The organism is Streptomyces sp. FXJ1.172 (assembly GCF_001636945.3).
Lineage (GTDB): Bacteria > Actinomycetota > Actinomycetes > Streptomycetales > Streptomycetaceae > Streptomyces.
Window position 1 is genome coordinate 9,163,079 of record NZ_CP119133.2, and the last position, 54,876, is coordinate 9,217,954.

The 54,876-nt window shown below is 69.5% G+C and carries 55 protein-coding genes and 8 pseudogenes (2 of these 63 only partly in view); 35 read left to right on the forward strand and 28 right to left on the reverse strand.

Annotated features, from left to right (window positions below; genetic code table 11):
* The 5 genes from A6P39_RS41360 to A6P39_RS41380 form a co-directional block, all read right to left on the reverse strand.
* Positions 1-1,308, reverse strand: the 5' portion of a protein-coding gene (locus A6P39_RS41360; RefSeq protein WP_067045607.1) for a glycoside hydrolase family 15 protein. The gene continues 456 nt to the left of window position 1, outside the view; only the first 1,308 of its 1,764 coding nucleotides appear in the window; its start codon is at positions 1,306-1,308; its stop codon lies off the left edge, out of view.
* Positions 1,309-1,326: 18 nt separating this feature from the next.
* Positions 1,327-2,436 (reverse strand): enolase C-terminal domain-like protein, encoded by a 1,110-nt coding sequence (locus tag A6P39_RS41365; RefSeq protein WP_067045605.1) that lies wholly within the window; start codon positions 2,434-2,436, stop codon positions 1,327-1,329.
* On the reverse strand, positions 2,433-4,256 hold the full coding sequence (locus tag A6P39_RS41370; protein WP_067045603.1) for a thiamine pyrophosphate-requiring protein: 1,824 nt from the start codon (positions 4,254-4,256) through the stop codon (positions 2,433-2,435). The genes A6P39_RS41365 and A6P39_RS41370 overlap by 4 nt, the downstream gene beginning before the upstream one ends.
* Positions 4,257-4,294: 38 nt before the next feature.
* On the reverse strand, positions 4,295-7,369 hold the full coding sequence (locus tag A6P39_RS41375; protein WP_067045601.1) for an FAD-binding and (Fe-S)-binding domain-containing protein: 3,075 nt from the start codon (positions 7,367-7,369) through the stop codon (positions 4,295-4,297).
* A gap of 468 nt (positions 7,370-7,837) precedes the next feature.
* A complete protein-coding gene (locus A6P39_RS41380) occupies positions 7,838-8,149 on the reverse strand; it encodes a hypothetical protein (protein WP_067045599.1) in 312 nt (103 codons plus the stop codon).
* Positions 8,150-8,404: 255 nt separating this feature from the next.
* Here A6P39_RS41380 and A6P39_RS41385 point away from each other — a divergent pair, with 255 nt between their 5' ends.
* Positions 8,405-9,361 carry an LLM class F420-dependent oxidoreductase gene (locus A6P39_RS41385; protein ID WP_067045597.1) on the forward strand — a complete coding sequence of 319 codons (957 nt, stop codon included), beginning with the start codon at positions 8,405-8,407 and terminating at the stop codon, positions 9,359-9,361.
* A 22-nt stretch (positions 9,362-9,383) separates the two neighbouring features.
* A complete protein-coding gene (locus A6P39_RS41390; RefSeq protein WP_267893312.1) occupies positions 9,384-9,995 on the forward strand; it encodes a cysteine hydrolase family protein in 612 nt (203 codons plus the stop codon).
* A 376-nt stretch (positions 9,996-10,371) separates the two neighbouring features.
* On the opposite strand, the gene A6P39_RS41395 is transcribed toward A6P39_RS41390, so the two are convergent.
* The 5 genes from A6P39_RS41395 to A6P39_RS41415 all read right to left on the reverse strand — a co-directional run bounded on the left by A6P39_RS41395 (position 10,372) and on the right by A6P39_RS41415 (position 14,347).
* Positions 10,372-11,415: an iron-containing redox enzyme family protein gene (locus tag A6P39_RS41395; protein WP_067045595.1), complete on the reverse strand. Its 1,044-nt coding sequence runs from the start codon at positions 11,413-11,415 to the stop codon at positions 10,372-10,374.
* The gene (locus A6P39_RS41400; protein WP_079133363.1) at positions 11,412-11,672 is read right to left on the reverse strand and encodes a CDGSH iron-sulfur domain-containing protein; all 261 of its coding nucleotides are present in this window, start codon (positions 11,670-11,672) and stop codon (positions 11,412-11,414) included. The genes A6P39_RS41395 and A6P39_RS41400 overlap by 4 nt, the downstream gene beginning before the upstream one ends.
* Positions 11,656-12,336 (reverse strand): HemK2/MTQ2 family protein methyltransferase, encoded by a 681-nt coding sequence (locus A6P39_RS41405; RefSeq protein WP_067045593.1) that lies wholly within the window; start codon positions 12,334-12,336, stop codon positions 11,656-11,658. The genes A6P39_RS41400 and A6P39_RS41405 overlap by 17 nt, the downstream gene beginning before the upstream one ends.
* A gap of 11 nt (positions 12,337-12,347) precedes the next feature.
* Entirely contained in the window at positions 12,348-12,614 is a 267-nt protein-coding gene (locus A6P39_RS41410) for a hypothetical protein (RefSeq protein WP_067045591.1), read from the reverse strand.
* Between the two features lie 200 nt (positions 12,615-12,814).
* Positions 12,815-14,347, reverse strand: a complete 1,533-nt coding sequence (locus tag A6P39_RS41415; protein ID WP_067045589.1) for an FAD-dependent oxidoreductase — start codon at positions 14,345-14,347, stop codon at positions 12,815-12,817.
* A 330-nt stretch (positions 14,348-14,677) separates the two neighbouring features.
* Here A6P39_RS41415 and A6P39_RS41420 point away from each other — a divergent pair.
* A pseudogene (locus A6P39_RS41420) lies at positions 14,678-15,334 on the forward strand (GAF and ANTAR domain-containing protein); the annotation flags it as partial.
* Here A6P39_RS41420 and A6P39_RS41425 read toward each other — a convergent pair.
* The gene (locus tag A6P39_RS41425; protein WP_331454212.1) at positions 15,268-15,939 is read right to left on the reverse strand and encodes an STAS domain-containing protein; all 672 of its coding nucleotides are present in this window, start codon (positions 15,937-15,939) and stop codon (positions 15,268-15,270) included. The pseudogene A6P39_RS41420 and the gene A6P39_RS41425 overlap by 67 nt on opposite strands.
* 275 nt (positions 15,940-16,214) lie before the next feature.
* On the opposite strand from A6P39_RS41425, the gene A6P39_RS41430 reads away from it, so the two are divergent.
* On the forward strand, positions 16,215-16,772 hold the full coding sequence (locus A6P39_RS41430; RefSeq protein WP_067045587.1) for a hemerythrin domain-containing protein: 558 nt from the start codon (positions 16,215-16,217) through the stop codon (positions 16,770-16,772).
* Positions 16,773-17,014: 242 nt separating this feature from the next.
* Positions 17,015-17,524 (forward strand): hypothetical protein, encoded by a 510-nt coding sequence (locus tag A6P39_RS41435; protein ID WP_067045585.1) that lies wholly within the window; start codon positions 17,015-17,017, stop codon positions 17,522-17,524.
* A gap of 306 nt (positions 17,525-17,830) precedes the next feature.
* On the opposite strand, the gene A6P39_RS41440 is transcribed toward A6P39_RS41435, so the two are convergent.
* Together A6P39_RS41440 and A6P39_RS41445 are read right to left on the reverse strand one after the other, a co-directional pair.
* The gene (locus A6P39_RS41440; RefSeq protein WP_443053038.1) at positions 17,831-18,004 is read right to left on the reverse strand and encodes a hypothetical protein; all 174 of its coding nucleotides are present in this window, start codon (positions 18,002-18,004) and stop codon (positions 17,831-17,833) included.
* Between the two features lie 107 nt (positions 18,005-18,111).
* Positions 18,112-18,699: a hypothetical protein gene (locus A6P39_RS41445; RefSeq protein WP_067045580.1), complete on the reverse strand. Its 588-nt coding sequence runs from the start codon at positions 18,697-18,699 to the stop codon at positions 18,112-18,114.
* Between the two features lie 125 nt (positions 18,700-18,824).
* On the opposite strand from A6P39_RS41445, the pseudogene A6P39_RS41450 reads away from it, so the two are divergent.
* Positions 18,825-19,525: pseudogene (locus tag A6P39_RS41450) on the forward strand (molybdopterin-dependent oxidoreductase); the annotation flags it as partial.
* Positions 19,526-19,618: 93 nt separating this feature from the next.
* On the opposite strand, the gene A6P39_RS41455 reads toward A6P39_RS41450, so the two are convergent.
* On the reverse strand, positions 19,619-20,572 hold the full coding sequence (locus A6P39_RS41455; protein WP_067045578.1) for an SRPBCC family protein: 954 nt from the start codon (positions 20,570-20,572) through the stop codon (positions 19,619-19,621).
* Between the two features lie 3 nt (positions 20,573-20,575).
* Positions 20,576-21,283 carry a hypothetical protein gene (locus A6P39_RS41460; protein ID WP_079133361.1) on the reverse strand — a complete coding sequence of 236 codons (708 nt, stop codon included), beginning with the start codon at positions 21,281-21,283 and terminating at the stop codon, positions 20,576-20,578.
* A gap of 145 nt (positions 21,284-21,428) precedes the next feature.
* Here A6P39_RS41460 and A6P39_RS41465 point away from each other — a divergent pair, with 145 nt between their 5' ends.
* From A6P39_RS41465 to A6P39_RS41505, 9 genes are all read left to right on the forward strand, one after another.
* Positions 21,429-21,785, forward strand: a complete 357-nt coding sequence (locus A6P39_RS41465; protein WP_079133360.1) for a gas vesicle protein GvpO — start codon at positions 21,429-21,431, stop codon at positions 21,783-21,785.
* Between the two features lie 33 nt (positions 21,786-21,818).
* Positions 21,819-22,313 carry a gas vesicle protein GvpJ gene (gene gvpJ / locus A6P39_RS41470; RefSeq protein ID WP_067045740.1) on the forward strand — a complete coding sequence of 165 codons (495 nt, stop codon included), beginning with the start codon at positions 21,819-21,821 and terminating at the stop codon, positions 22,311-22,313.
* Positions 22,314-22,315: 2 nt separating this feature from the next.
* Positions 22,316-23,029 (forward strand): GvpL/GvpF family gas vesicle protein, encoded by a 714-nt coding sequence (locus tag A6P39_RS41475; RefSeq protein ID WP_067045573.1) that lies wholly within the window; start codon positions 22,316-22,318, stop codon positions 23,027-23,029.
* 12 nt (positions 23,030-23,041) lie between these two features.
* Positions 23,042-23,296, forward strand: coding sequence for a gas vesicle protein GvpG (locus A6P39_RS41480; RefSeq protein WP_067045571.1), 255 nt, complete (start codon positions 23,042-23,044; stop codon positions 23,294-23,296).
* A gap of 21 nt (positions 23,297-23,317) precedes the next feature.
* On the forward strand, positions 23,318-23,746 hold the full coding sequence (locus A6P39_RS41485; protein WP_067045569.1) for a gas vesicle protein: 429 nt from the start codon (positions 23,318-23,320) through the stop codon (positions 23,744-23,746).
* Entirely contained in the window at positions 23,739-24,563 is an 825-nt protein-coding gene (locus tag A6P39_RS41490; protein ID WP_067045567.1) for a GvpL/GvpF family gas vesicle protein, read from the forward strand. Before A6P39_RS41485 ends, A6P39_RS41490 begins: the two co-directional genes overlap by 8 nt.
* Entirely contained in the window at positions 24,560-24,793 is a 234-nt protein-coding gene (locus A6P39_RS41495; protein ID WP_067045565.1) for a gas vesicle protein, read from the forward strand. Before A6P39_RS41490 ends, A6P39_RS41495 begins: the two co-directional genes overlap by 4 nt.
* Positions 24,790-25,224 (forward strand): gas vesicle protein K, encoded by a 435-nt coding sequence (locus A6P39_RS41500; protein ID WP_067045562.1) that lies wholly within the window; start codon positions 24,790-24,792, stop codon positions 25,222-25,224. Before A6P39_RS41495 ends, A6P39_RS41500 begins: the two co-directional genes overlap by 4 nt.
* Positions 25,225-25,356: 132 nt before the next feature.
* On the forward strand, positions 25,357-25,530 hold the full coding sequence (locus A6P39_RS41505; protein ID WP_079133359.1) for a CsbD family protein: 174 nt from the start codon (positions 25,357-25,359) through the stop codon (positions 25,528-25,530).
* Positions 25,531-25,668: 138 nt separating this feature from the next.
* On the opposite strand, the gene A6P39_RS41510 is transcribed toward A6P39_RS41505, so the two are convergent.
* The 4 genes from A6P39_RS41510 to A6P39_RS41525 form a co-directional block, all read right to left on the reverse strand.
* Positions 25,669-25,824 (reverse strand): DUF6131 family protein, encoded by a 156-nt coding sequence (locus tag A6P39_RS41510; protein ID WP_234378884.1) that lies wholly within the window; start codon positions 25,822-25,824, stop codon positions 25,669-25,671.
* Between the two features lie 695 nt (positions 25,825-26,519).
* Positions 26,520-27,581 (reverse strand): 1-acyl-sn-glycerol-3-phosphate acyltransferase, encoded by a 1,062-nt coding sequence (locus A6P39_RS41515; protein ID WP_067045559.1) that lies wholly within the window; start codon positions 27,579-27,581, stop codon positions 26,520-26,522.
* Positions 27,578-28,453, reverse strand: coding sequence for a patatin-like phospholipase family protein (locus A6P39_RS41520; RefSeq protein ID WP_067045556.1), 876 nt, complete (start codon positions 28,451-28,453; stop codon positions 27,578-27,580). Before A6P39_RS41520 ends, A6P39_RS41515 begins: the two co-directional genes overlap by 4 nt.
* A 62-nt stretch (positions 28,454-28,515) precedes the next feature.
* Entirely contained in the window at positions 28,516-29,409 is an 894-nt protein-coding gene (locus tag A6P39_RS41525; RefSeq protein WP_067045554.1) for an NADP-dependent oxidoreductase, read from the reverse strand.
* A gap of 70 nt (positions 29,410-29,479) precedes the next feature.
* Between A6P39_RS41525 and A6P39_RS41530 the strand changes: the two genes are divergently transcribed.
* Positions 29,480-30,079 carry a TetR/AcrR family transcriptional regulator gene (locus tag A6P39_RS41530; protein WP_067045551.1) on the forward strand — a complete coding sequence of 200 codons (600 nt, stop codon included), beginning with the start codon at positions 29,480-29,482 and terminating at the stop codon, positions 30,077-30,079.
* 13 nt (positions 30,080-30,092) lie between these two features.
* Here the strand turns inward: A6P39_RS41530 and A6P39_RS41535 are convergent, their stop codons facing one another.
* Together A6P39_RS41535 and A6P39_RS41540 are read right to left on the reverse strand one after the other, a co-directional pair.
* On the reverse strand, positions 30,093-31,094 hold the full coding sequence (locus A6P39_RS41535; RefSeq protein WP_067045548.1) for a YihY/virulence factor BrkB family protein: 1,002 nt from the start codon (positions 31,092-31,094) through the stop codon (positions 30,093-30,095).
* A 129-nt stretch (positions 31,095-31,223) separates the two neighbouring features.
* Positions 31,224-31,913 carry an HAD family hydrolase gene (locus A6P39_RS41540; RefSeq protein WP_067045546.1) on the reverse strand — a complete coding sequence of 230 codons (690 nt, stop codon included), beginning with the start codon at positions 31,911-31,913 and terminating at the stop codon, positions 31,224-31,226.
* Between the two features lie 176 nt (positions 31,914-32,089).
* Between A6P39_RS41540 and A6P39_RS41545 the strand changes: the two genes are divergently transcribed.
* From A6P39_RS41545 to A6P39_RS41560, 4 genes and pseudogenes are all read left to right on the forward strand, one after another.
* Entirely contained in the window at positions 32,090-32,566 is a 477-nt protein-coding gene (locus A6P39_RS41545; RefSeq protein ID WP_067045738.1) for an SRPBCC family protein, read from the forward strand.
* A 229-nt stretch (positions 32,567-32,795) separates the two neighbouring features.
* Positions 32,796-33,191 (forward strand): hemerythrin domain-containing protein, encoded by a 396-nt coding sequence (locus A6P39_RS41550; protein WP_067045543.1) that lies wholly within the window; start codon positions 32,796-32,798, stop codon positions 33,189-33,191.
* Between the two features lie 161 nt (positions 33,192-33,352).
* Positions 33,353-33,628 carry a hypothetical protein gene (locus A6P39_RS41555; RefSeq protein WP_234378903.1) on the forward strand — a complete coding sequence of 92 codons (276 nt, stop codon included), beginning with the start codon at positions 33,353-33,355 and terminating at the stop codon, positions 33,626-33,628.
* 377 nt (positions 33,629-34,005) lie between these two features.
* Positions 34,006-34,117, forward strand: a pseudogene (locus A6P39_RS41560) (uracil-DNA glycosylase family protein); the annotation flags it as partial.
* A 310-nt stretch (positions 34,118-34,427) separates the two neighbouring features.
* On the opposite strand, the gene A6P39_RS41565 reads toward A6P39_RS41560, so the two are convergent.
* Positions 34,428-35,636 carry a PucR family transcriptional regulator gene (locus A6P39_RS41565; RefSeq protein WP_234378896.1) on the reverse strand — a complete coding sequence of 403 codons (1,209 nt, stop codon included), beginning with the start codon at positions 35,634-35,636 and terminating at the stop codon, positions 34,428-34,430.
* Positions 35,637-35,752: 116 nt separating this feature from the next.
* Between A6P39_RS41565 and lysA the strand changes: the two genes are divergently transcribed.
* The 3 genes from lysA (at position 35,753) to A6P39_RS41580 (ending at position 38,858) form a co-directional block, all read left to right on the forward strand.
* Positions 35,753-37,033: a diaminopimelate decarboxylase gene (gene lysA / locus A6P39_RS41570; RefSeq protein WP_067045736.1), complete on the forward strand. Its 1,281-nt coding sequence runs from the start codon at positions 35,753-35,755 to the stop codon at positions 37,031-37,033.
* A gap of 84 nt (positions 37,034-37,117) precedes the next feature.
* Positions 37,118-38,599 carry an APC family permease gene (locus A6P39_RS41575; protein WP_067045530.1) on the forward strand — a complete coding sequence of 494 codons (1,482 nt, stop codon included), beginning with the start codon at positions 37,118-37,120 and terminating at the stop codon, positions 38,597-38,599.
* Between the two features lie 109 nt (positions 38,600-38,708).
* Complete coding sequence (locus A6P39_RS41580) at positions 38,709-38,858, forward strand: hypothetical protein (RefSeq protein WP_159396037.1); 150 nt, start codon at positions 38,709-38,711, stop codon at positions 38,856-38,858.
* Positions 38,859-39,774: 916 nt separating this feature from the next.
* On the opposite strand, the pseudogene A6P39_RS45705 reads toward A6P39_RS41580, so the two are convergent.
* A pseudogene (locus A6P39_RS45705) lies at positions 39,775-40,167 on the reverse strand (hypothetical protein); the annotation flags it as partial.
* A gap of 337 nt (positions 40,168-40,504) precedes the next feature.
* Here A6P39_RS45705 and A6P39_RS41590 point away from each other — a divergent pair.
* The 4 genes and pseudogenes from A6P39_RS41590 to A6P39_RS41605 all read left to right on the forward strand — a co-directional run.
* A complete protein-coding gene (locus A6P39_RS41590; RefSeq protein WP_331454188.1) occupies positions 40,505-42,448 on the forward strand; it encodes a pentapeptide repeat-containing protein in 1,944 nt (647 codons plus the stop codon).
* Positions 42,449-42,579: 131 nt separating this feature from the next.
* Positions 42,580-42,990: a GNAT family N-acetyltransferase gene (locus tag A6P39_RS41595; RefSeq protein ID WP_079133358.1), complete on the forward strand. Its 411-nt coding sequence runs from the start codon at positions 42,580-42,582 to the stop codon at positions 42,988-42,990.
* A 93-nt stretch (positions 42,991-43,083) separates the two neighbouring features.
* Positions 43,084-43,368: pseudogene (locus tag A6P39_RS41600) on the forward strand (helix-turn-helix domain-containing protein); the annotation flags it as partial.
* A gap of 89 nt (positions 43,369-43,457) precedes the next feature.
* A pseudogene (locus tag A6P39_RS41605) lies at positions 43,458-43,709 on the forward strand (ISNCY family transposase); the annotation flags it as partial.
* A 42-nt stretch (positions 43,710-43,751) separates the two neighbouring features.
* Here A6P39_RS41605 and tnpA read toward each other — a convergent pair.
* Both tnpA and A6P39_RS41615 read right to left on the reverse strand, forming a co-directional pair.
* A pseudogene (gene tnpA / locus A6P39_RS41610) lies at positions 43,752-44,119 on the reverse strand (IS200/IS605 family transposase).
* Positions 44,120-44,254: 135 nt separating this feature from the next.
* A complete protein-coding gene (locus tag A6P39_RS41615) occupies positions 44,255-45,538 on the reverse strand; it encodes an MFS transporter (RefSeq protein ID WP_067045519.1) in 1,284 nt (427 codons plus the stop codon).
* A gap of 76 nt (positions 45,539-45,614) precedes the next feature.
* Here A6P39_RS41615 and A6P39_RS41620 point away from each other — a divergent pair, with 76 nt between their 5' ends.
* The 6 genes from A6P39_RS41620 to A6P39_RS41645 all read left to right on the forward strand — a co-directional run bounded on the left by A6P39_RS41620 (position 45,615) and on the right by A6P39_RS41645 (position 52,182).
* Positions 45,615-46,181, forward strand: coding sequence for a TetR-like C-terminal domain-containing protein (locus A6P39_RS41620; protein ID WP_067045516.1), 567 nt, complete (start codon positions 45,615-45,617; stop codon positions 46,179-46,181).
* 560 nt (positions 46,182-46,741) lie between these two features.
* Complete coding sequence (locus A6P39_RS41625; RefSeq protein WP_267893313.1) at positions 46,742-47,932, forward strand: helix-turn-helix domain-containing protein; 1,191 nt, start codon at positions 46,742-46,744, stop codon at positions 47,930-47,932.
* Between the two features lie 21 nt (positions 47,933-47,953).
* Positions 47,954-49,222, forward strand: coding sequence for a hypothetical protein (locus A6P39_RS41630; RefSeq protein WP_067045510.1), 1,269 nt, complete (start codon positions 47,954-47,956; stop codon positions 49,220-49,222).
* A gap of 120 nt (positions 49,223-49,342) precedes the next feature.
* Positions 49,343-50,011, forward strand: a complete 669-nt coding sequence (locus A6P39_RS41635) for a DUF4097 family beta strand repeat-containing protein (protein WP_067045507.1) — start codon at positions 49,343-49,345, stop codon at positions 50,009-50,011.
* Positions 50,012-50,135: 124 nt separating this feature from the next.
* Positions 50,136-51,374: a serine hydrolase domain-containing protein gene (locus A6P39_RS41640; RefSeq protein ID WP_067045504.1), complete on the forward strand. Its 1,239-nt coding sequence runs from the start codon at positions 50,136-50,138 to the stop codon at positions 51,372-51,374.
* Between the two features lie 673 nt (positions 51,375-52,047).
* Entirely contained in the window at positions 52,048-52,182 is a 135-nt protein-coding gene (locus tag A6P39_RS41645; RefSeq protein WP_267893311.1) for a hypothetical protein, read from the forward strand.
* Here A6P39_RS41645 and A6P39_RS41650 read toward each other — a convergent pair.
* The gene (locus A6P39_RS41650; RefSeq protein ID WP_067045501.1) at positions 52,179-52,625 is read right to left on the reverse strand and encodes a MarR family winged helix-turn-helix transcriptional regulator; all 447 of its coding nucleotides are present in this window, start codon (positions 52,623-52,625) and stop codon (positions 52,179-52,181) included. The two genes, A6P39_RS41645 and A6P39_RS41650, sit on opposite strands and share 4 nt — an antisense overlap.
* Before the next feature lie 83 nt (positions 52,626-52,708).
* Between A6P39_RS41650 and A6P39_RS41655 the strand changes: the two genes are divergently transcribed.
* Positions 52,709-53,398 (forward strand): hemerythrin domain-containing protein, encoded by a 690-nt coding sequence (locus A6P39_RS41655; RefSeq protein WP_079133356.1) that lies wholly within the window; start codon positions 52,709-52,711, stop codon positions 53,396-53,398.
* A gap of 390 nt (positions 53,399-53,788) precedes the next feature.
* Here the strand turns inward: A6P39_RS41655 and A6P39_RS45710 are convergent.
* Positions 53,789-53,926: pseudogene (locus tag A6P39_RS45710) on the reverse strand (IS701 family transposase); the annotation flags it as partial.
* A gap of 451 nt (positions 53,927-54,377) precedes the next feature.
* Positions 54,378-54,581 (reverse strand): cold-shock protein, encoded by a 204-nt coding sequence (locus tag A6P39_RS41660; protein ID WP_067045496.1) that lies wholly within the window; start codon positions 54,579-54,581, stop codon positions 54,378-54,380.
* Between the two features lie 280 nt (positions 54,582-54,861).
* Between A6P39_RS41660 and A6P39_RS41665 the strand changes: the two genes are divergently transcribed.
* Positions 54,862-54,876, forward strand: partial view of a hypothetical protein gene (locus tag A6P39_RS41665; RefSeq protein ID WP_067045493.1) — the beginning only. The gene runs 198 nt beyond the window's last position; 15 of the gene's 213 nt are visible here — the first part of the coding sequence; the start codon lies at positions 54,862-54,864; the stop codon falls past the right edge of the window.

A 54,876-nucleotide genomic window follows, 5' to 3' on the forward strand; every position in this document is an offset into this window, starting at 1 on the left:
GGTGGCCGTGGTGGCGGCGAGGATCGTGTCGGCGAGGCATGTGCAGGTGTCGGCGAGCCGGTGACCGGGGGCGGCGTCGGCAAGGGCTCGCAGCCCGGCGACGCACGTGAGCCGGCTGTGGGTCCACGGCCGGGTGTCCAGCTCCCAGATGCCCGCGTCGGGTTCCTGCCACCGTTCGGCGATGGCCCGTACCGCGATGACGGTGGCTTTCCATGCGTCGGTATCCAGACGGTCCTCTCGCTGTGCGGCGGCGAAGAGCAGCAGGGCTTCGCCGAAGCAGTCCAGCTGGAACTGCCGGCCCACGTGGTTGCCGATCCTGTCGAATCCTCCGGGATAGCCGGGCAGGTCGAGATCCTGCTGCCTGGGTACAGGGGTGCCGTGCACGGTGTAGGCAGGGGCCAGGCGGGGGCCGTCGGTCAGCAGTCGCTCGCTGGTGAAGCGAACGGCTGCGTCGAGCAGATCCGTAGTGCCGGCGGCAGCGGCGGCCTGCCCTGCATAGCTTTGGTCGCGGATCCACACATACCGGTAGTCGTAGTTGCGGCCTTCCTCGGCGCGTTCGGGCAGGCTGGTGGTGGCCGCTGCGACCATGCCGCCGCCGCTGGTCAGGCCACGCAGCAGGGCGTAGGCGCGCCGGGCATCACGGGCGGCGATGGTGTGCTCCAGGCGAGGTACTGTCGCATGCCAGGCCCGCTCTGTCGCGGCCCACGCCTGCTCGGCCCTCGGGACAGCGGGCGGCAGCGGGGAGGTGGAGCACTCCAGGGTCAAATCGTGCCGCTCCCCGGGCTGCAGCAGCAGGTCGCACGTCAGCCCCTCAGCGCGTACGGTCGCCGACGAGGCGCCCTGCCAGCGCAGCCGTTGATGGCCGGTGCTCAGGTACCAGATGCCGTCATCGTCGCGATGCGGGGAGGCCAGCGGGGCCCGCCCATAGTCGGCGCGTGGATCGAGTACCACCCGGACGCGGGCGGTTCCGTCCACGGCGTGCACCTGCCGTAGCAGGACCAGGCGGTCGACCTCGCCGGGGAAAGCCAGGGCCTCACGGCACTCGACCACACCGTCGGTGGTGACCCAGCGGCTGCGCCAGATCAGCGTGCCCTCCTCGTAGTAGCCGCCGGGCACCCAGCGTCCGTACGGGGTCACGGCGTAGACGCCCTCGCCGCCGATGAGGGAGGCGAATACTGCCTCGTCGTGCCAGGTGGGTGCGCAGAGCCAGTTCAGGGCGCCGTCGGGTCCGATCAGCGCGCCGCGCTCCCCGTCGGCCAGCAGCGCGTAGTCGTGCAGCGCGTGCGGCGGGAAGGGTGTGGTGCTCATCGGTGCTGCCTCCTGCGGTCAGCCCACCCGGTACGGCTGTGCGCGCTCGGTGTTGAGGGTCAGTCCCAGCCCGGGAGCGCCGTCGGCACCGGGGGTGAGGTTGCCGCTGTCGGGGATGAGGCAGCCGTCGAAGAGGATGCGCTCGATGCGAACGTGGTCGTGGAACCACTCCAGGTGCCGCAGGTTGGGCACGGCCGCGGCGGCGTGGACGTGCGCGTGGGGGGCACAGTGTCCGGAGATGTCGATGCCGCGACCCTGGGCGAGGGCGGCGGCGCGCAGCCAGACGGTGACGCCGCCGCACCGGGTGACGTCGGCCTGGAGGCAGTCCACCGCGCCGGCGGAGAGCATGTGTTCGAAGTAGGGCAGCGTGTAGCCGTACTCGCCGGCCGTGACGTCCTGGGTGACCTGGTCGCGGATCGTGGCGAGGGTGGCGAGGTGGTCGGAGGAGACGGGCTCCTCGAACCAGCTCACCCCCTCGTCGGCGAGCGCCTGGGCCATCCGTACGGCCTGCTTGCCGTGGTAGCCGCCGTTGGCGTCCACGTACAGGTCGGCCTGGTCGCCGATGACGGCGCGGGCCTTGGCGACGCGTCGGCGGTCGCGGTCTTCTCGGCGCCCCCACGACTCGCCGATCTTGATTTTGACGCGGGGGATGCCCTCCTCCTCGACCCAGCTGCGAAGTTGTCGCTCCTGCTGTGTGTCGTCGTAGGTGGTGAAGCCGCCGCTGCCGTAGACGGGCACGTCCTGGCAGGCGGCGCCGAGCAGCCGAACCAGCGGCAGGTCGAGCAGCCGGGCCTTGAGGTCCCACAGGGCGATGTCCGCGGCCGCGATCGCCTGGGCGGCGACGCCGGGCAGTCCGGCGTTGCGCACCGTACGCTGCATGGCCTCGTTCACGCGCGGGACATCGAGCGCCGGTGAGCCGGTGACCACATCGGCGAGCAGGTCGTCGACGATCCGGGCCGTGGCGGCGGGCGCGTACGTGTAACCGAGGCCGGTCGTGTCCCCGCAGCGGACGGTGGCCAGGACGAGCGTGGTGCTGTCCCAGCTGAGGGTGCCGTCCGCCTCGGGGGCGTCGGTGGGAACGGTGAAGACGGCGGTGTCCAGCCGTTCCACGACCGGGGTGTCGCTCACCGGTCGTCATCCGTACCGGGGCGGTCTTCGCGGGAGCGGCGACCGGGCAGGAACTCCTGCACCTTCGCCTTGAGGCCCTGGCGGACCATGGCGGCCCGGTCGCTGTCGCCCTTGAGGACGGCCGTCGCGGCGGCCTCGATCTGGTCGAGAGTGGCGTGCGGCGGGACGGGCGGCACGGCCGGGTCGGTGACGAAGTCCAGTACGCAGGGTTTATCGGCGGCCAGTGCCGCCTCCCAGGCGCCCTGGACGTCGGTCGGCTTCTCGATCCGCATTCCGTCCAGGCCGGCCAGCCGGGCGAAGTCGGCGTAGGCGAAGTCGGGGATGGACTGGGAGGGTAGGAACTGCGGGGCGCCCTCCATGGCGCGCATCTCCCAGGTGACCTGGTTGAGGTCGCGGTTGTTCAGTACGGCCACGATCAGTCGCGGGTCTTCCCATTGCCGGTAGTACTTGGCGATGGTGATCAGCTCGGCCATGCCGTTCATCTGCATCGCCCCGTCACCCACCAGCGCGATGGCCGGGCGGTCGCCATGGGCGAACTTGGCGCCGATGGCGTAGGGCACACCGGGCCCCATGGTGGCCAGCGTGCCGGACAGCGAGCCGCGCATGGCGCCGCGCAGCTTCAGGTGCCGGGCGTACCAGTTGGCGGCCGAGCCCGAGTCCGAGGACAGGATGACGTTCTCGGGCAGCAGGTCGCTCAGTGCGTGGACGACGTACTCGGGGTTGACCGGGTCGGCGTCGACCGCCGCGCGGCGCTGCATGACCTCCCACCAGCGGGCGGTGTCCTTCTCGATCTTCTTACGCCAGCCGGTGTCCTTGGCCGGGTCGATGAGGGGCAGGAGCCGGATCAGTGTTTCGCGGGCGTCACCGACGAGGTTGACCTCGAACGGGTAGCGCAGGCCGACCATGTGCGGGTCGATGTCGATCTGTACGGCCCGTGCCTGGCCGAACTCCGGCAGGAACTGGGTGTAGGGGAAGGAGGAGCCGATGACGAGGAGGGTGTCGCAGCCGGTCATCAGCTCGTAGGAGGGCCGGGTGCCCAGCAGGCCGATTGCGCCGGTGACATAGGGAAGGTCGTCGTCGAGAGCGTCCTTGCCCAGTAGCGCCTTGGCCACGCCGGCGCCGAGGCGGTCGGCGAGCGCCATGACCTCCTGCCGGGCGCCGCGGGCGCCCTGTCCGACGAGGACCGCGACCTTCTCGCCCGCGTTGAGCACCTCGGCGGCGCGGGTGAGGTCCTCGTCGGAGGGCACCGGCGCGTAGTGGGGCATGCCGAGGCTGGAGGGGACCATCTTGAAGGCGTGCCCGGGTGGGGAGTACTCCAGTTCCTGAACGTCAGCGGGGATGATCACGGCCGTGACCGACCGTCGGGCCATGGCGGTGCGCATCGCCCGGTCGATCACGTTGGGAAGCTGTTCGGGGACGGTGACCATCTCGCAGAAATCGGAAGCGACGTCCTTGTACAGGCTCAGCAGGTCGATCTCTTGCTGGTAGGAGCCGCCCATGGCGCTGCGGTTGGTCTGGCCGACGATCGCGACGACCGGAACGTGGTCGAGCTTGGCGTCGTACAGGCCGTTGAGCAGGTGGATGGCGCCGGGACCCGAGGTGGCGGCGCAGACGCCGACCCTGCCGGAGAACTTGGCGTAGCCGACGGCTTCGAAGGCGGCCATCTCTTCGTGGCGTGCCTGGACGAACTGGGGGTTGTTCTCGGCCCGGCCCCACGCCGCGAGCAGCCCGTTGATGCCGTCACCGGGGTAGGCGAAGACGTGCTCCACCCCCCAATCGCGCAGGCGCTCGAGAACGTGATCGGAGACCTTCTTCGACATCTTCGGTGACCCTTCCGTGGCTTGCGTACAGGGGTGGTCTAGCGTCGGCGCAACGTGCGCAGCGCGGCCCGTCCGGCCTTCGCCAGCGCGGTCGCGGTGGCGGTGGCTGCGCCCGCTGTGGTCGCCCAGCGGGCTGCGCGAGAGGGCTGGTGGGGGCGCTGGGCCAGGCTTTCGGGATGTTCGCTGGGCAGGTTGCTGTCCAGGCCGAGGGCCAGGACCTCTGCAAGGTGCAGGGCACGGCGGCCGGTGCCGCCCTGTTCGATCTGGGTGCGGCAACTGAAGCCGTCGGCGAGGACCAGGCTGTCGGGCGCCGCACCGCGTACGGCGGGCAGGACGCCCTGTTCGGCGACGGCCATGGAGACCTCGTGGTGGCCGCGTTCGAAGCCGAAGTTGCCGGCCAGCCCACAGCAGCCCTCGTCCAGGACGTCGGCGTCCAGGTGGGCGCGGCGCATCAGTTCCCGGTCGGCGTCGAAACCCATGATCGCGTGCTGGTGGCAGTGGGTCTGCACGACCACCTGCCTCGCCACCTGCGGTGGCCGCCAGCCGTCGGGCGCGTGGTGCACGAGCTGCTCGGCGAAGGTGCGGACCTGCCCGGCGAGCCGCTTGACGTCCTGGTCTGCGGGCATCAGCTCGGGCGCGTCGGTGCGGAACACCGCGGTGCACGACGGTTCCAGGCCGATGACCGGGGTGCCAGCCTCCAGGTAGGGACGCAGCACGCCCAGGGTGCGGCGCAGCACCTTCTTCGCGACGGCCAGCTGCCCGGTGGAGATCCAGGTCAGGCCGCAGCATACGGGCTTGTCGGGTACGGCGACGCGGAACCCCGCGTCCTCGAGGACGCGCACGGCCGAGATGGCGATCGACGGGTGGAAGTACGTGGTGAAGGTGTCCGGCCACAAGACGATCGTGCGCGGGTCGGCCGGGTCCGGCTGTTTCCTGTCGCGCGCCTGCCACCACTGTACGAAGGACTCCCCGGCGAACACGGGTGCCGAGCGGGCCTCGTCGATGCCGGCGAGCCGCTTGCCCAGACGGCTCAGGCCGGGCGCGTGGAGCGCGGAGTTGACCAGGGAGGGTGCGGTACGGGACAGCCGGGCCCACACCGGGAGCCAGCCCATGGAGTAGTGCGCCGCGGGACGCAGGCGGCCCTCATAGTGGTGGGAGAGGAACTCCACCTTGAGGGTGGCCATGTCGACCCCGGTGGGGCAGTCCGACTTGCAGCCCTTGCAGGCCAGGCACAGATCGAGCGCGTCGCGGACCTCCGTCGAGCGCCACCCGTCCGTGATCGCGGAGTCGGCATGCCCGCCCAGCATCTCGAACAGCAGCCGGGCCCGGCCGCGTGTGGAGTGTTCCTCCTCCAGGGTGGCCCGGTAGGAGGGGCACATGACGCCACCGGAATGGCTGCGGCAGTTGCCGATGCCGACGCAGCGCATCACCGCACGCGTGAAGGAGTGCTCATCCTCCGGATAGCCGAACTGCGTCTCGGGTGCCGCGGGACGCCAGGTGGGGCCCAGGCGCAGCTGCCCGTCGACGGGGTTGGGGCGGACGATCTTGCCCGGGTTCATCCGGTCGTGGGGATCGAACAGCGCCTTCAGCTCACCGAACGCGGTCACCAGCCGCTCGCCGAACATCCGGGTGAGCAGCTCGCCCCGGGACTGACCGTCGCCGTGCTCGCCGGACAGCGAGCCCCCGTAGGAGGCCACGAGGTCGGCGGCGCGTTCCACGAACCGGCGGAAGTCGGCGACGCCCTCGGCGGTCTTCAGCCCGAAGGGGATCCGGGTGTGCACGCAGCCCTGCCCGAAGTGCCCGTACAGCGACGGATGGTCGTAGTCGAACTCCTCGAACAGCTTCTTCAGATCCCGCAGATAGTCGCCCAGCCGCTCTGGTGGGACAGCCGAGTCCTCCCAGCCCTCCCAGGTCTCGCGGTCGTCCGGCGGGCGGGCGGTGACGCCGAGGCCGGCCTCCCGGGCCTTGAGCATTTGCTCCTCTCGGTCCGGGTCGTCGGAGAAGGCGACCGTGGACTCCTTCTCACTGCGGCCGACCGCGCGCAGCAGGGCATGGGCCTGCTCGTCGACGTCCTGCTGGCTGCCGCCGGCGAACTGGATCATCAGCCAGCCATCGCCCTCGGGCAGGACATGCAGCGAGTCCAGGTAGGCGCCTTCCTCGCGCATCAGCTGCGCCATGCGCCCGTCCAGGGCCTCCAGCTGGCTGGGCGAGCAGTGCTCCAGCAGGCGCGGCACGTCGTCGGCGGCGGCGCAGATGTCGTCGTAGCCGAGCACCAGCAGCGACTTGTACGGCGGGACCGGCACGAGGTCGAGTTCGGCGCGCAGCACGGTCACCAGGGTGCCCTCGCTGCCGACGAGCGCCCTGGCCACGTCGAAGCCGTTCTCCGGGAGCAAGGAGTCGAGGTTGTACCCGGAGACACGGCGCGGGATCTTCGGGTAGCCGCGGCGGATGTCGGCCAGATACTCGGTGATGATGCGGTCCAGACCGTCGTAGATCTCGGCCCGGCGGCCGCCTTCGGCTGCGATCCGAGCCCGTTCGGCCTGGGACGTCTGCCCGACCCACATCCGGGCGCCGTCGTAGGTGAGCACCTCAAGACGGCGAACGTTGTCGACGGTCTTGCCGTAAGCCTGGGCCGAGGCACCACACGAGTTGTTGCCGATCATGCCGCCCAGGGCGCAGTGACTGTGCGTAGAGGGTTTCGGCCCAAACTGCAACCCGTGGCCGGACAGACGCTGATTGAGCACGTCCAGGACGATCCCCGGCTCGACCACGCAGGTCCGTGCCTCGGGGTCCACAGAAACCAGCGCATGGCAGTACTTCGTCCAGTCGATCACCACGGCCGTATTCGTCGACTGACCCGCCAGACTGGTACCTCCACCACGCGACACGACCGGCGCACCGAAGCGGGCACATACCTGCACGGCTTGCGCTCCCGCCTCCACCGAGCGCGGCACCACGACACCGATAGGCACCTGCCGGTAGTTCGAACCGTCCGTGGCGTACGCGCCTCTGCTACCCGCGTCGAACCGGACCTCGCCATCCACGGCCCCGCGCAGCGCCGCCTCCAGCCCGGCGACATCCAGCACGGGGGCGCCCCAAGGGGTGCGAGCCATCAGATGAAACCACCTCCCTGAGCACTCGACCATGCGTGGACAAAACTGGTCCTACCGGCGTCTCCTGTGCCGTCTCCTCCGCGAGTACCCGCCTTTGCACGGTGCAAGGGCAGGTACTTGCGGAGCACACCGTGTGACAATCCGCTCATAAAAACCTCAAGATGCCCGCAATACCCGAAACGGGCGCAGCGCATGCACCCTTCGCCGAGAATCAGCCGCGCGTGGGCATTCACACTCCGATCTTCAGACCTGGCTGCCGGCCTCCACACGAACCACGTGCCGAGCCCGGTGAGGCGTTCCGCACCGGCGGCAGACGGGACCAACGCACGCTGTGTCCCGGTGCCGGCCGGAATGGGACTCCGCAGGGCCGCGCCGGTACGCAGGGTGCAAACGAGGAGACTACGGTGACGTCAGCCCGCGGCACGTCGCGACGGGCGGCTCGGCCCAACGCTCACCCGTACCGGTGGATCAGGCGGCGCTCGCCTTGCGGCGGTGCCGGCTTCGGGTCAGAGCATCGATGAACTCCTCACGGCTCATCTTCGACCGGCCCGCAAGGTCCTGTTCGCTTGCCCGCTGGTCCAGCTCCGCCCGAGGGATGCTCGGCACGCACTGGCGGGAGTGGACTTCGGCATGTGGATCTCCGTAGTGATCGGAGACCCAGGTGTCAACGATGATCGTCAGTTTTAGACCTGTGTGGTGGTCCTCGGTGGTCGTGTACAGCCCCGCCGGCACGCTCACAAGCCCGAAGGTGATCACCCCCAGCCAGATCGCCCGAGTCACGGCCCTGCTCCGTCCCTGGTCCCCGCATGCGCACATGCCTGGGCACACGCCGGCTGCCCCAACAGTCCCACCCACGGCGTGACCCCGCGCGCGGGCCCAGGCAGCCGCCCCCACAGCGGCCATGATCCGTCTCCCAGCCCGACGAAATCGCGAGGACCGCCTCCGACGCTCGGGATCAGCGACACCCTGCACAACCCTGTCGCTTCCGGGTACCCGGCAGTCGTCCCCCGGCACAGAGGCGGTTCAGGAGGCACGATGACGGGCTTCGGATACTTCCTGTCATGTGAGGAGCACGGCCCGGCGGAACTCGTCGAGCAGGCGCGAATGGCGGAACAGGCCGGCTTCGAGTCGCTGTGGATATCCGATCATTACCACCCGTGGCACGACGGCCAGGGCCAGAGCCCGTTCGTATGGTCGGTGATCGGTGCGCTGTCGCAGGCGGTGTCACTGCCCGTGGAGACGGCGGTGACCTGTCCGCTGGTGCGCACGCATCCCGCCGTGATCGCCCAGGCGGCCGCCACCAGTGCGGTGCAACTGCGCGGGCGTTTCCGTCTGGGGGTGGGGACCGGAGAGGCGCTGAACGAGCACATTCTCGGCACCGTGTGGCCCGAGGCGCCGGTGCGGCTGGAGATGCTGGAGGAGGCACTCCAGATCATCCGGCGGCTGTTCACCGGAGAACAGATCAGCCACCACGGCAAGCACTACACCGTGGAGAACGCCCGTCTGTACACGCTGCCCGACGAGCCGGTGCCCATCGACGTGTCGGCCTTCGGCCCCCAGGCCGCAGAAGTCGCCGGGCGCATCGGCGACGGACTGATCACGATGATGCCCGACTCCGGCGTGATCGAGCGGTTCCGGCGCGGAGGCGGCGGGAACGCTCCGGTGTACGGCGGGCTGAAGGTGTGCTGGGGCCCCGACGAGCCGGAGGCGGTCCGCACCGCCCACCGGTTGTGGGCCAACGAGCAACTGCCTGGCGAGCTTCCACAGGTGCTGCCCACGCCACGCCACTTCGAACAGGCGTCCCAGCTGGTCACCGAGGAGCAGGTCGCCAAGTCCGTGCCGTGCGGCGATGACCCGGACACCCATGCCAAGGCGCTGTCGGAATTCGTCGAGGCGGGCTTCGACACCGTCTACGTCAACCAGATCGGGGAGGACCAGCAGGGCTTCTTCGACTTCTACCGCACCAAGGTCCTGCCCAGAGTGCGGGCGTGACCGCACAAGGCGATGGTTCGCTGTGCACACCTCCACAGAAAGAGACGGCAGCGCGCTCGTCGTGATCGACATGATCAACACCTACGACCACGAGGACGCCGAGTTGCTGCTGCCGTCCGCCGAGCGGGTCGTGCCGGTCCTGGCGGAACTGATCGGCCGTGCCCGCGTCTCCCAGGTGCCGGTGATCTACGCGAACGACAACTTCGGGCTGTGGCGCTCCCACCACGGCGAACTCGTCGACACAGCTCTCAGGCGTCCGCACGCCGACCTGGTCGAACCGATCCGTCCGGACGACGACTCTCTCTTCGTCGTCAAGACGCGCCACTCCATCTTCTACGACACCCCCATGGCGTACCTGCTGTGGCAACTCGGCGTGGGCACGGTTGTACTGACCGGTCAGGTCACCGAGCAGTGCGTGCTGTACTCCGCCTTGGACGCGCACATCCGCCACCTGAACGTCACCGTGCCGAGGGACGCCGTCGCATCCATCCACCCCCACCTGGAAGCCGCCGCCCTGGAAATGATGGAACGCAACATGGACGCCCGGATCATCCGCGCGAAGGAAATCCACTTCCCCTGCACCCGCCGGCCTGCACCGAACAGAGAGCCGTACCAGCCAGAAGGCCGACCATGACGACACACGCCTGCGGAGAGCCGCTCGGCAGCCTGCCAGGGGCCCTGCACGGTGAGACCGAGCTGAGAGCCGCCTCGGCTCGGCAACCGGAGCACCTCCCACCGCCAGCTCCCACTACCGCCGGGACCTACTCGACGTGTCACGCCATGGCCCGCGGAAGGGGGAGCCCGCGCGGCGAAGGTGCGCGCTCGCGTCGGAACCCCCGACGCCGGCGTGGCAGTGCGCAGCCTGCCCGTCGGCGTCAGCGGGGCATTACGGTGGGACACGAGGGCCTCCTGAGCGCTGGTGCAGATGTCGCAATCCACACCGAACCCAGAAGGCCCTCACCTGTTCAAGCACCCAGTCCGCGTGTCACCAACGTCCCAGGACAGCACACCTAGGCCGAGGGAGGAACGTTGCGTTCTGTTGGCTCTGTCCCGCGTAGCGCCGTGGCATCCTGGCGCCACGTCCTGAGCAGCCTGGCCGCCAGCCGTGCTTCGAGATGAGTGGTTGCGCGGATCCCGAACACCACGTCGGCGTCCAGGTGTGGTTCGCTCTCCAGGAGCCCCCCGATGACATCGTGCCGAACGACCTGCTCATGGACCGCGTCGGCCTCCACGTGCTCGGTGTAGAACCGTACGGCTGCCGGGCCGGCGCCCACTCGGCGCATCGCCTCGGCGAGGCGCCGCGAAGCGGGGGACGAGGTCACCTCGACGGCGGCGAAGTGGCCCACGAGCGCAGCGCGCAGCGCGCGGTGCAGGCCGAGCAGGGACATCAGGTTGACGGTGGCGAGCGCCTCGGCCGGCGCGGCGTCGACGTAGTAGCCGTACCTCGTGTCCAGCCGCAGATCCTCCATGAGGTCGGCGTACAGTTCCGCGTGGATCGCGTCGGCGCGGCCCCCTCCGAACTCGTCGAACTCCACGGCGGCCATGGCCGCTTTGGCCCGCCCGTGGAGCCTGGGCAGTACCCAGGCGTGCGGATCCGCTTCCTTGAGGTGGTACAGCGAGCGGACAGCCGCGTATTCACGCACCTGGTCGAGGCTGCCTTCGTCCCGGAGGAAGTACGAGACGCCGCTGCCGCCGTCGCCGACCGGTTCGAGCTGGAGTTCGTCCAGCGCCCGCAGGGCCGTGTCCGTATCGTCGATCGGCACATCCCGGCGCAGTGACCCCAGGAAGCGGTTCTCGATCGCACTGCGGCAGGCCAGCAGGCCGCTGTCCCACTCCAGGCTGTCAGGGATGTCCTGGAATCCCTGGTAATGCAGCTCGTAGAGGACGTAGAGAGCCAGTTGCAGGTCATCGCCATAGGCGGCACAACATTCGGGAGACGGCACACTTCCGGGGGCCGCTCCGTGCAGCAGGGCGGTCACCGCGCCGGAGAGCGGGCCGCGCGGCTCGGGCAGTGGCGGCGGCCGGCGTCTGAGCTGACACCGGGAGCCGCTCATGCGTCCCCACCGTCCCGTGTGGCTTCCGGGTCCGGACGGGCAGCTGGTCCGGACGGTTTGCATGCGCCGCGGCGGCGATGGCTGGTGTCGCACCAGGGGAAGATCCGGCTGCGACGGCAGGTGCAGATCGCAACGGTGAACCGCCGCGAGACCGTCACCTCGCCGTGCTCGCCCACCACCTCGACCGGCCCCTCGATGAGCAGGGGGCCGTCCCGCTGGACGCGGACGCGGCGGGGGCGTTCAGGTGTGTTCGCCACGGATCACCACCAGCTCCTCCGTCGTCCCATCGGCGGTCGTCAGACCTTGCTCGCGCAGCCAGGCCAGCCGTGAGCGCAGCACACGGCCGAACGGCAGTCGGGCCCGGTCGACGACCTCCGGGCGCAGACCCGCTTCCTCCAGGCGGGTCAGCGTGGCATCGACGCCGCACAGATCGGAGTGAACGATCAGGAGGGTCCCTGTCGGCCGCAGGACGCTCGGCACGGCGTCGCAGATGCGGTCGATCAGCAGGCGGCCGTTCGCTCCGGCATCCCAGGACCTGGCGAGACCCCTGGGCGTGGTGGCGGTCGGAGCGGGCACGTAGGGAGGGTTGGCGATCACCAGGTCGAAGCGCAGGCCGGGCACGGCCTTGGCCAGGTCGCCGCGGCGCACACGCAGGGTCTCTCCGTTCAGCAAGGCATTCAGCCAGGTGACGGCGACCGCCCGCCGGGAGATGTCCACAGCCGTGACCCGGCCGCCGCGCCGGGCCGCCTCCACCGCGAGCACACCGCTTCCGGTGCCCAGGTCCAGTACGTCGGTTTCTCCTGTGACCCGCTCACGACGCAGCGCCCGTTCCAGGAGCCGGGTGTCGGCCTGAGGGGGGTATACGCCCCGGGGGACCCAGCAGCGAAGGCGCGGGGCGGCGGGAAGGGCTTCGGCTGTCATGGGAGCCTTCCTCAACGGCTCGCCTGCGATGGGAGGACGGCCAGGGCCCGCGCGACGCCGAAGAGATTGCCGACCACGGTGCGGCCGGTGGTATGCGCCAAGCCGCGCCTGAGCCGCCCCTCCAGGTCGTCGAGCCCCATGTCGAGGGCGGCGGCACGCACTGACGTCACCTGCACGTCGTGCTCGTAGCACGGCTTCGCGTCCACAGAGGTCAGGGCCCCCGTGCTGGGGGGCTCCGGAGACTGCTCGAGGGTGCAGTCGATGACGAGTGCCTTCACGATTGCTCCGACGTCGGAGGAGGACCGACCCGCTGCGCGGGCACGGGCCAACGGCGCCTCACGGGTACCCCCTGGCAGCAGACGTAACAAGTGGCCGGCAATCCCCTCGCGACCCGCATGCGGTTCCCGGGGCGAGGCGAGGAGAGGGTATGTGTATTCCTGGGTACGGGGGCCGCGAAGTCGTGAAATCGCCGTTCCGCTCAGATGTCGCGTTTCTCCAACGGGCGTACGGCGGGGCCCTGGAGGATCCGTCCGTCCGGGGCGAAACGGGAGCCGTGGCACGGGCATTCCCACGCCTGTTCCGCGCGGTTGAAGGCCACGACACAGCCCAGGTGTGTGCAGCTGGCCGAGACCGCGTGGAGACGGCCGCTCTCGTCGCGGTGGACGGCACACGAGTGTCCGGCCACCCGCACCACGGCGCCGTCACCCGGGACAATGTCCGTGTCTTCGAGAGCGGGGCCCGTCAACCGCGGCACCCGGTCGCCTACGAAGTGCCGGGCGACGTGGGCCTGGTGTTTCAGGAAGGACGACCCCTCGCGGACCACGGAGCGCAGGCGGCGCGGATCGTACAGACCGGCCCACTCGACGTCGCGACCGCCCATGAGGTCGCTGATCAGGCGGCCTGCCATGATGCCGCCGCTCAGGCCCCAGCCGCCGAACCCGGTGGCCACGTAGGCGTGGCTGCTGCCGAGGTGGAACGGTCCGACGAGGGGGACGGCGTCGGTGGAGTCGTTGTCCTGGGTGGCCCAACGATGGGTGAACGCGAGTCCCTCGAAGTGGTCGTCGGCCCAGGCGGAGAGCCGGCCGAATCGTTCTTCGACATCCGCGGTACCGGGGCTGAAGTGCTCGCCGGTGACGATCAGTAGACGTTTGCCCTCGCCGTAGGGTGCGCTGCGGACGGACCGGGTGGCCTGTTCCGGCGTGATGTACATGTCGCGCGGCGCCCGGTCCTCGTCGATGGTCGCGGCCACGACCAGCTCGCGGCGCGGAGAGAGCCGGGTGAAGAGCAGGGCCCGGTCGAATACGGGGTAGTGCGTGGCGATCACCACGTCTTCCGCGCGCACCGACACGCCGGCGTCGGTCGACAAAAGGCACGGCTCGCCCTCGGTGAGGCCGACGACCCGTGTGTTCTCGTACACGGCGCCGCCGCGCCGCCGCAGGTCGTCAGCGAGCGCCAGCAGGTACTTCCGGGGATGGAACTGTGCCTGCCCCGTCACGCGGACCGCGCCGGCCACCGGAAAAGGCAGCTCCGTGTCTGTGACCAACGCGGCTGCCAGACCCGCCTCACGCGCCGCTTCCGCCTCCGCCCGCAACTTTCCGAGACCATGAGGGTCCTCGGCGTACGTGAGGGCCGCCGCCTCCTCCCACTCGCAGTCGATGCCCAGCTCCTCCACGATCTCGGCGCCATGCCGGATCGCCTCGGTCTGCGAGCGGGCGTAAAGCCGTGCACCCTCGGCCCCGCGGGTGCGGCGGAGACGGTCGTAGACCAGGGTGTGCAGGGCACTCAGTTTGGCGGTGGTGCGTCCGGTCACTCCGGCGGCGAGACGGTCGGCCTCCAGTACGGCCACCTCGCGGCCCTGCCGTGCCAGTTCCCAGGCCGTGCTCAGGCCGGCGATGCCGCCCCCGACGACTGCGACGTCGACGGAGAGGTCGCCGCCTGGCGGCGGAGTGGGTGCGGGCGGCGGGGCGGTCTCCATCCAGTACGATCCCCCGATGCTTGGCTCAGTGTTCATGGCCGGCGAGTTCCCGCCCGGTGACGCGACACGCGGACTGCGCCAGAAGCCGCAGCACCCCGTCTTCGAGGGAATCCCTGCCGGACCGATTCGCCGACCCCCGGCTGCCGGGCCGAGGCAGCCGGTCGTGACGGCGGAGTGAATCGTTCCCTGTCGGATCTGCACAACGTCGATTGAAGGCGGAGCACAGCAGGCCCAGTCCTTGGCCTGCCCGCCCGTGGCTGATGGCGAAGCCGCCGTGCGCTTCCGGTGGAAAGCTGGGTATGAGGTTCGTCCAGGGAGGAAACCGAACCGGAGGACGAAGTGGACTGGGGACAGTTCGCCCAGCAGATGGCGTCGATGGCGCGAGAACTCCTGGCGCAGGAATCAGTGAAGACCACCCTCGAACGGATCACCGCATCGGCCACCGAACTGGTCGACGACTGTGATGCGGCCGGCATCCTCGTGCTGCACGACTCGAAGGTGGAAACGCTCGCCCCCACCGACCAGCTGGTCACCGACAGCGACCTGCTGCAGCAGCGGCTGGGCGAAGGACCCTGCTCCGACGCCGCCCGCAACTCGGCGGGCGAGCGGGTCTTCCGCATCGCCGACCTCACCCACGAGCACCAGCGGTGGCCCGCCTACGCCCCGCAGGCGCACGCGCTCGGCGTGGGCAGCATGATGGGCTTCCTGCTGTTCACCGACGACGAAGACCTCGGCACTCTGAGCTTCTACTCCCGCAAAGCCGGCGCCTTCACTGAGACCAGCGAGCTGGCCGGCTGGCTGCTGGCCTCGCACGCGGCGGTCGCCTTCTCGAGCGCCCGCACCCACGCCCAGATGGCACAGGCCGTCGCCACCCGCCACGTCATCGGCGAGGCCATGGGCATCCTCATGGGCGCCCATCACCTCGCCGAAGAGGAGGCGTTCAACGTGCTGCGCCGCTACTCACAGGCCAACAACATCAAGCTCCGCGAGGTCGCCCGCCAGGTCTGCGAGCACGGCGTCCTACGGCGACCTGGGGGCAGCCTCCCCGGCACGTTGGCTGAACCAGAGAGGCCTCGCCGGGCCGGCCCCATGGAACGCCGCTCACCGGCATACACACCAAGTCCCCGCGTCCCATGGCCGTACACCTGGAATCCTGACAAACCGACCGCGCCACGTCGCTGACCGCTACGGCTCGATCGACCTCCTCCACAGCAGGTCGTCATACCCCGGCTGGATACGGCAGGGGCTTCGTCACCCTCCACTGTCGCCCGTACGCCCAAGACCGCATCGGCTCCGGTCACCCCCATCAGGCGCCGAATATGTGGCGCAGGCCGGGCCGCGCGCAGCTCAGTCGCATGATGGATGTGCAGCAGCAGATTGAGGAACGTCGAATCCACGAGGGTGAGACCCCAGGCATCCACCACGACCCTGGAGTACTTGCTGGCCGCGGTCTCCAGCGCGTCTGCCAGAGGCGTAATCGAGTTCGCGTCGTAGGCGCCGTGCGCGACGACGATCCGCGCCCCGTTCCGCTCGTACTGGCCAGCCCGACCGGCTCCGGCGGCCGCCCGATTGAGGTGGTCAGACGACCCGTCGCCGCGCCAGGCAGCGTGACGCGTACCGACCAGTATGGTCTGGGGGCGCGCACAGGCGAGAGGCTCTCTGCAAAGCCTCCAACCTCCGACCGAAGCGCTTGGCGCGAAGCGGGGCCGTCACACCCTGGCATCCCGGTCTGGGCTCAACAGGCCAGTCCGACCCATACCGCCGCATACGCCGCTGTGGACCGGGCGGGCGCCCGACCGAGTGGAGCTTAAGCAGGGCGGCGCATGGTTTCCCCAGACAGGGAACCCCTGTCTGATGGGCGGGACGATCCGCCCTGACACGACCAGCGAGAGGTGGACAGGCAATGGGGCATGGCGGAAATGTGCTCGAGGAGCTGGTGACCGACCACCGGGAGGTCGAGGAGATCTTCGGCCGGATGGAAACAATGACCAGGGGGCAGGAACTGCGTGATCTCGTGGACGAGGTCACCATCGAGCTGGTGCGCCACTCGGTCGCCGAGGAGGAGCACCTGTACCCGGCGGTACGGGAGCACGTCGACGGTGGTGACCGGCTCGCGGACAAGGAGATCGCCGATCACGGCCGGGTCGAGAAGCTCCTCAAGCAGTTGGAGAAGACCGACGCCGACGACCCCCAGATGGGACCGCTGCTGCTGCAGCTCATGGACGAGGTGACCGCCCACATCCAGGACGAGGAAAACAACCTCTTCCCGATGCTGCGGCAGGCGTGTTCTTCCGAGGTGCTCGACGAACTCGGGGACAAGATCCGTCGCGCCAAGGCCATGGCTCCGACCCGTCCGCACCCTTCCGCCCCCGACACCCCGCCCGCGAACAAGCTCCTCGCCCCAGGGGCCGGCCTGGTGGACCGGGCCCGCGACTTCGTCACCGGTCGCGGTAGGTCCTGACCTCGCAGTGCCGCCCACGGGCGGAACGGGCCCCCTCCGGGGTCGGACCGGCAGACGTTCGGTCTGGCCCCGCCTCCGGCCACGGCCCGGACCGGCGCACCCCTGTGACGTGGGCCATTTCCTCTTCCGAATCGGCTGCCTACGCTGTTGCGGTCACGAGCGGGGCAGCGCGGCTCCGCGAAACCGCTCGCGGGACCGATCAGCCGGACACAGGCGAGCATGCTCCCAAGGGACCGACCGCCGTGCCCGACGATCTGACACCTGTCATAGCCGCCTCGACCCGCTGGCTCCTGGTTGCCTACCCCGCCCCCGCGGGTGCGCTCAGCCGAGCGCTCGCCGAGGCGCAGGCCCGGCAGGCCACCACCCTCGCCGCTGCCCTGCGCTTCCCCACCAGCCTCGATGTGCAGCTGCTGCACCTGCTCGCACCGAGTGGACCCCACCGGTTGGACTGGCTCACCGGATGCGATCCGCATCCAGGCGACACCGGCTGGCGGACCTGGGTCGACGAAACCGTCGTGAGCTGGGCAGCATGCTTCCTGGCCGATCCCGCCCTGGCCAGACTCGCCTCCCAGGTCCTCGGCACAACCGAGTACCTCTCCGCCGTCGGCCTGAGGAGGCTGACCGACCCTGGCGACAGGGACACCGAAGCCGCCGCTCTGCTCCGCCACCCCGACCTGCTCGAAGGCATCGCTGCCCTGCACCGGCCCCAGCTCATGGAACTCCTCCGGGTCGACACCGCCGGGCGGCCCTGATCCTCCCTGCTCTTCCCGGCGCGGCGAGAGCATCAATGGAAGCGCACTTCACGCCTCTGCTCCCGGATACAGGGTGTCCCGCTCGCGCGCCGTGCTCCCGTCCGTATTCCCGCCCGCAGCCCAATTACCGAGCACCCGAAGGCGAGTTCTATCAGCGTCGGCCCCGATCCGGGCCTACGGCTGGAAAGGCCACGGGCGGATGCCACGGGCGGATTCCGCAATTACGGGGGCTGGCGCCGAGGCCCCCACGAACAGTCCGTCCTGCACATGTTCCGCGACGGTGACGCCCTGATCGCCTGACTCGGGTCAGTCCTGGCCCCGAACGACGTTCCCGTCGTCCGCGCCGCGCGTCTGCGTCGTGGCGCTGTCGATGATCGCGCGCTCGCAGGTGCGTATGCCCTGTCCGCGCAGGCGCCGTGCCCGCGCCCAGCCCGTCTCCGGCCGGCGGACAGCGCTCGTCTTCCTGACTTCCACGGTCACAGCCGTCATCTTCTTTCTATGTCCGGCCCGTTGGGGCCCGGTTCGTTTCCGTCTGCCCGTCGCACTCGATGCCTCGAGTATCCCCTCGGCGGTGTGGGAAACGGTGTTCAGCCCATGTCGAGATCTCCAGCGACCGCGCCGCCTGTTCCAGCAGGGCTCTTCGCCACCCGTGGTGAGACGGCGGACAACAGCTCTGTTGCGGCCCTCGCATGCAGGGAATCCAGCGTCTTGAGCTGCTGTTCCGCCCTGTGCAGCAGTCGTTCCAGCCAGTCGGTGTCGAGGCGTGGCTCCTGTGCCGAGGCGGAGAGCAGGGCGCGCCACAGCAATACCTTGCCCTGCACGCCCAGCCGCATGGCTTCGAGTTCGACCAGCAGCGTGAGACCGGAGCGGTGCAGGAGCCGGCCATTGGGCTTCACCCGCCGGATCTTCTCGCCCAGCCACGCGCCGTAGACCTTGTAGTGGCTCACGGCGACGTCGAGATCCGCCAGGAGCCGCAGCAGCTGCCGCCGGTCCTGGGAGATCTCTGCAACGAGGGCTTTCAACTCGCTGCCGTAGGCAGAGTCCCGGTGTTCTACGGCCATACGTCGGATGAGTTCGGTACCGCCTGTCGCACCGGCCAGGTGATCGTTCAGGTAGACGTCCAGGATCTTCTGCCGCCCCGGAGGGCCGCTCGATCCCTGTGCCCTCACTCTCATGGTTTCCCTCCTGCCTTCGACAGCTCTCGACGGTCACCGGGTACCCCGCCTGCGCCCGGACCCCGCTGCCCGCTCCGGCGGTGTTGTGCGCGCGGGTCGGGGGGTACCGGGGACACTGCCGTCGGATGCCGCCAGTGGGAGGCAGGCATGGACACTCAGGTCGACCGATCGCACGGCCCTGGGGCAGCTGTACGCCGTACGGCCGAAACGAGACGTGGCCCGTGCGCGTGGACACATATGTGGACACATATCTCGAGGCGGGTGTCGAACACGGCCAGGTACAGCAGTGGAGCCGGCCGCCTCGATCCTCCATTCCGACGGCGGCGCGATGGACATCGCGGTCATGGACGGGCGCATGGTCGGCGTATGCGGACGAGCCGACGATCGCGTCAACCATGGCCGGCTCGGACCCAAGGACCTCTTCGGGTGGCAGACAGGTACCTCCCCCGGCCGGCTGACGAGCCCCCTGATCCGTGAGGAGGGGCACCTCGTGGAATGCGACTGGGCCACTGCGATGGAGCGGATCGTCTCAAGGTCTCGGGGACTGCTGGACCAGCGCCGCCCGGGGTCGATCGGCTTCTACACCAGCGGGCGGTTGTACCTGGAGGAGTACTACACACTCGCCGTGCTGGCTCGGGCCGGGGTCGGCACCAACCATCTGGACGGCAACGCCCGCCTGTGCACGTCCACCGCCGCCGAGGCGCTGAAGGAATCCTTCGGCTGCGACGGGCAGCCGGGCAGCTACGACGACATCGACCATGCGGACGTGATCGCCCTGTTCGGGCACAACATCGCCGAGAACCGCCCGTGGCGGGTCATGCACATTGAGCCGGGCGTTAGGCATCGGAACGCTCGGCTGACTGAAACTGCGGACGCCTGCTGGCGTCACCCCGTTACGCGGACAACAGCCCCACGGAGATCACTCGTCTTCGTATTCGTCTTCTGTTTCGTCCTCGGAGTATTCGTCCTCCGGAGCCTCTTCCCCTTCTTCGGGTTCTTCGTCCTCCGGCGCCTCTTCCCCTTCTTCGGGTTCTTCGTCCTCGTACTCGGCTTCTTCCTCTTCCAGTGCCTCTTCGTGAGTGCGCACCACCTCGCCCTGGCGGATCTCGCCGCGCCAGCCGTCGGCGTCCTCGTCCGAGAGAGTGACGTAGCGCTGGAAGTGTTTGGCGTCGAGCCGGAGTCGGCGGCCCTGGGCGCGCCAGAGGTTGCCGGTTTTCTCGAAGAAGCCCGAAGGGTAGTACTCGACGACGAGCACGATGTGCGTGAGCGTGGGCGTGATTTCGTGGAAGCTGACGCAGCCTCGGGTGCTGCCTTTGGCGCCGTCCGAAGTCCACATGATGCGCTCGTCCGGGATCTGTTCTTGGATGGTGGCCTTCCAGGAACGGGTGGACGGACCCACCTTTACCTTCCAGTCACTGCTGGTTTCGTCACCTTGTGACACGCTGCGCACGCCTTTGGTGAAGGAGCTGAACTTCTCGAACCGGGTCCAGTGGTCGTAGGCGACGCGTACGGGGACGCCCACATCCAGGTGCTCGATGATGGTCGTGACCTTGGGATTACCGGACTTTCTACCCTTGCCGCCGCCGAACAGGCTCGAAACCTTCTCGGCCGCGCTGTCCTTGATGTCTTTCGCCTTCTCGCCGATCAGGGCCTTGAGAGGCGAGTCCCCCTGGAGTACGCGGGCGCCGACTTTGGGGAGCACGCCGCCGTTCTCAGCCACGTCCAGCAACTGGTCGGTGAGGCCTTCCACTTTGTCGCCCGCCAGGTCCGCGAGATGCTCGACCTGCGCACCGGCGTAGCCGACGAGTTCGTCACGCAACCGGTCGAGGCCGGAGGGTTCGTCCCGCCCGGTCTTCTGTGCCGTCCTGGCCATGGCCTACCTCCGCCGCGTGGTGGACGCCCTTTTGGCCGTCGTCTTCTTCGGGGCACTCTTCCTGGGGGCGGTTTTCTTCGCCGCGGTTTTCCTGGCCGGAGCCGCTTTTTTCGTGGTCGTCTTCTTCGCCGGCTGTGCCTTCTTGGCGGTGGTCTTACGCGCCGGCGCCTTTCGCGGCTTGGCTGTGCGGCGGTGGCCGCCCGGCTCCTCCTGGGCGTCTTCAGCCCCGTGGCCGGGACGCCGACGCTTGGAGGTGGGCCTCTTGGCCCGGGGCTGTTCTTCTTCTTCCGGCTCTTCTTCGCCGGGTTCCTCTTCTTCCTCGTCCTCCCCCTCTACCTCCTCGTACTCTTCTTCGGCCTCTGGCTCGTACTCTTCTTCCTCGCCTTCCTCTTGCCTCTCGCTTCCGATGCGTGCGGTCCGCTCGTGCAAAGCGTCCGCGAGGTCGCCGAGTTTGCGGTCGGCAGCTGCCGCGAGGGCCTTGCGGCCCGCGTCCTTGAATTCGCCGCGCACCTGCTCGTTGAGGTCGGCGACCTGGGGGATCTCCTGGAGCTTGCGGAGCCCGTCACTGAGCAGTTGCTGGGGTTCCAGGCCGAAACGGCGGCCCGCGAGATAGGTGGCCACTCCGAAGGCGAGTCGCCCCTTCTTGGCCCGGCCGAGCACGTAGCCGCCGGCGAGTGCGGCAGCGAGAGCGATCTTCGTTGAATCGTTCATCGATCAATCCCTCCGGCGATCCGCTGCGCGGTCGCACGGCGGCGCGCGGCCGCCGGCGGCCCGTCGCGGCATTCTTCCAAGGTGCATATGGTGAAATAATACATTTGAGTGATGGGGGGTGCCGCTCCAACAACGGAGTTGGAACATGCCCGCCTCAGACAAAGACAGCACGGGGAGTGGCAGGCGCCCCTCCCGCAGTGACGACACCACACGCCGCACCGGGCACATCCGGAAATCCGCCCAGCACTCGGCGGCCTGGGCCATGCGTTCCGCCGCCCGGCAACTGGAGGAACTCCTCGGACGCGCCCCCGAGTCGGTTTCGGCAATCAAGCCGACCGAGGAGGGATGGGAGGCGGATGTCGAGGTACTCGAGCTGGAGCGAGTCCCCGAGACCACCAGCGTGCTCGGCACCTACCACGTCAGGCTGGACGCGGAGGGCGAACTGCTGGCGTACGAACGGACCCGCCGTTACACGCGCGGTCAGATCGACCGGCGTCGCTGATTCATGCACGAGGGGGTGGTGAAGGGAGGCGCCATGACTATGGTGCCGCAGGGCGAAAGCAGCCTCTCGCGTGGTAGCACGAGCAGCCTGTACGACGTCCTGGACCTGATTCTGGACCGCGGCCTCGTCATAGATGTCTTCGTCCGTGTGTCCCTCGTCGGTATCGAGATACTCAAGATCGACGCCCGCATTGTCGTCGCCAGTGTGGACACCTACCTTCGCTTCGCCGAGGCCTGCAACCGCCTCGACCTCGAAGCAGGTAGCAAGCAGCCCGCCCGGCTCACCGATCTCGTCGGCGAGATCACCGAAGGCGGGGCGGAGGGCAAGTCCAAGGGAGCTTTGACCGGCGCCGTCGAGGCCGTCAAGGACACCCTGACAGGTGACGGCGGTGAAGAGGATGCCGCGGCTGAAGACGAGGAGGACTATGAGGACGGCGAAGGTGAACAGGAGGAGCCCGAATACGAGGAGGAGCCCCGGCAGCAGCGCCGTCGACAGGCCAGGCGGGCTTCCCGGCGGCAGAGGGAGTGACCATGGCCGTCTACGTCTACTCCATCACCTCGAAGGACCACCCGATGCCTCTGGACGACGTCCACGGCGTCGGCGAGCCTCCCAGCTCACTGCGCACAGTGACAAACGGATCGCTGTGTGCGGTCGTCAGCGACGCGCCCGAGGAGCTGCGTGCCAGGCGGCGTGATGTGCTTGCTCACCAGGAAGTCCAGGAGCGGCTGATGGCCGAGGGTGCCGTGCTGCCGCTGCAGTTCGGCATGACGGCCGAGAGTGACGAAGCTGTACGCGCAGCCCTGGAGGACAGGGCCGACGAGTACCGGGAACGGCTGCGAAGCCTGGAAGGCGTCAGGGAGTACAACCTGAAGGTCTCCTGGGAGGAAGGGGCGCTGCTGCGCCGGATCCTGCTGGAGTCCGAGGAGGCCCGTGAACTGAACGCCGCCACTCGCGGCGGCAACGGCACCCCGCAGATGTCACTCGCGCTCGGCGAACTGGTCGCGCAGGAAGCCGAGGTTCGGCAACAGGCGCTCGCCACGGGCATCGTCGAGGCTCTGCGCCCGTACGCGCGCGACGAGACCCTCTCTCCCCCCGGCGGCCGTGACTTCCTCAACATCTCCTTCCTGGTCCCGGCGGACGAGGAGGAAATGTTCCAAGCCACGGGGAGCAGACTGGCCAACCAACTGGGCGAGGAATGCGAGGTCCGACTACGCGGCCCTCTGCCCCCGTACAGTTTCGTCTGAGAGGCGCAGCTCATGGGCCTGCTGTCTCAGCTCCTCACCTTCCCGCTGGCGCCCGTGCGGGGTGTGGGCTGGGTTGTCGACCGGGTGGTCGAGGCCGCCGAGCGGGAGTACTACGACCCCGAGCCCGTCGAGCGTGAACTGGCCGCGCTGGAGCGAGCCCTGCTTGAGGGCCGCATCGATCAGAAGACCTTCGACGAGCACGAGGGCCGGCTCCTCGACCGTCTGGAGGAGATCACAGCCTACTGGCGGGGCGACCACGCTCCCTGAGCTGGAATCGAGGTGGCTGCGGTGTCGGAATCCCCCGCGAACCGGCTGAGCGCGTACCCGTCCAGGGCCGCGCCCTCGTACGGCTACGGACAAGGTTCCTCCGCCAACCTGGCCGACATCCTCGAGCGCGTCCTGGACAAGGGAATCGTCATCGCCGGGGACATCCGGATCAATCTCCTGGACATCGAGTTGCTCACCGTCAAACTCCGGCTCATCGTCGCCTCCGTCGACAAGGCCAAGGAAATGGGAATTGACTGGTGGGAGCACGATCCGTCGCTTTCCTCCCGGTCTGGCGAGCGTGCACTGGCCGAAGAGAACAGACGGTTGCACGCAGAGATCGAGTCGCTGAAAGGCGAGCGTGAGCTGCCGCCCGACGAGGAGCGGACCGCCGCGCGGCGCCGCCCGAGATCCTCCACCACGCGACACCGGAACGGGACTGCCGATGACTGAACCGGTCACCTATGCCTACGCCGTACTACGCACAGCAGAGGGGCTTGCTGAGGCCCTGGGCGATGTGAAGGGTGTGGCAGGGGCGTCCGTTCGCCTGGTACGGGAAGAATCCGGGAGTGAACTGACGGCTGCCGTCAGTTCGGTGCCCGCCCAGGACTTCCAGGAGAGCGCCCTGCGACGCCATCTGGAGGACCTGGACTGGCTCGAGGCCGTCGCCCGCGCCCACCACGCGGTGATCGAGGCCCTAGCCGCGCGTACCACCGTCCTGCCCCTGCGGCTCGCCACGGTGTACCTGGACGACACACGGGTGGGGGCCATGCTGCGCGAGGAGGCGGACGGGCTCTCCCGCGCTCTTCGGCGGCTGGCAGGACATCTCGAATGGGGTGTGAAGATCTACGTGGAGCCGCAGCCGGACGCGCAGGCCACCGATGAGGCGGGCGCGGTCGGCCCGGCCGGCGGGCTCAGTCCGGGCAGGGCCTATCTGCGCGCTCGCCGCTCCCAGCGGCACTCGCGCGACGAGGCCTACAAGGCCGCCCGGCAGGCCGCCGAACGCGTCGAAGCGATCGGCCACACCATGGCGGCGGGCCACGCCCGGCACCGGGTACAGCAAGGAGAACTCGCCGCTGACGCCGACGAGAACGTCGTCAACGACGCCTACCTCCTCTCGCGTGAGGCGGCGGCAGGCTTCCGCACGCGGGTGCTTGAGGTTGCCCAGGGACTGTCCGGCGTGCGGATCGACGTCACTGGACCCTGGGCGCCGTACTCCTTCGTCGCCCAGCCGGGGACGCAGACATCCCCAACGGACCCGGCGCCATGAACGACGTGACGCACCCGCCCGGGGCCGAGCCGCTGGCGCAGCGCCAGGTGGCCCTCATCGACCTGCTCGACCGCCTGCTGAGCGGCGGCGTCGTCCTCACCGGGGACGTGGTCCTGTCGATCGCCGACATCGACCTGGTGCGCATCTCATTGCGGGCCCTGATCGTCTCTGTGAGCGCCCAGAACCCGTCACCGTGGATGACGCCGACACGCCCTGGGGAGGCGTCATGACGGGTGTGGTCGCCGGGGGCGGGCACACCGATCCCCCCGACCGTCTGGGCGAGGTCGCCGAAGCGGCCGCCCGGGCCTGCCGGCTGCTGTCCGCGGTACCCGAGGTCACCACACCGGCCCGACCGTCACCGCGCCCCGCCCGCCGCATCAGTACCGACCCGGACACCGTCGAACGGGACCTGGTCAGGCTTGTCCTCACCCTGGTTGAACTGCTGCGGCAACTCATGGAGCGCCAGGCGTTGCATCGCGTTGACCAAGGCGATCTCACCGAGGAGCAGGAAGAGCGGCTCGGTTGCACTCTCATGATCCTCCACGACCGGATGTCCGAGCTGTGCACCCGCTACGGCCTGACCATGGAGGACCTCAACCTGGACTTGGGCCCGCTCGGCCCCCTCCTTCCCCCTGATCGCGCAAGTGACACCCCTCCCTGAGCGGTCCCGCGGTCGTGATCATGTAAACGGTGCGAGACGCGTTCCCACCGCAGTGACTGCTGTTTTCCTGCGAGATATGGGGTACCCGACGTGGGTGTCCACATCCTCCGATGGCTAGGAGAGTGAACAACGATGGCCGTAGAGAAAAAGGCCAAGGGCAAGATTGAAGAAGCCGCAGGCAAGACCAAAGAGGCGGTCGGACGCACCGTGGGCAACGAGCGGCTGACAGCCGAAGGACAGGCCAAGAAGTCGAAGGGCGCAGCGCGCCAGGCCAAGGAGAAGACCAAGGACGTCTTCAAGCACTGATCAGGAAAGTCCTGGGCGGGATCCCTGAAATCCGGATCCCGCCCTCTCTGGGGTCAAGTCGCACGTCACCAGTCTGATCCAGCAGGGCTCATGCCATAAAGAGCGTCCGGATCGGAGGCAGACGGCACGCCATCAAAATCACCAGTAGTGACGTCGGCCGGCGACTGCGTGCCCCATTGATCCCATGGCCCACAACGCGATTCCGACCACAGCCAGAATGAGGCCTATGGTCCAGAGGATCGATATTCCTGTGACGAAACCGACTATGAGTAGAACGATTCCGAGTGCGATCATGACGTGCCTCCTGCAGTGGGTGATGGCTCCTCCTTCACGGGTTCCCCGAAAATGGTTCCTTTCGTCGGCGGTGCGGCGAAAATCTGAAGCACGCTCAATCCCGTAGTGTCGATCCGTAATGCCGATGGCCCGCTCGTTGGCGGCAGGGCGACCTCGTGAGCTGGCCCGTGAGGGCGCCTGGGTATCCATCGGCCAGTGACCGGGCCCCGTCGTCGGACCTGGCCCTGTCCCCGACATCCGCGAGCGCGGGGGACCGTCGATCCGTGATGTCACGACTGGTCCTGCGCTGTGCCGTGAAGTGCCACATCCGAAGGCGGCTGCCTCCCTACGGGGAAGCAGCAGTGTTCGACGTCGGCGGCACTTCGGGCCTCAGTCGTCCTGCGCACGCACCGAGTGACGTGCACCCGGCCTATGAATGCTCCCGGCCTTGGAGTATCGGGCGCCGGGTCTGGCCTCCGCGGGTGCGGTGCCGGGGGTGTCCGTCGGCCAGACGTGTTCGGGCGACGGCTGCCGTGAGCTGTCTTTGTACCGGGTCCGGCAGAGACGTTCCCTGCACGGTGGTGACAACGTCTTCGGCCTGCCTCAGGTGGGGAGATTTCCCCCGAAACCGTCGAACGGACTGGCCGGGTGCCTCAGCCCTGGGTTTTGCCCGGGAGCCGTTCATCGGGCGACGAGGGCTTGGAAGCCGCCATGGCTCACGCGTGCGCCGCGTCTGGGGTGGCGTGGTCGGTGATCCAGCGGTCGACGCGGGCCCACTGGGTGAGCAGCCACTCGCTGCGGGCAGCGTCGCCCAGTGGGACGCGGCTTGCGGGTATGCGCCACCAGCGTGCCCGCACGCCGTCGCGGAGCGGCAGCTGGCTCCAAACGGTGCGCGCCGAGTGCACGACGTCGAGGCCGGTGTGGGCGACGAAGACCACGTCGGCCGCGGGCGCGGCGGCGATCGCGGCGAGTGCGCCGGCGTCCAGCGGTGGGAGGACATGGTGCATCTGTTCCGCGCGGGATGCCCGGCGCAGCAATCCCCGGCGGCGCAGTGAGGCGATCGCGCGCCGGCGGCGGCGCGGTGTGAAGTTGCCGCCCTCCGGAAAGATCACGAGGGCGTCGCCCGGTCCCAGCTTGGCCGCCAGGTCCGCGATCGCGTCCTCGGCGCGGCCGTCGAGGGGCGGGAGGAAGCAGTGGGGGACCCGCCCGATGAGGACGTCGAGAGCGGGGTCGGCGCGTAGCGTTCGCTTCAGAACGGTGTGCGGGCGCAACCCGGCCTGGCTGAGCAATATCTGGAGCAGCAGGAAGGAGTCACCGACCCCGGCATGCCGTACGAAGACCAGGACCGGTACCACGGCGTGTCCGGTCCCGCCTGGTGGCGGGGGCCTCACTTCCACCTGGAGCCGGAAGACTCGCTCGCCCGCGCGTCGTAGCAGCCGCAGCAGCCGCTCCAGCACGGCGAATGCGTCCGCGGCGCGTCGCTCCTCGCGGTTCTGTTTGTCGGGCAGCTGTCGCACCCACAGAACGGCGGCGGCCATCAGCCCGGCCAACTCCACCAGGAGGTAGAAAACCGCGAAGCTGGTGATCCGCACCGGTCTCCAGGGGCCGCGTGTGGCGAGGGAGACCGGCGCGCAGAGCACGCCTGCGGCGACGACGAGCGTGGCCACCGTCGGGATGAGGGCGAACAGCAGCGTCACGGTGGCTGTGCGGCGCAGCCCGGTTACCAGCGCCCCGGCCAGCCGCGCCTCGTGTCTTCGGGACGTACTCGCATCGGTCATGGCTCGCCGTCGGGTGTGCTGAGAGCGGTCTCGAGATAGCGGGAGGAGGCGGCGTAGGCGCGCTCGATGCGCTCGGCGGTCCGGCCGAAGCTGCGGTGGCGCAACTGCCGCAGTGTGGCTGTGCCTTCTTCGGGACCCGAGCCTGACGGCAGCACGCGGACCGTGACACCGGGCGGCAGGTCCGCCATGTCGCGGGCGAATCGGTGTCTGCGAGCGATCTCGAACGCCACCAGCGCCACCTGCCAGGGGGCCCGCGGCGGGCAGAGGGCTCGCTCGACACGGCCGACCTGCAGCACATAGACCTCGGTCGCACCGAGGGCCACCGCGCGTCCGACGGGGATGCTGTTGACCAGACCGCCGTCGACGTAGTGCTCGCCGTCAAGGGGGACAGGCGGCAGCAGCCCGGGTACTGCGCACGAAGCGAGCACGGCATCCACCAGCGGCCCGGCGGCGAACCAGTGCTCGGCGGCCCGCTCGATGTTCGCCGCCACGCACTGGAACGGCAGGGCCAGATCTTCGATGTCTGTCACCGGAAGGTGGGAGGAGAGCAGTTCGCGCAGCGGTGTGGGGTGGTACATGTGAGTGCCACTGCGCGCGACGGTACTCATCCGTCTGAGCAGCGATCCGGAGAACACTCCGGCACGTCCGAGGCCGGTCCACAGGTCGGCGAGCCGGGCCACCGACGCCCGCGACGGATCGGCGGCGACGGCTGCGCCGTTGATCGCGCCGACGGAGGTGCCCACGACGAGGTTCGGGTGTACGGCGGCGGCGAAGAGCGCCTTGAGCATGCCGACCTCGTAGGCGCCGAGCGCACCGCCGCCGCCCAGCACGAAGGCGCGGGTCGGTGGGTGGGCTGGACGGCTGTCCTCCATGGCCGAAGGGTGCCCCGGTACGGCGCCGTCAACCACTGCGCGAGAGCCGACGGCGCCGACTGTCAAATGACCAGGACCCGGCGCCCGCGCGTGTGGCCGGACTGGCTGTCCATGTGCGCCGCCGCGGCCTCGGCCAGCGGGTACGACTTCTCGACCGGGATGCGCAGCTTTCCCCGCGAGATGAGGCCGACGGCCTCGGCGAGCGCTTCCGGCATGCTCCCGGCCACGCCGGAGAATCGGACACCGAGCGCCGGCGCACCGAGATCGGCGATGGAGATCACCTTCCGCGGATCCCCGGTCAGCCCGACGAGCTCCCGGATCACGCCCGAGCCGGCCAGATCGAGGGCTGCGTCGACATGTCCGAGCCGGCGCACCCGCGCGACCCAGCCCTCGCCGTACGTCGTGGCGAGGGCGCCCAGGCCGCGCAGATAGTCCTGGTTCGCAGCCCCAGCCGTGCCGATCACCGTGATCCCGCGGTCGCGGGCGATCTGCAACACCGCCGACCCGACTCCCCCGGCCGCACCGCTGACCAGCAGCGTCTGCCCGGACCGTACGCCGACCTCGCGGATGATGCGCAGCGCGGTCTCCACCACGGAGGGGTAACCGGCCGCCTCTTCGAACGTCAGCCCCTCGGGCATACGGGCCCAGGCCGACAGCACGGCGAACTCGGCATAGGTGCTTGAGCCTTCGCCGAACACGTGGTCTCCGACCCCGACGCCTGCTACGCCCTCGCCGACCTCGTCCACCACCCCGGAGGCGTCCAGTCCGACCCCGGAGGGCAACTCGACCGGATGGGCCCCCAGGATCTGACCTTCCCGGATCCTCCAGTCGACTGGATTCACGCCCGCCGCCCGTACGGCGATACGTACCTGACCAGGGCCCGCGTGGGGCTCCTCGGCGTCCAGGAGCCGCAGTACGTCCGGACCGCCGAACTCGGCGAAGCTCACTCTCTTCATGCGGTCCACCGTAACACTAACCGTTAGGATTTAATATCTGTTCTGTTTTTGCATCTGGTAGCGTCAGACCATGACCGTGCCGACTGGACGCCGTGAGCGCAAGAAAGCCGCAACCCGTCAGAAGATCGCCGACACCGCCCTGCGGCTCTTCCTGCAGCGCGGATTCGACGCGGTGGGCATCCGCGACGTGGCCGCCGAGGCCGACGTGGCCGTCACCACGGTCTTCTCCCACTTCACCTCGAAAGAGGCCCTGGTGTTCGAGCGGGACGAAGACTTCGAGCAACGCCTCACGCATGCGGTCACCGGCCGGGCGCCGCACGAGCCGCTCATCCCCGCGCTGCGCCGCGAGGTCCAGGCGCTCGTGCGGCACTGCACCTCGGAGAGCGCCACCCCGATCTGGCGCATGATCGACGAATCACCCGCCCTGCGGGAGTACGAGGCGTCGATGAGGCTGCGCCACGCGGAGGCGCTGACAACGGCCATCGCCGCCGATCCCGACCTGCCCCAGACCACAACAGCCTGCCGGACGATCGCAAGGTTCGTGATCGACGCCTATTCACTGGCCCGTGAGGCGGCCGACCCGGATGCCGTGCTCGATGAGATCTTCCCGATGATCGAGGCAGCCTGGGCCGTCACCGGCCCCTCCGGTAACTCCACCATGGTCACGTGACGTTCCGCGTCGGTTACCGGCCAGGGGACTGCGGAGGTTCTGGAGGTTGTGCGAAGCGCACCCGGATCTTCTCGAAGCCCTTGAAGGCCTCCGTGGTCGCGTACGACTGATAGGCGCGGCGGTCTCCTGGGCTCAGGCGCACCCGGTCGGTGAAAGGAGTCAGCAGGCTGCGCGGCCACATCCGTCCTACCCGGACCGCGCTCACCTCCGCGGTGCTCAGGAAGATCAGTGCGCCCAGGTAGAGCCAGGCCAGCAGGCCGAGGACGATACCGAACATCCCGTAGGTCGCTGTGGCTCCCCGGAGCACATGGCTGACGTAGAAGGAGCCGGCCCACTGCACGAGCTGCCAGGCGCAGGCGCCGCCGAGGGCCGCCCGGGCCAGTCGGCGCACTGGCAGCTCGCGCTGGGTCAGGACCCGCTGGCTCAGCACGATCAGTCCGGTGTTCAGCACGACCGCCCCGGCGACCGCGGCGACCCGCGCCCCGGCCGCCGGGCGGGTCCCGAACACCGTTGCGGCCGCCACCGCCGAGGACAGCAGCGTGGTCACGCACAGCCCGGTCCCCAGGATCACCAGGAACAGAAGCCCCTTCAGCCGGGAACGGAGTGGGTCCGGCCGGGCGTGGCGGGGCACGGCCCAGATCTTGTTCAGCGCGTACTGGGCGGCCTGCGCCACGTTCAAGGCGCCGTACAGAGTGCCGATGACACCGGCCGCGAGGGCGAGTCCGCTGCCGTGCAGGGGGTGCACGTTGTGGCCCAACTGGTCACCGATGACGGGGAACTCGGCCAGCGCCGAGTCGAGGACTTGCTTCCGCAGGCCGGGATCGCCACTGAGCAGGGTGCCGAGGACGGCCACCAGGATCAGCAGGAGCGGGAAGAGAGATACGAAGGCGTAGTAAGCGAGCAGGGCCGCGAGATAGCTGCCCTGATCGTCGAAGAACTTGTAGACCACAGCCAGCGGGAACCCCACCCAGCGGTGCCGACGCTGGTACGCGTCCACGCGCGCGACGACTTCCATGGGACAACGAGTACCCTGCCCGTCGGCCCGGGCACTCGGCCCGTGCAACGGGCGGACATTCCGGGGTGCAGGGGCGGCGCCGATCCCATCAGATCCGATGTGCTTCGGGGCCGCAGCCCGACTGAGCCATCATGCCAGCGGGCTCCGTGGTAGTGAGGCGAGCAGGTGGGCCGGGTCCGCGAAAACGGCTTCGGCGCCGGCCTCCTCCAGCTCGTCACGCGGAATGCCGCCACACAGCAGCCCCACGCACCGCACGCCCGCACGGCTGCCCGCCCGCATGTCCCACACGGTGTCGCCGACGAACACTGCACGCTCCGCCGGGATCCCGGCCAGCTCCAAGGCCTTCTCCACGGGCTCGGGGGCGGGTTTGCCTTCGGTGACGTCATCGGCACTCGCCGTCGCCGTGATCGCGTCGTCCGCGTCGATCGCACGCCGGAGCGCAGACAACTCGCCGCCACTCGCCGATGTGGCGAGGACGACCGTCCAGCCGTCTGCGGCCAGCCGCCGCAGCAGACGTCCCGCGCCCGGCAGCGCGGCCAGGAGTTCGAAATGCTGGGCATAGAGCGTCTTGTGGGCTGCGCTGATGTCGGCCCCTTCGTCCTCGGCCCGGTCCGCACCGAGAAGATGGGCGACAAGGTCCTCTGAGCCGAGCCCGACCGCACGGTGAATCGCGTGCGTCGGCACTCGGTGGCCTGCCTGACGGAACGCCTCCCACCAGGTCACGACGTGCAGATGGTTGGTGTCGACGAGAGTTCCGTCCACGTCGAACACGGCTGCGCGGCCGTTGCCGTTGTCCGAATGGCTCTTGTTTGTGGACATGACGAGACTCCTCTGGATGTCATGACCGGCCGCCTCAGCCTGGCTCGAGTGGGTGCCGGGTTCCCGCCAAGACGGCATGGCACGCACGGCCCTGCCATGGGGAGGACAGCTGCTGTCTTCGCCGCACTCTTCGTGGGTACCCGGTGCATCAACCCACGAGGAAAGGTATGGAACCCATGAGTTCGGTCAAGGAAACGGTCGACGTGGCGGCCCCGCTCCGCGTCGCGTACAACCAGTGGACTCAGTTCGAGGAATTCCCCCTCTTCATGGAAGGCGTCGACGAGGTCAGGCAACTCGACGACCGCCACAACCACTGGACCACCAGTATTGGCGGGGTACGGCGCGAGTTCGACACGGAGATCGTCGATCAGCTTCCGGACGACCGCATCACCTGGCGATCCGTCGCGGGAGACACCCGGCAGCGCGGATCGGTCCGGTTCGAGCGGATCGACGAGACGCACACACGTGTGGAACTCACGATGGATGTAGAGCCGACAGGCATCGCCGAGAAAGGCGCGGACGCGCTGGGCATGATCGACCGGCGGGTCAAAGGTGACCTGGGCCGCTTCAAGGACTACCTCGAAAGCCGCGGCCGCGAGAGCGGCGGCTGGCGCGGCCGCATCCGCCCCGCAGACCCCGGCTCTCCTCTCTGACGAGGTGCACGGGCATCCTCGACAGGCGCGAACTCACGATGGCGCGAGCCCGGGTCGGCCCCGCGCTCGCTGTCGGCCGGGCCCGTCGCGGCGCACGGTGGCGTCGGCAGGGCCCGGCGCGGGCCGCCGATCAGGTGAGACCACGCCACCGTGCGGACACCTGCGCTGGGCGGCACTGACCCAACCGGAGGGACGAAAGGCGGAGCGCACTACGAGACACGGAGGAAGCGTGATCGACGAGCTGATGACCGACCACCGCGAGGTCGAGGAGATGTTCGGCCGCAACCAGGCCCTTCCCACGGGCGGGCGGCGACTGCGTGGCCTCGTGGACGGGCTCACCATCGAGCTGGCCCGGCACGCGGTCGCCGAGGAACAGTACCTGTACCCGGCGGTGTGCGAACACGTCGAGGGCGGCGCCCGGCTCGCGGACAAGGAGATCGCCGATCACGGCCGCATCGAGAAGATCGTCAAACAGCTGGAGACGGTGGACACCGAGAGCACGCAGATGAGCCCGCTCCTGGGGCAGCTCATGGCAGAAGTCGCCGAACACGTCGAGGACGAGGAGAGCAACCTCTTCCCGATGTTGCGCCGCGCCGCACCCGGAGCAGCTGAACGATCCCGGTGACAAGATCCGGCGGGCCTAGGCCATGGCCCCCGTTCGCCCACACCCCTCCGCGCCGAGCACACCGACAGCCAGCAAGTTCCTCTCGCCGGCGACGTGCCAGGGGCCGGGCCGCCCGGGGACGATGCCCGGCCCCTGGCGCCCGCACCCGAACAGGGCACAGCGTGACCTCGGTCAGGCCCCCGGGACCTGGATGCCGCGCCAGTTGGGCCGCCTGCCCGCTGTCCGACTGCTCTCTCGCCGTTCAGACACAGCAGGTACTGGCCGCAACCGAGCACCGGACCGATACCGGCGGTCTGCGACGGCTCGTCGACCCGGGCACCCGCGACAGCGAAGCCACCGCGTTGTTGCGGCACCCCGACCTGGTCGGACCCGTCGCCGCCCTGCACCGATCCCAGCTGCCGGAGCTGCTACACGTCGAGGCCGCAGGGACGGCGTGACGCCTTCCACGAAGGCAGATGGTCTGCCGGTCACAGGGACCGCGTGTCGGTCGCCGGAGGGCCGGACTCCTCGTCGTTCTTCCCCTCGTCGCCCTCGGCCTTGGCCCGTACGTCACGTGGGGTAGGGGTCACGATGTTCCGTTCCTCCGCGGACCGCTCTCGTGTCTTTTCGTCTGGCCGGGTGTCACCCCTGCGGTTGCGGTTGGCATTCATGGCAACGTCCTCTCCTCTGTTCCACACGTCCTCTGCTCCAGGCGGCGGGGCGGTGTCCATCCCGCGAGTACCCGGGTGCTCGATAGCCGTAACGGCCTGTGCAGAGTTCAAGGCCAGGAGCAGAAGGGGCGAAAGGCCATGGCGGGAACGACTGCCCGGCCGACCTGCTCATCGGTGAGCAGCCCGGGGACCAGGAGGACCGTCAGGGCCAGCCGTTGGTCGGTCCCGCGGGCAAGGTGCTGAGACGCGCCCTCGCGGATGCGGGCATCGATCCGGAGCGGGGCTGGGAAAACGTGCCCGCGGGGGCCGACCGCCGGGTCACGGGCCGCACCCCGGCCGTTCATGAGGGGACACGCGGCGTGTGCACCAGGTCATCGCTGATCACGCGCACGCTCCGGGTCGCTCGCTGTGCGGATCCTGCTGACTTCCCGTACACCCTCGGGCCTGTGGCTTCGCGCGCTGGAGGGGCCTGGAGAGCACGCCGAGGTGCGACCGCCTCCGGCCGGTCGTGGTGCTGCCGGGCGGGTGCCCTCAACTGGCATGTCGTACGGGCCGGCTTCGGCCGGGAGGCGTTCTGGTTGCCTGCTCAGCCGGGCGCCCGGAGCTGGAGCCAGCAGGAGAGCCGGTCGTCCGGGTGGTCGAGGTCGATGTCGAAGAGTTCCGCGGCCCGGCGCAGCCGGTACTTGAGCGTGTTCGGATGGATCGTCAGCCGCGCGGCGGCCTCGCCGACGTTGCCCACGGCGTCCAGCCAGGCGGTCACCGAGGCCGCGAAGGCGGTGCCCTTGGTACGGTCGTGTTCCAGCATCGCCGCGATGCCTGGATGGCGCAGCTGCGGGCGCCGGGCGAGTTCGTCGGCGACGTGCGCGAGCATCACCCGGGCGTGGGTGTCGCGCAGCGTTGCGAAGACCGGTGCCTCCGGGTCGGACGTGGTGACCCGCAGGACGTCGTCGACCTCCGACCGCAGGTCGGGCAGCTCCTCCGGGGTGGAGGCGATGCGAGAGGCGGCGGCCCGTAGTGGTGGTTCGATGCTGAGGTCGAGTACGACCGCGGCTTGATCTCCCAGTCGCCGGGCGGTCGCGAGGGCGGTGGGCTCGTCGTCCAGCGGCAGCAGCACGTAGACGGTGCGGCCGACGGTCGCGATCGAGGCCTCGGAGTGGACGGCCGACCAGTGCCGGGTGGACACGGCGGCCAGGTGTACCAGAACGTCGCCCCCTGGGGCGTCCGAGCTGCTCAGCGGGGCGAAGCCGAGTAGAGCCAGCGGTCGCTGGCGAGGCAGGCCCAGCTCGAAGCGTACCTCGCGGGCGGTCCGCCGACCGTGCAGTGCGGCGCGCAGCGCCTCCTCACGAGCCTGCAGCTCCAGCTCGGCCGCGCTGCGGCGGCGCAGCATGTGAAGGGCGGCGAGTCGGGCCCCGTCGAGCAAGGCCCGTTCTCCGGCGTCGTCGATCGGACGCTCGCCCTCGATCGCCCAGATGGTGCCCAATGGCCGCCGCCCGGCCCGGATCGCGACCGCCGCGCGGGGCAACTCCTCCTCTGCCAGCACAGGCAGTCGGACCACGCCCGGCGCGGCCAGCACCTCGCGGTACTGCACCAGCTGCTCCGGTTGCTCCGGGACCCGGCGATCCAGGATGCCCTGGCGCCGGACCGTGTCGATCCGCTGGTTGGGCAAAGTCGAATAGGCAAGCACACGGCGATCCAGGTCCTCGATCGCCACGGCTGCACCCGTCGCCGCCCCAACGGCGTCGGCGAGGGCGTACAACTCCTCGCTCGTGCCGCCGCGAATCGGCGGATTCGCCATGCTCACCCCCGAATCTTAAGCGAAATCGCCAATGACTGTGGATGCCGGGGGGCTGAACATAAGGCGAGCACCTCGGGGGAGTGACACAGGCACGCAAGCACGGCGAGGAGTGGCTGATGGCAGCGACGCAGGCAGCGCGGGAGTTGGTCGGGCTCTTCCCGCCGGGGACCGGTGTGGACCACTCCGGCGCGCTGGTGCTGGGCGGCGTTCCCGTCTCTGAACTCGCCGAGGCCTACGGCACCCCCGCCCTGGTCGTCGACGAGGCCGCGATCCGAGCCCGGGCCCGCCGATACGCCGACGGGCTCGCCGCCCGCTGGCCGAACTCTCGGGCGACCTTCGCCTCCAAGGCCTTCCCCTGCACCGCGGTCTACCGGCTGCTCGCCGAGGAGGGACTGGGCATCGACGTCGCGGGCGGCGGTGAACTCACCCTGGCACTGGCGGCAGGCGCGGACCCGGCCGGGCTGGTCGTGCACGGCAACGCCAAAACCGACGAGGAGTTGCGCCTCGCCGTCGAGGCCGGGGCCGGGACCGTCGTCATCGACAACTTCGACGACATCGACAACCTGGAGCGGATCCTCGCCACCACCCGGGGCGAACAAGGCGTGCTGGTCCGGGTGACCCCCGGCATCCGCCCCGACACCCACGAGGCGGTCTCCACCGGCCAGAGCGGCTCCAAGTTCGGCCTGCCGGTCCCACAAGCCCGAGAAGCGATCGCCAGGCTGCGCGGCAGCGAACGGCTGCGCCTGGACGGCGTCCACGTCCATGTCGGCTCACAGATCCTGGACACCGAGCCGTTCGTCCGTGCGGTCGAGGCGGTCGCGGACCTCGGTGAGTTCGCCGTCTACGACCTCGGCGGCGGCCTCGGCTCCCGGTACACCTACGCCGACCGGCCCCCGACCGTGGAGGAGTACCTCGACGCCGTGATCGACGTCGCCAAGCGGCTGCTCCCCGCCGACGCCCGCATCCTGATCGAGCCGGGCCGTTCCATGGTCGCCGAGGCCGGCGTCTCGCTGTACCGCGTCGTCTCGGTCAAGCGCGGCGACGGCCACACCTTCGTCGCTGTCGACGGTGGCATGGGGGACAACCTGGAGGTCTCGCTCTACCAGCAGCGTTTCGAGGCGGCCATCGCCACCCGGCCAACCGGACAGGGCGAGCCATGCCGGCTGGTCGGCCGCCACTGCGAGTCAGGCGACACCCTCAGCGCCGGCGTCCCGCTCCAGGATCCGCGCAGGGGAGACCTGATCGCGGTGCCGGTCACCGGCGCCTACACCTACGCGCTCAGCAACAACTACAACGGTGCCTGCCGACCGCCCGTCGTCTTCGTCCGCGGCGGCGCGCACCGCGCGGTCGTCCGCCGCGAGACCTACGACGACCTGATGCGGCGCGATCTGCCATGAAGCAGTAGCCACCAAGAGACTCGTCCCCCGTACCCACGTCCGGGGGATACCCCGACCTGCCCTGCATCGAAAGGCCACCCCGCCATGCCCCCGAACGATGTGAGAACCCGTCAGCAGCTGCTGCGCCGCAAGCCGGTCTCGGCCTTCCTGGCCGATGCCGAGGCAGGCGCCGAGCAGGGCGAAGCCCATGGCAGCGGGCTGCACCGGACCGTAGGCAGCTTCCAGCTCACGATGATCGGCGTCGGGGCGACCATTGGCACCGGGATCTTCTTCACCCTCAGCACCGCCGTGCCACAGGCGGGACCGGCGGTGATGCTCTCTTTCGTGATCGGCGCGATCACGGCCGCACTGACCGCCCTCTGCTACGCCGAACTCACCTCGGCGGTGCCGGTCTCCGGCTCGTCCTACTCCTACGCCTACGCCACGCTGGGCGAGCTGGCGGCCTGGGTGGTCGGCTCCTGCCTGCTGCTGGAGTACGCCGTCTCCGGCGCGGCCATCGCGGTCAGCTGGGGCCAGTACCTCAATGACCTGACGCAGCGCCTGTTCGGCTTCACCATGCCGGCGGCGATCGCCGCGCCACCCGGGGACGGTGGCCACGTCAACTTGCCGGGCGTGGCCCTGGTCGTGCTCTGCTGCCTGCTGCTGATGCGCGGCGCCAAGGAATCGGCCCTGGTCAACACCGCCATGGTGCTGATCAAACTGGGTGTGCTCCTACTCTTCATCGTCATCGGCATCACCGGTTTCCACTCCGCCAACCTGCGCCCCTTCGCCCCGCTCGGGTTCGCCGGAATCAGTGCGGCGGCCTCCTCGGTCTTCTTCTCCTTCATCGGCCTGGATGCCGTGTCCACGGCCGGTGAGGAGGTCAAGAACCCGCAGAAGACGCTGCCGCGGGCCATCATCAGCGCGCTGCTGGTGGTCACGGCCTTCTACTGCCTGGTGGCCATGGTCGGCGTCGGCGCGCAGAAGTGGACTCTCTTCAACGGCCAGGACGCTGGCCTTTCCGCGATCCTGCAGCGTGTCACCGGTCAGAGCTGGCCCGGTGCGATCCTCTCAGCGGGCGCGGTGATCTCCATCGTCAGCGTCACCCTGGTCGTCATCTACGGTCAGACCCGCATCCTTTACTCGATGGGCCGCGACGGCATGCTCCCACCGGTCTTCCACAGGGTGAGTGCGCGCAGCGGCACGCCCGTCGTCAACACTCTGATCGTCGGCGCCTTCATAGCACTGCTCGCCGCCTTCGTGCCGCTGGACTGGCTGGCCAACCTCACCAGCATGGGCACCCTGGTCGCCTTCGCCGTTGTTTCGGTCGGTGTGATCGTGCTCCGGGTACGTGAGCCCGAACTGACCCGCGGCTTCAAGGTTCCCGGGTACCCGGTGGTTCCCGCTCTGTCGGTGCTCTTCTGCGGCTACCTGATCTGGAACCTCCCCGCTGACACCTTCGTGCTCTTCGCCGGCTGGCTGCTGCTGGCTCTGGTCGTCTACCTCGGCTACAGCCGCCGGCACTCACGGCTGGCCGCGAACGAGGCGGCCGCCGTGCGGTCCGCCGCACCCCGAAGCCGCACCTGACGATCAAGCACCTGGAGCCGAACTTCACCCAACTGTTCCGTAGGGCCGCCCACTCCGACCCCGATGGCCCGCAGGGCACCGGCTACCACGGCCACGTGCGGGCGTGCGGATGAAGAACACCGTCCCGCCGTCGATCGCACTGCCGGCGTTCGCCGCCGTCCAGATCGGGCTGGTGCTCACGGCCGAACCGGCGCTGCGGCGGCTGGCCTCTCATTGCTTCTGGCGGCAGACGCCTGCCACCTCAACCACGTGGTCATGACGCTCTACCTGTGACACATGGTGCCGGAGACCGTGATGGCCGGCATCGCTCCACCCCGCAGGGGTGTTGCCACAGCCGACGATCGGGTCGGTGCAGTGGTGGGCCCTGCGCGCCGCCTGGATCGCTCTCCTGACGGCAGTACAGGTGCCGCTCGCCGCGATCGTGATGTGGGAGCAGCGGCCGCATTGGCTTCCGTCGACGGGCCTGGGAGCTGGTGGAGGGTGGTCGCCGGCGTTCGTGCTGTGCAGCCTCGGTGCTGCCGTGGTGGCGCTCGTTCGTCCCGCCGTCGGCGGGTTCGCGCCGGGCGGGCCCTTGCCGTGGCCGGTGCTCGCGATCCATACCTGCGGCCTTCTCGCAGCTTCGCTCTCCGGCCGCCCGCCATCCCACGGCTTTCCCCAGAGCTGGCGAAGAGGAACAGATCGCGGGCGGCGGTGAACGCAGTGCCAGGAGATGGCTGCATGCTTCGGCCTGGACCCGGTGCCAGGCAGGATGGAAACACTGCGGTCGAAGGCGAAGCGGCTGGTGGCTCGAGGCTGGCTCGTCGAGTCGGCGCCGGAACGGTTGACTCTCGCGAAGGGCGTGACCGGGCAAGGCGGCGGGTCATGAGCATCGTCATCGACCAGCAGACCATCGCCTCCGCGCTGCTGGTGGATCGCTCGAAGGCGCGCAGGGGACGGCGACTTTGCATCAGGTGGGCGAAGAACCGCTCGACGATCCAGCGCTTGGGCAGCACGACGAAGCCGCATGTCGTTGCTGCGCTTGACGATCGCCAGCACCGGGGTGAGGGCGGCGAGGCCATGCTCGACGAGGCTGCCGGTGTGGCCGCCGTCGGCCCAGACCAGGGCCGGAAGGTGGTGCGCGGCGGTGACTGGGCGAGAAGGACCTGGACGGCGGCGCGGTCGCCGACATCGGCCGCGGTGACCGTCACCGTGAGCAACAGGCCGAGGGTGTCGACCACGACGTGCCGCATGCGCCCGTTGATCAGCTTGCCGCCGTCGAAGCCGCGGCTGCCGGATCCGACGACGGCGTCTGCCTTGACCGACTGGGGGTCGATCACGCCCGCGCTCGGCTCCGAATCCCGCCCAGCCCGCTCGCGGACCCTGCGGCGGAGCCGGTCGCGGAACTCCCGGATCACACCGTGGTCACGCCAGCGTCGGAAGAACGCGTGGACCCGGTCCCACGGCGGCCTGGTGCTCGGCGGCGCACTGTTCGCGGCGGCCGCCGCGATGGGCCTGCGCCTGCGCCGGGCGGTGGCCGCCGACGCTGGGGCCACTACACCGTGGCGGAGCTTGCCCGGCTCGATGACCACGGCCTGGCGGTGGCGGCCACCAGATGCTGCAGCGCGACAACGGGACTGGGCGCTGGTCTCGCGGCGGGCTGAGGTGCTATTGCCGCCTGGTCGAACCAGGCCCGAGACTCACCGAGTTCTGCACCCGCGCCCGGACACCGTCCCATTCCAATCCGAGAGGAACTGACCTAGCCCGACTATGCGTCCAGCCTGAACGAGACCCGGAAACAGCAAAGGACAGCGGAGCCGCCACGCCATGAGCACACCCTCGGCCCCCGTTCCCCCGCCACCGTCCTGGCCGCACTGCGCACACGGCGCGGCCCCCGCCGCCGATCCCGTCGGCTGCCGCGGCATCCATGTGCCCGGCCGCACCGCATGCCTTGCCCACCTGTCCGACACCGAGCGTGACACCTACCTGGCTGGACTCACACCCGGCGCCGACATCGACCACCGCGGCACCCCTTTCACCGAAGATCTGCTAGGCCAGCTCCTAAGTGCGCTCCGCGACCCCACTACCGGAAAACCCCATGTGGCCACCGCCAAGTTGGACGAGGCGCAGTTCTCCGAGGCTGCCAGGTTCGGCGGGGCGCACTTCTCCGGCTGCGCCGAGTTTCGAGGAGCCCAGTTTTCCGGCCCCGCCTGGTTCGGCGGGGTGCACTTCTCGGGCGACGCCGGATTCGACGGAGCCCAGTTCTTAGGCCCCGCCTGGTTTCGCGGAGCGCGGTTCTTTGGTGACGCCCGGTTCGGCGGAGCACGGTTCTCCGGTGACGCCAAGTTGGTCGAGGCGCAGTTCTCCGGCCATGCCGGGTTCGGCGGGGCGCACTTCTCCGGCATCGCTGGCTTCGACAACGTGCGGTTCTCTGGTGACGCCGGGTTCCGTGGGGCTCAGTTCTTGGGTCCCGCCTGGTTTCGCGGGGCGCGTATCTCCGGTGACGCCGAGTTCCGTGGGGCTCAGTTCTCCGGTGACGTCGGGTTCCGTGATGCCCAGTTCTCCGGCCACGCCTGGTTCAGCAGAGCACAGTTCTCCGGCACCGCCGGGTTCGACGGCGTGCGGTTCTCCGGCGACGCCGGGTTTCGCGGGACCCAGTTCTGCGGCACCGCCGGATTCGACGGGGCCCAGTTCTCCGGCCACGCCGGCTTCGGGAAGGCGCGGTTCGCGGTGGCTTCGGGATTGGGGCCGCTCGTGTGCGCGGGAGAGGTGAATCTGTCTGGTGCTGTGTTTGAGGTGCCGGTGACGCTGGAGATTGCGGCGCGTGGAGTGCGCTGCGAGCGGACTCGGTGGGAGTCGACCGCGACGGTACGCCTTCGCTACGCGGTGACACACCTCGGGCATGCGGTGCTGTCGGCGCCTGTAGCGGTCACCGCCCACCCGGCCCCATTCACCTCCAGTCGCGGGAACACCGTGGACGAGAGCCTGCTGTCAGGCTGCCGCGACCGGGTACAGGTTGTCTCGGTGCAGGGAGTGGATGCCGCCCATTTGGTCCTGACCGACACCGACCTGACCGACTGCCTGTTCTCCGGAGCCTTCCACCTTGACCAGATCAGCCTGGAAGGCCGCACCACCTTCGCGCCCACGCCGACCGGCTGGCACCGCCGCGGGATACGACTGACGCGATGGACACGCCGACGCGCCCTGGCCGAGGAACATCATTGGCGCGCGCAGACCGCCGACCGGCCCGCACCATCTCCAGGCCACACCCTCTCGTCCCGCCAGTGGCGTCCCGGCCCAAACCACCCCGACCGCGGCTTCACCCCCGACCCCGAGGACGTCGCCGCCCTGTACCGGCAGCTCCGCAAAGCCTTCGAGGACGGCAAGAACGAACCCGGCGCCGCCGACTTCTATTACGGCGAGTGCGAGATGCGCCGCCACGACCGCACCGGCACCCCGAAGGGTGAACGCCGCTTGCTATGGGGCTACTGGCTGCTGTCGGGGTACGGCTTGCGCGCCTCCCGCGCCTTCACCTGGCTGCTCGCCGCGATGTCGCTGACCGTGCTGCTCCTCATGAGCGTCGGCCTGCCCACCCATGACCCCGACCCCGCCACCACCGGGACCCTCCACGGCAGCAAGATCAACCTCAGCACCAGCACCCCCGACCCCGCCCTGCACGGCACATGGTCACAGCGCATAACCTGGGGCCGCGCAGAGAAAGCGACCCGCGTCGCCGTGAACTCCGTGGTCTTTCGCTCCTCCGGGCAAAACCTCACCACCGCCGGCACCTACGTCGAAATGACCTCCCGCCTCCTGGAACCCACCCTCCTCGCTCTCGGCGCCCTGGCCATCCGCGGTCGCATCAAACGCTGACGCACCCCACCCCGAGCCGTTCAGCAAACTGAACAGTCAGAGCTACGGCCGCGCACTGCCGGTCAGGACGTACGCGATGCCCAAGGGTGTCCCGATATTGGGCAGGCCGCCGCAGGAGGACAATCGCGCTCATGGCCGACGTCGTCCTCTTCGATCCTGCTCACCTCTCTGGAGTCCTCGACCTGTGTCGTAGTGAGGGGTGGTCCACCTTCTCTGCCAACCCCGAGCGGGCCAAGGCCAGCCTGACGGCACCGGGCGTGGTCGCGCTCGTCGCGGTTGAAGGCACACGAGTTGTCGGCTTTGCGCAAGCCCTGACCGATGGTGTCGCACAGGCACACCTGTCACTGCTTGCCACGGCTCACGATCGCCGTCGCGAAGGTATCGGCCGCTGTCTGGTTCAGGAGACTCTTCGCCGCTGCGGAGCCATGCGCATGGACCTGGTCACGGACACCGCAGAAGAGTTCTACGCCGCACTCCCACACCGCAGGTTTCACGGCTTTCGCATCTACGGAGACGTTCAACCGTCCGGTGGGACTTCGTGAGCGGTAGGCCAGGGGAAGGCATTGGAGAGGCTTCGGCTGGTAGATCTGCCTGATGGGATCTCATAGTCGCCATGCTGCGGGATGATCTCGATCGTGACTGGTGTGATCATGGCGTCGGAGTCGTCCTGGATAGCCCCGTTCACCGGGCTGAACCCGCGCTGCTTCGACAAGTTGGTGAGCATGGTGCGCCGTGAAGGCGCGGACGCGGTCCGAAGAGGACGGCCGTGGAGTCTACCGTTGGAGGACCGGGTGCTGCTGGTCGCGGCCTACTGGCGTACCAACTTGACGCTGCGTCAGCTCGTCCCGCTGTTCGGCATCTCGAAGCCGGCCGCGAACAGGATCATCGACCAGCTGGGCCCCATGCTCGCGCTCTGTCCGGCTCTGGGTTGTCCTCCGGGGAGAGCTGGTGAGGGCCGGGCCCATGGCCGCGACAGTGGAGGCGGGTCGTCGCGACCAGGAGTGGGACGTTGTTACGTGTCTCGGGAGTGCAGGACGCCTGGTGGGAGATGTTGCCGGAGCAGGCGCGGCAGTTACCTGCCGAACTGGGCATGGTCGATGCGTTCTTGGACGACGAGCGGTTCATCGCCCCGTGGCGGGCGGTGTTCGCCGAGCGGCTGGGGCGGCCGTCGGTGCCAGTGGAGACGCTGCTGCGCATGCTCTGTCTCAAGCACCGTCACCAGCTGGGTTACCGGGACTCTTGCAGAAGGCCCCGGTCTTCACGCCGGGGATGAATGCATCTCAAGGCTGCTCTGACGTGCACGTTAGAGCGGACGTTTTTGCTGTTCGATGTAGTGGCGGACGATTGCCAAGGGTGCTCCGCCGCACGACGCAGAGAAATACGAGGGCGACCACAGGTGTCCGTGCATGGTGGCGCGGTTGATCCGGCCGGTGAACTCCTGCCGTATCCGGCGGGCGGATACACCCTTGAGGCTGTTGACCAGCTTCGGGACGGCGACCTTGCGCGGGTGGTGCACCGGGAGGTGGACATGATCGCGTTCGCCGTTGAACTCCTTCAGTTCCGCTTCGAAGTCCTCGCACACCTTGCGCATGATCTCTTCGCAGCGTGTCAGCATCTCGTCGTTGAACACCCCGCGCCGGTACTCGTCACGAAGACCAAGTGCACATGCATCGCCGAAACAACGTGTCTGCCACGCCTGTAATCGTTCGGCCGGGCTGGGACCGGGCGGACGGCAGCCGAGCGTCCGACGCACCGCGGTCGCCGCGGCCTCGAGCGGGCCGTGGCGACCGGTTCCCGGGCGGTTCCTCACACCTGGGGAACGCCTCCGGTGGCGGGGGTGCGGGTCGCGCGCAGGTGCTGGGCGAGCAGGGCGAGGGCGCAGAGGGCGGCGACCGTCGCCGCGTAGGTGACGAACGTGTCCTGCAGTCCGGCGTGCGTGGCGGCGATGCCGGCGATCACGGCCGGGATGCTGAAGGCCAGGTAGGAGATGACGAAGGCAACGGAGAGCAGCTCGCTGCGTTCGGCGGGGCGGGCTATCCGGGCCAGGGTGCCGAAGCTGGCGAGGGCGGAGCCGCCGAAGCCGACGCCTGCGATCGCGGTTCCGAGGGCGGCCGCGGTCAGGGAGTGCTCCTCCACACCGGTCAGGGCGACGGCCGTGCCGACGAGGAGCAGGGTCGCGCTGACGGCGAGGGTCCGTCCGACGGGCCAGCCGCGCAGGGCGAGGGCGGTGAGGAAGGCCGGGCCGGTGAGCAGGGTGACCACGAGTCCGCCGACGACGTGGCTGGAGAGACCGAACAGGCCGACGGCGACGGACGGGCCGAGCGAGAGGTAGAGGCCGCCGAGCGCCCAGCTCGCGATGAGGATCGGGACCAGGCTCAGCAAGTCGGCCCGCAGGTGGGGGGCGACCCTCAGGCGGGGCTGGAGCGAGCGGGCGGCGCCCGGGCGGCGCAGCGAGGTCTCGGGCAGGGCCGACAGGAGGGCGCCGGCCACCACGAGGGCGAGGAGCAGCAGCATGTAGACGAGGCGGGTGGGGTGCGGCCCGTACTCGATGAGGAGCCCGCATCCGAGCGAGCCCAGTCCGAGTCCCAGGGTGGGCGCGGTGCCCGTGACGAGGCCAGCCCGGTGCGGGGCGTGCGCGGGGTTGAGGTCGGACAGTGCGGCGCCGAGCGTGGTCATGGCGGCCCCGGTGGCGATGCCCTGGATGAAGCGTGCCGTCAGCAGCAGGCCGACGTTGCCCGCGGTGAGGAACAGGACCATCGAGACCGCTTCGAGGGCGATCGCGGAGAGCAGGACCGGACGGCGGCCGAGGTGGTCGGAGAGGGCGCCGAGGATGAGCAGCGCCCCGATCATGCCGAGCACGTAGACGGCGAAGACCGTGGTAAGGGTGGTGGCGGAGAAGTGCCATTCCTGCTGGTAGACGACATAGAGCGGGGAGGGTGCGCTGGAGGCGGCCATGAACAGCACGAAGACGACCGCGAGGGAGGCGAAGGCGACGGGACGGCTCAGCCGTCGTCGCCTCTCCTCCGGTGGTGCCGCCCGGTCGGTGGGCGGCAGGGAGGGCTGGAGCTTGGACGGGGCGGGACCGGACACGACGCGACTCCAAAAGCAGTGATCGATGCGTTTAGGACGCTACCACTAACGCAACGATCGGTGCGATAATTTCCCCATGGCTGACTCGTTGACCCAGGTACGTCCCGGCGGCCGCTCCGCGAAGGTGCGGGCGGCCGTCCATCGCGCCGTCGCAGAACTCCTCGCCGAGGAGGAAGCGGAGACACTGACCCTGCCCGCCGTGGCCGCGCGCGCCGGCGTGCACCCCACCACCCTGTACCGGCGCTGGGGGTCCACCGCCCAGCTACTCAACGACGTCGCCACCAGCCGCTTCACCGACGACCTGGTCGTTCCCGATTCCGGCTCCCTCGCCGGCGACCTCGAGCGCTGGCTCGCCGACGTGGCCACCGACGTCGCCGACCCGGACACGCTTGCCCTCATGCGGGCGACGATCGGCTCCGGCCCGGCAGGCGGCTGCGCCTGCGTCGAGGACCGCCACCGCCAGCTCGGCGCGATCATCCGGCGCGAACAGGACCGCGGGGGGACGGCACTCGACGTGGAGACCGCGGCGGACTTCCTCCTCGGCCCGCTCTACTACCGCGCCATTTTCACCCCCGAGCCCGCCTCCGCCGACTGGGCCCGCACACTGGTGTCCACCTATCTGGCGACGCTCCGGACGCCCTGAGCCGCACACGGATCGCGGGGGCGCGGCGTGGCACACGCACATGCAGGTGCCGGTGATGACGGCGCCAGGCCCACCGCGGCGGCGACCACCCAGGCGGTGCGGCCCGTCGTGCCCGAGCGCCTCTCTTAGGGCTTGTGCGGGTCCAGGATCGAGGTGCGGTTGACGGCCTTGACCAGGAGTTCGTCCAGGCTCTGGGCACGGGCGAAGTGTCGCACTGTCGAGTGGTCCAGCCGCGGATCGCGGCCAGTGCCTCGTCGAGGTGGACGGCGGGGCCTGTTGCCCCGTCCGCTGTGGTGCAGGCCGCAGTGAAGAGGCCCCGGCCCACGCGGGGATCGTTCCTTGGAGATGCCGGCCAACTCGTGGGGTCATTCCCGCCCACACAGGGAGCGTTCACCGGCTGTCTCTCTGGCCGGTCCGCAAGGAAGTTGCCCCCACCCCAACAGGGGGAGTCGGCCCTCATCGGCCCCGGCATACTTCACTGTCTTCGGTGATCGACAGATGAACCAAGAGATAGGGGGAGGCAAGGGTGAGCGAGGAGTTGGCGGGCAGCCTTCGGGCAGCTGCGCGACCGGACCGGGCGGAGCCTGCGCGAACTGGCGCAGGAGATCAATGTCAGCAGCTCCTCGCTGTCGCGCTACTTCTCCGGCCAGGCCGTCGCGCCGTGGCCGGTGGTGGTGGCGCTGTGCAGGGTCGCCGGACGGGACCCCAGGCCGCTGGGCGAGATGTGGGAGCGGGCCAAGGACGCGCCCCGGGCCGACGGCGCCGCAACCCCGGTTCCGGCGGTACGCAACGACCTGCCGCACGACATCACCGCGTTCACCGGGCGCCGCGACGAGCTGGCCGAACTCCTCGCCGCCGCGCGGGAGGCGACGGTGGTGGCGATCGACGGCATGGGAGGGGTGGGTAAGTCCGCGCTGGCCGTGCACGCCGCGCACCTGCTGACCGCCGACTTCCCCGGCGGCCAGCTCTATCTGGACCTGCACGGCTTCACCCCGGGCCGGGAACCGGTCGAGCCCGCGGAGGCGCTGCGTGTGCTGCTGGCCGCACTCGGGCTCCCGCCCGGCGGGATTCCCGAAGGGGTTGCCGAACGGGCCGCACTGTGGCGGTCCGAGCTCGCCACACGGCGCGCGATCGTCGTGCTGGACAACGCCGTCGACGCCGACCACGTACGCGACCTGCTCCCCGGCGCCGGCCGGAGCTTCGCCGTGATCACCAGCCGCCGCAGGATGGTGCACCTGGACGGCGCCCGGCCGCTGTCCCTCGACGTCCTGCCGCCCCAGGAGGCGGCGCGGCTGTTCGTCGCGTCCGCGGGCGGAACCCGGCCCGGTGACGTCGGCGAGGTGCTGCGCCGCTGCGGAAACCTTCCGCTGGCCATCCGGGTGGCCGCGGCGCGGTTGCGGCACCGGCCCTCATGGACCCTCGACACTCTGGTGGAGCGGCTGCGCGAGGGCGAGCTGGCCGTCGCGGACGTCTTCGGGATGTCGCTGCGTCAGCTCGACGCCGCCCAGCGGCGGATGTTCGGGTTGCTGGGGCTGGTGCCTGGCGACGACATCGACGCCTACGGCGCTGCCGCTCTGGCCGGGATCCCGCTGGCCAACGCCCGCGCCCTGCTGGAGGACCTGGTGGATGTCCATCTGCTCCAGGAGCCGGCGGCCGGCCGCTACCGGATGCACGACCTGCTGCGGCAGGCCGCCCGCGCCGAGGCGGCCGCGGCCGATCCCGTGCCGGCGATCGCCGGTCTGGGCGACTAGTACCTGAGCGGCCTGCTCGCTGTGAAGCAGCGGGTCGAGGTGCTCATCCTGCTGCCGGTCGTCGTCGAGCAGCCGCCCCCCGCGCTTCCCGACCTTTCCGTCTACGACACAGCCGTCGACTGGATGAACGCCGAGTGGGCCAACCTCACGGCTGCCTTCGCGCTCGCGGTGGAACTGCGTATCGACGCGCTCGCGGTCGGACTCGGGCAGCTCGCCCTGCTCTCCGAAGCCCGGCGCGGCGGAGTGGCACGCCTGATCCGGGGACTTGAGGCCAGCTTGCCCGCCGCGGAACGGCTCGGCGACCGCCGTATGCTCGCCTCGCACCGGTACCTGCTGGGGGCCGCGCTGATGCGCGTCGGCCGGATGGGCGAGGCGGTACCCCAGCTGGAGGCGGCCCGCGCGCTGATGGCCGCGGAGGGCGATCTCGACCGACGCCGCGGCGCGGCACTTGCGGGCGGCGCTGGAGATCGCCACCGCCAACGGCATCGACTACCTGGTACCGGAGGCGCGTTCGACCCTGGCCCAGTTGTCCCGTCCCTGAACCAGGTGTCCCGTCCCGTCCCGGGACACCTGCACCACGACCGTCCGGGGGGGGAGCGACGACGCAGGTCAGCCGGGTCTCGGTGGGATGTCCCGCGTCCCGGGCAGCAGGGAATGAGTGGTCGGGGACGGGCCGCGGCGGTGAGGCTTCCCCCCATGGACACCAGGCCATCTCTGCTCACTGAACTGGACGCGCTGCCCACCCGCTGGGACGTGCACGGGACGCTCGCTGCGCCCGTTGAAGCGGTCGCCGCTCTCCTGCTCGCCGTCGCCGAGGGGCGGGTGGGCGATGACAACCTGCTGATCCTGGCCAGAGCCTCGGCAGCGCAGCGGGGGGCGATGACCGTCGTAGCCGCGCCCGGCGCCGACGCCTACCGCGCGGAGCTTGCCGGGCCGGTGGAGCCGGTGGAGATCCAGGTGGACCGGGCCCACGCAAGAGTGGCGGTGCAGAGCTGGTACGCCGGAGTCCACCACGCCACCGCCTGCCCCGCGGGCACCCGGGTGACCCATCGCGTCGTGCGGGTTCTTCCCGGGCATCCGGGCTTTGCGGCCGGGATCGCCGAGATCGGTCTGTACGCCCGCATGGCACGCGACCTGAGGCAGGTACTGGAGGTGATCGCCGACCGGCTCGGCTGCCCCCAACCGGGTCCTACCCACCAGGGCCGAATCACCCGCGGGCGCGATCCCCTCGACCGGCCCGACCTGAACGAAGCACACCTCTCCATGCCAGCGGACACGTCAGCACGGTGACCCCTGGCGTCAGCGCAACCTTCGACCCTGGCTTCACCGCTCAGACCACCGACCGCATCAACCTCGACAAGGTCCGTCCACCAGCACGGATCCGTGACGAACCGTCAGGAGAGCACCGTCATGCCAACGTTCACCACCCCCGTCTCGATCACCGCCGTCCTTGCCGTACCCGCCGGCAACGTCCGGTTCACGGCCACCGACCGCGCCGACACCGCAGTGGAGATCGCCCCCGCGGACTCCACCAAGAGCCGCGACGTCAAAGCGGCAGAGCAGACCACGGTCGACTGCACCGACGGCGTCCTTCGGATCCAGGGCCCGGCCAAGAACCAGTACTTCGGGCCCACCGGTGCCATCGAGGCGACCGTCCAGCTGCCCGCCGGATCCCATGTCGAGGTGAAGGCGGCCAGCGTCGAACTGCGGGCTGTCGGCCGGTTCGGCAACGTAACCGTCGCCGGCGAGCACGGCTCGATCGACCTCGATGAGGCCGCCAGCGCACGCCTGACCACGGTTGCCGGTGATGTAACGGTCGGCCGCGTCACCGGCCCTGCCGAGATCCGCACCAGCAAGGGTGACATCAGCATCACCGAGGCCGTCCGCGGCTCCGTCACGCTGCGCACCGACGCCGGCAACATCTCGGTCGGCGCCGCCGCCGGCGTGTCGGCCTCCCTGGACGCCGGCACCTCCCACGGCCGGATCCGCAACTCCCTCAAGTCTGCCGGAGGCGGCGCTGACCAGCTCGTCATCCACGCCACCACCTCCGACGGCGACATCACCGCCCACAGCCTCTGACCAGCACCGACCGACCGGCTCGGCCGTCGGTAATCCGATCCCCGAAACAAGGCCGCCTCGCCCGAGGACGAGCCCCTCGGGCGAGGCGGCCCATATCCGTCCGTTCCCTCAAAGGAGCACCACCATGTCCACAACCCTGACCGGCCGGCGCAGCGGCTTCTCCCAGACAGGGCTGAGCAGACTGCACGACATGCTCGCGCGGCACGTCGAGTCCGGGAAGATCCCAGGGCTGGTCGCCCTGGTCAGCCGGGGCGACCAGACACATGTGGAGGCGATCGGGACGATGCGCCATGACGGCGGCGCGCCGATGCGCCGGGACACGATCTTCCGGATGGCCTCCGTCTCCAAGCCGGTCACGATGGCGGCGGCGATGGTCCTGCTGGACGAATGCAGGCTGCGGCTCGACGACCCGATAGATCAGTGGCTGCCCGAACTCGCCGACCGTCAGGTGTTGAAGCGGGCCGACGGCCCGCTGGAAGACACCGTGCCCGCGCAGCGGCCCATCACCGTGCGCGACGTGCTGACCTCCACGTTCGGGCTCGGCGTCGACCTGACGTTGATGGGCTCCCCGATCATGACCGCCGTCCTTGAGCGGTCCAACTACGACCCCGATGCGGGGCCGGCGCCCGAGCCGGATGAGTGGATGCGCCGCCTCGGCGAGCTGCCGCTGTCGTACCAGCCCGGACAGCGGTGGCAGTACGACCTGGCAAGCGACCTGCTCGGCGTGCTCGTCGCGAGGGTCACGGGCCGGCCGTTCGAGTCGTTCCTGCGCGAGCGAGTCCTCGAACCGCTGGGGATGAAGGACACCGGCTTCCACGTGCCCGCCGACAAGATCGACAGGCTGCCGCCTGTCTACTTCCCCGAGGCGACCGGGGGGTTCCAGGTGTGGGACGAGGCTGAGGGAGGACGGTGGAGCCGACCGCCGGCGTTCCCCTCAGGCGGCGGCGGGCTGGTCTCCACCGTGGACGACTACCACGCCTACCTCCGGATGCTGCTCGACCACGGCACGCACGAGGGCGAGCGGATCCTGTCCCGGCCCGCGGTGGAGCTGATGACCACCAACCGCCTCACACCCGAGCAGAACGCCGCCCGCACCGCCCTGGCCCGTGACAACGTCCATCTGAGCTTCGGCCAGGGACAGCACGGCGGTTGGGGTTTCGGGATGGCCGTGCGCGCCTACCGCAGCGACTACGCACCCCTCGGCCAGTTCGGCTGGGATGGCGGAACCGGCACCACGGCATACGCCGACCCGCACAACCAACTCACAGGAGTCTTGCTCACCCAGGTCGGGCTGTCCACCCCGGACCCGGCACGGCTCATTCACGACTTCTGGACCACCGTCTACCAGGCAATCGACGACTGACACCGGGCCCGCCGCCCTCGAATTGGATCAGACAACAAGTAAACCCCAGGCCGCTGACCTGGGGTTTCTCTCTGGAGCGGGTGACGAGAATCGAACTCGCGCCCTCAGCTTGGGAAGCTGCGAGCATTGGGAAGCGGTTCGGGCGCTGAACTGGGTGAACGGGCGGTTCGTGACCGTGTCAGGCTGGGCCTCCTTCACCGTGGTTCCCCGCTGCTCCCCGCTCGATCTGGTGCGGTTGTGGTGCGACGTGCTCAACGACGGAAGCCGGGCGTCGGCTCGATGACGTCGGCCCAGAAACGATCGCTCCACGGGTTGCCTTCCAGCCCGAGGCGTGCCGCGACGACGTCATCGGGAAATGTGCCCGAGCTACCGTGACGGCTTCGTCGGGCCGCCACAGGAAGTCGCACTCGGCGCACAACAGGAAGGACGTCCGGCCTTGAAACGGTACGGGCGGCCCCAGTCCTGTTCACAGCGGGGGCAGGGGAGTTGGGCTGGCATGACCCGCTGGGGCCTGAGCGTCGACGCCGGCGAACAGGCCGCGCTCGCGGAGTTCCTCAGCAGCTGCCCGGACGTTCCCGTCACCGTGACCCGGGCCCGCTGACCTCCGGCCTGCCCCCGGCCCCTCCGTCCGCGCCGGGCGCTGGACGCCCTGTGCTCAGGGGCGATCGTGCAGATGCGCGTCGGTACAACCGAGGGCCAGGGCGAGGTGATCGACGCGAAGGCACTGCCACGGATCCTCGACGCGATCGCCGCCCGCGGCTACCGCGTCATCGCCCTTCGCACCCTCCTCGCCGAGGTGTCTCGCTAGCGCTTGCCTGCTTCTCCTTCGTGGCGGTCGAGTTCGGCCAGCAGGCGCCGCAGCGATGTCCTGGTGGCGTGGATCTCCTCGTCGGGGATCGCCGCGAAGAGGGTGCGGTGCAGTTGTTCGGCCCTGGCGGTGACGCGGGCGAGTGACTCCCTGCCGCGGGGCGTGAGGGTGAGCAGGGGGGAGCCGCGGTGGTCCGGGTTGGGCTCGTAGGAGGCGAGCCGGAAGGACACGAGGTCGTTGGCGACGCGCTGGACGTTCTGGCGGCTGACGCCGAGGCGGCGTGCGGCCTGGGGGACGGTGAGCGGGTCTTCGGAGGCGGCGCTGAGGACCTGCCATCGGGCCTGGGTGAGGCCTTCCGCTGCGGCGGTCTGCTCACCTAGCCGGCGCAGGGCGCCGGCTGCCTCGAAGACGTCGGCGATCAGCAGGGCTGCCTCGTCCGGCATCGCACACTCCTTCACTTGACAACATGTTGCTAGAAAGACAATGTGTTGTCATCGTACTGGATCGGCCACCCGAAGGACAGACCATGCCCAAGATCGACCTCTACCGGAACGTCCACATGGGACAGCGTGCGCGGCTGTTCACCCTCGCCACCGAACTCGGCGCCGCGGACATCACTCACAGCGGCGCCGCCGCCGAGCAGGCGGAGCGCTGCCTGGCCATGACCCAGGAATTGCGTGAGCACGCCGACCACGAGGACACCTTCATCCACCAGCTCCTGCGTGAGCGCGCCCCCGAGGCAGCCGACGCACTGGACGCCGAGCACATACGCCTCGACGCCGCCTTCACCACACTCGACGAGCAGGCACGCTCGCTCCCTGGCACCCCCGCTGATGCCCTGCCGGAGGCCCAGCACGCCCTCTACCTCGCCTTGAACGAAGTCATCAGCGCCTACCTCGCGCACCTTCACCTTGAGGAGACAGTCGCCATGCCGGCACTGTGGCAGTACGCCGGCGACACGGAGCTGGACGCCGTCCTCGCCGCCTTCCGTGGCTCCCGCACCCCCGAGGAGGCTCTGACCGACCTTCGCCGGATGCTTCCCGCTCTGCCGCCAGCCGTGCGGGCAGCGATCGCGCGGGGGGTCGTCGAGGCGGTACCGGGCCAGGAGGCCGGCCTCCTGGCCGCGGCCACCACCACCCTCAGCCTCGGCCAGCGCCAGCGGCTGTACGAGGACCTTGGCGTGCCGGAGGCCTGGGCGCTCCAGGTCCAGCCCTGACGTGCGGCTCGCCGTCACGCCACTTTGCGGCGGACACTCACGGAAAGCGTCCGTGCTCTGACCGGCGCAGTCCACGACCCGTGCGGCGGGTGGGCCAGTGCCGGACGATGCCACCGCCATGGTCCTGGACTGGCACGGTTGCTCCGGCCACCGTCACAGACCCGCCAGCGCCGTCACCCGGCGGGCTCGGTTGACTGCCTGGGCCGCCGCTGCAGCTTCCGGACCACCGTCCTCGTCGGTACGGCCTGCGCCCGCTGCGCGACGCGGCGGGCGCCGACGACGGCGAGGACGACGAGCGGCGAGCGAATCGGATGCACAAACCGGGCTGTCACGGGGGCAGCCGTCGGCAAGAGTTTCACCCGTTTACCTGACGTTTTGCGATACCGGACCCGGTGACGGCCAGCGGCCTCGGCCGGGATGCCGCAGCCCACGCACGTATACCTGGCCCCACCGCCGCTGGTCAGCGCGGAAGAACCCGTCGAACAACGCCGCCGTGAACGCCTCCAGGTCCTCCCGGACCTCGACCATCTCCCCAGCTGTCACACCACCCCAACGACACCAGCCGCCCAACAGAGAATCTCTGACTCAGGTCACTAGTGTCCGTTCGTCAGCATGCAGCAGTCAGAGCGGGGGAGAGCGGTATGCCCAGCAGGGAGCGAGGTCGTCCGCTGGAGACGTGGTCGCCCCCGTCCCCGTCGGGGACGACCACACAGCAACATCAATGTCTGGGCTGCGGGGGCACGAAGGGAGGCCGCATGCCCGAGTGGACCGACCCGCGGCACGCGGATCTGGTCGTGCGAGGAAGCGCACGCAGCAGCCGGACTCGCGTGACCCGGAAGAGCCCAGGCCAGCGAGGGGCTTCATCGTCCGGAGCGAGGGCTGACAGGAAGGGCGGCCCCGGCAGGCGCAACCGGCGGACGGGAACGAAGAAGCCCCAGCCGGGATGTACCCATCGGCTGGGGCCCTCTTGCGTGTGGCGTTACAGGGGGCGGATGTTCTCTGCCTGCGGGCCCTTCTGGCCCTGCGTAACGTCGAACTCGACCTTCTGGCCCTCCTGCAGCTCGCGGAAGCCCTGGGCGACGATGTTCGAGTAGTGGGCGAAGACGTCGGGGCCGCCACCCTCCTGCTCGATGAAGCCGAAGCCCTTTTCCGCGTTGAACCACTTCACAGTGCCCTTGGCCATGTGCCTGTCTCCTTCGAGGGGACTCGTATCGGGTCCCGCACCGTGCGGGTCCCTGAGGTGATCGCCCTGGTCCGGAGAGGCGTTGAACAGCAAAAACGCCCGCGATGCGATCACGGGCGAACGGGACTTCGGAACCACGACTGCTGATTACGACGCTACACCAGCTGGTGTAGCTCGGCCACAAGACACCACGACGACAACGCGACCCCCGTGGGGCAACCGCCGCACTGACAGCCGTCCCCCGAATGCGCCTCACCTGCCGTTGGGCGAGGCTGAGGCTATGGCTGAGCGTCGC

Coding starts and splice junctions, on each gene's coding strand:
- A6P39_RS41660 (WP_067045496.1), bottom strand. CDS start 54,581: ATGGCCAAGGGCACTGTGAAGTGGTTCAACGCGGAAAAGGGCTTCGGC.
- gvpJ (WP_067045740.1), top strand. CDS start 21,819: ATGACTATGGTGCCGCAGGGCGAAAGCAGCCTCTCGCGTGGTAGCACG.
- A6P39_RS41510 (WP_234378884.1), bottom strand. CDS start 25,824: ATGATCGCACTCGGAATCGTTCTACTCATAGTCGGTTTCGTCACAGGA.
- A6P39_RS41545 (WP_067045738.1), top strand. CDS start 32,090: ATGAGTTCGGTCAAGGAAACGGTCGACGTGGCGGCCCCGCTCCGCGTC.
- A6P39_RS41445 (WP_067045580.1), bottom strand. CDS start 18,699: ATGAGAGTGAGGGCACAGGGATCGAGCGGCCCTCCGGGGCGGCAGAAG.
- A6P39_RS41375 (WP_067045601.1), bottom strand. CDS start 7,369: ATGGCTCGCACCCCTTGGGGCGCCCCCGTGCTGGATGTCGCCGGGCTG.
- A6P39_RS41650 (WP_067045501.1), bottom strand. CDS start 52,625: ATGCCGGACGAGGCAGCCCTGCTGATCGCCGACGTCTTCGAGGCAGCC.
- A6P39_RS41530 (WP_067045551.1), top strand. CDS start 29,480: ATGACCGTGCCGACTGGACGCCGTGAGCGCAAGAAAGCCGCAACCCGT.
- A6P39_RS41520 (WP_067045556.1), bottom strand. CDS start 28,453: ATGGAGGACAGCCGTCCAGCCCACCCACCGACCCGCGCCTTCGTGCTG.
- A6P39_RS41540 (WP_067045546.1), bottom strand. CDS start 31,913: ATGTCCACAAACAAGAGCCATTCGGACAACGGCAACGGCCGCGCAGCC.
- A6P39_RS41595 (WP_079133358.1), top strand. CDS start 42,580: ATGGCCGACGTCGTCCTCTTCGATCCTGCTCACCTCTCTGGAGTCCTC.
- A6P39_RS41640 (WP_067045504.1), top strand. CDS start 50,136: ATGTCCACAACCCTGACCGGCCGGCGCAGCGGCTTCTCCCAGACAGGG.
- A6P39_RS41430 (WP_067045587.1), top strand. CDS start 16,215: ATGGGGCATGGCGGAAATGTGCTCGAGGAGCTGGTGACCGACCACCGG.
- A6P39_RS41370 (WP_067045603.1), bottom strand. CDS start 4,256: ATGTCGAAGAAGGTCTCCGATCACGTTCTCGAGCGCCTGCGCGATTGG.
- A6P39_RS41645 (WP_267893311.1), top strand. CDS start 52,048: ATGCGCGTCGGTACAACCGAGGGCCAGGGCGAGGTGATCGACGCGAAG.
- A6P39_RS41535 (WP_067045548.1), bottom strand. CDS start 31,094: ATGGAAGTCGTCGCGCGCGTGGACGCGTACCAGCGTCGGCACCGCTGG.
- A6P39_RS41580 (WP_159396037.1), top strand. CDS start 38,709: ATGAAGAACACCGTCCCGCCGTCGATCGCACTGCCGGCGTTCGCCGCC.
- A6P39_RS41460 (WP_079133361.1), bottom strand. CDS start 21,283: ATGAACGATTCAACGAAGATCGCTCTCGCTGCCGCACTCGCCGGCGGC.
- A6P39_RS41495 (WP_067045565.1), top strand. CDS start 24,560: ATGAACGACGTGACGCACCCGCCCGGGGCCGAGCCGCTGGCGCAGCGC.
- A6P39_RS41565 (WP_234378896.1), bottom strand. CDS start 35,636: ATGGCGAATCCGCCGATTCGCGGCGGCACGAGCGAGGAGTTGTACGCC.
- A6P39_RS41475 (WP_067045573.1), top strand. CDS start 22,316: ATGGCCGTCTACGTCTACTCCATCACCTCGAAGGACCACCCGATGCCT.
- A6P39_RS41395 (WP_067045595.1), bottom strand. CDS start 11,415: ATGAGCGGCTCCCGGTGTCAGCTCAGACGCCGGCCGCCGCCACTGCCC.
- A6P39_RS41575 (WP_067045530.1), top strand. CDS start 37,118: ATGCCCCCGAACGATGTGAGAACCCGTCAGCAGCTGCTGCGCCGCAAG.
- A6P39_RS41655 (WP_079133356.1), top strand. CDS start 52,709: ATGCCCAAGATCGACCTCTACCGGAACGTCCACATGGGACAGCGTGCG.
- A6P39_RS41405 (WP_067045593.1), bottom strand. CDS start 12,336: ATGACAGCCGAAGCCCTTCCCGCCGCCCCGCGCCTTCGCTGCTGGGTC.
- A6P39_RS41500 (WP_067045562.1), top strand. CDS start 24,790: ATGACGGGTGTGGTCGCCGGGGGCGGGCACACCGATCCCCCCGACCGT.
- A6P39_RS41635 (WP_067045507.1), top strand. CDS start 49,343: ATGCCAACGTTCACCACCCCCGTCTCGATCACCGCCGTCCTTGCCGTA.
- A6P39_RS41455 (WP_067045578.1), bottom strand. CDS start 20,572: ATGGCCAGGACGGCACAGAAGACCGGGCGGGACGAACCCTCCGGCCTC.
- A6P39_RS41385 (WP_067045597.1), top strand. CDS start 8,405: ATGACGGGCTTCGGATACTTCCTGTCATGTGAGGAGCACGGCCCGGCG.
- A6P39_RS41490 (WP_067045567.1), top strand. CDS start 23,739: ATGACTGAACCGGTCACCTATGCCTACGCCGTACTACGCACAGCAGAG.
- A6P39_RS41515 (WP_067045559.1), bottom strand. CDS start 27,581: ATGACCGATGCGAGTACGTCCCGAAGACACGAGGCGCGGCTGGCCGGG.
- A6P39_RS41415 (WP_067045589.1), bottom strand. CDS start 14,347: ATGAACACTGAGCCAAGCATCGGGGGATCGTACTGGATGGAGACCGCC.
- A6P39_RS41525 (WP_067045554.1), bottom strand. CDS start 29,409: ATGAAGAGAGTGAGCTTCGCCGAGTTCGGCGGTCCGGACGTACTGCGG.
- A6P39_RS41505 (WP_079133359.1), top strand. CDS start 25,357: ATGGCCGTAGAGAAAAAGGCCAAGGGCAAGATTGAAGAAGCCGCAGGC.
- A6P39_RS41465 (WP_079133360.1), top strand. CDS start 21,429: ATGCCCGCCTCAGACAAAGACAGCACGGGGAGTGGCAGGCGCCCCTCC.
- A6P39_RS41480 (WP_067045571.1), top strand. CDS start 23,042: ATGGGCCTGCTGTCTCAGCTCCTCACCTTCCCGCTGGCGCCCGTGCGG.
- lysA (WP_067045736.1), top strand. CDS start 35,753: ATGGCAGCGACGCAGGCAGCGCGGGAGTTGGTCGGGCTCTTCCCGCCG.
- A6P39_RS41620 (WP_067045516.1), top strand. CDS start 45,615: ATGGCTGACTCGTTGACCCAGGTACGTCCCGGCGGCCGCTCCGCGAAG.